At 29.6% G+C, this 56,883-nt stretch carries 69 protein-coding genes (2 of these 69 only partly in view); 12 read left to right on the top strand and 57 right to left on the bottom strand.

Translation table 11 applies throughout. The annotated features are described in order from the left end of the window. Together D2A34_RS10150 and D2A34_RS10145 are read left to right on the top strand one after the other, a co-directional pair. On the top strand, window positions 1-100 hold the end of the coding sequence (locus D2A34_RS10150; RefSeq protein ID WP_079441697.1) for a DUF1659 domain-containing protein. 125 nt of this gene lie to the left of the window's left edge; only the last 100 of its 225 coding nucleotides appear in the window; its start codon lies off the left edge, out of view; it ends in the stop codon at window positions 98-100. A 134-nt stretch (window positions 101-234) separates the two neighbouring features. Beyond that, entirely contained in the window at window positions 235-453 is a 219-nt protein-coding gene (locus tag D2A34_RS10145) for a DUF2922 domain-containing protein (RefSeq protein ID WP_079441698.1), read from the top strand. 203 nt (window positions 454-656) lie between these two features. Here the strand turns inward: D2A34_RS10145 and D2A34_RS10140 are convergent, their stop codons facing one another. From D2A34_RS10140 to D2A34_RS10120, 5 genes are all read right to left on the bottom strand, one after another. Next, window positions 657-1,304 carry an ATP-binding protein gene (locus tag D2A34_RS10140; RefSeq protein ID WP_119366674.1) on the bottom strand — a complete coding sequence of 216 codons (648 nt, stop codon included), beginning with the start codon at window positions 1,302-1,304 and terminating at the stop codon, window positions 657-659. Between the two features lie 28 nt (window positions 1,305-1,332). Further along, window positions 1,333-2,568, bottom strand: a complete 1,236-nt coding sequence (locus tag D2A34_RS10135; protein ID WP_243128313.1) for a phage replisome organizer N-terminal domain-containing protein — start codon at window positions 2,566-2,568, stop codon at window positions 1,333-1,335. Between the two features lie 203 nt (window positions 2,569-2,771). After that, window positions 2,772-2,963, bottom strand: a complete 192-nt coding sequence (locus tag D2A34_RS10130; RefSeq protein WP_079441700.1) for a hypothetical protein — start codon at window positions 2,961-2,963, stop codon at window positions 2,772-2,774. Window positions 2,964-2,979: 16 nt separating this feature from the next. Further along, window positions 2,980-3,129 carry a DNA-binding protein gene (locus tag D2A34_RS10125; protein ID WP_243128312.1) on the bottom strand — a complete coding sequence of 50 codons (150 nt, stop codon included), beginning with the start codon at window positions 3,127-3,129 and terminating at the stop codon, window positions 2,980-2,982. A gap of 175 nt (window positions 3,130-3,304) precedes the next feature. Next, window positions 3,305-3,508: a helix-turn-helix domain-containing protein gene (locus D2A34_RS10120; protein WP_079441702.1), complete on the bottom strand. Its 204-nt coding sequence runs from the start codon at window positions 3,506-3,508 to the stop codon at window positions 3,305-3,307. Window positions 3,509-3,657: 149 nt separating this feature from the next. Between D2A34_RS10120 and D2A34_RS10115 the strand changes: the two genes are divergently transcribed. The 3 genes from D2A34_RS10115 (at window position 3,658) to D2A34_RS10110 (ending at window position 5,271) form a co-directional block, all read left to right on the top strand. Further along, window positions 3,658-4,242, top strand: coding sequence for a helix-turn-helix domain-containing protein (locus D2A34_RS10115; RefSeq protein WP_079441703.1), 585 nt, complete (start codon window positions 3,658-3,660; stop codon window positions 4,240-4,242). Window positions 4,243-4,319: 77 nt separating this feature from the next. Beyond that, window positions 4,320-4,451 (top strand): hypothetical protein, encoded by a 132-nt coding sequence (locus tag D2A34_RS27415; protein WP_278337019.1) that lies wholly within the window; start codon window positions 4,320-4,322, stop codon window positions 4,449-4,451. 139 nt (window positions 4,452-4,590) lie between these two features. Beyond that, window positions 4,591-5,271, top strand: a complete 681-nt coding sequence (locus tag D2A34_RS10110) for a tyrosine-type recombinase/integrase (RefSeq protein ID WP_243128311.1) — start codon at window positions 4,591-4,593, stop codon at window positions 5,269-5,271. A 70-nt stretch (window positions 5,272-5,341) separates the two neighbouring features. On the opposite strand, the gene D2A34_RS10105 is transcribed toward D2A34_RS10110, so the two are convergent. The 3 genes from D2A34_RS10105 to D2A34_RS10090 all read right to left on the bottom strand — a co-directional run bounded on the left by D2A34_RS10105 (window position 5,342) and on the right by D2A34_RS10090 (window position 7,743). Further along, a complete protein-coding gene (locus D2A34_RS10105; RefSeq protein ID WP_079441704.1) occupies window positions 5,342-5,905 on the bottom strand; it encodes an ATPase in 564 nt (187 codons plus the stop codon). Beyond that, complete coding sequence (locus tag D2A34_RS10100; protein ID WP_119366547.1) at window positions 5,905-6,078, bottom strand: hypothetical protein; 174 nt, start codon at window positions 6,076-6,078, stop codon at window positions 5,905-5,907. The genes D2A34_RS10105 and D2A34_RS10100 overlap by 1 nt, the downstream gene beginning before the upstream one ends. 897 nt (window positions 6,079-6,975) lie before the next feature. Beyond that, complete coding sequence (locus D2A34_RS10090; RefSeq protein WP_119366546.1) at window positions 6,976-7,743, bottom strand: DUF2089 family protein; 768 nt, start codon at window positions 7,741-7,743, stop codon at window positions 6,976-6,978. A gap of 407 nt (window positions 7,744-8,150) precedes the next feature. Here D2A34_RS10090 and D2A34_RS10085 point away from each other — a divergent pair, with 407 nt between their 5' ends. Further along, window positions 8,151-8,753 (top strand): sigma-70 family RNA polymerase sigma factor, encoded by a 603-nt coding sequence (locus D2A34_RS10085; protein WP_119366545.1) that lies wholly within the window; start codon window positions 8,151-8,153, stop codon window positions 8,751-8,753. 286 nt (window positions 8,754-9,039) lie between these two features. Here the strand turns inward: D2A34_RS10085 and D2A34_RS26660 are convergent, their stop codons facing one another. The 6 genes from D2A34_RS26660 to D2A34_RS10065 form a co-directional block, all read right to left on the bottom strand. Continuing rightward, entirely contained in the window at window positions 9,040-9,195 is a 156-nt protein-coding gene (locus D2A34_RS26660; protein WP_182629350.1) for a hypothetical protein, read from the bottom strand. Between the two features lie 100 nt (window positions 9,196-9,295). After that, on the bottom strand, window positions 9,296-9,550 hold the full coding sequence (locus D2A34_RS26475; protein ID WP_147357739.1) for a hypothetical protein: 255 nt from the start codon (window positions 9,548-9,550) through the stop codon (window positions 9,296-9,298). Between the two features lie 239 nt (window positions 9,551-9,789). After that, complete coding sequence (locus D2A34_RS10080; RefSeq protein ID WP_119366544.1) at window positions 9,790-10,605, bottom strand: EFR1 family ferrodoxin; 816 nt, start codon at window positions 10,603-10,605, stop codon at window positions 9,790-9,792. 35 nt (window positions 10,606-10,640) lie between these two features. Beyond that, window positions 10,641-11,201 (bottom strand): GNAT family N-acetyltransferase, encoded by a 561-nt coding sequence (locus D2A34_RS10075; RefSeq protein WP_119366543.1) that lies wholly within the window; start codon window positions 11,199-11,201, stop codon window positions 10,641-10,643. A gap of 192 nt (window positions 11,202-11,393) precedes the next feature. Further along, window positions 11,394-11,966: a carboxymuconolactone decarboxylase family protein gene (locus tag D2A34_RS10070; protein ID WP_119366542.1), complete on the bottom strand. Its 573-nt coding sequence runs from the start codon at window positions 11,964-11,966 to the stop codon at window positions 11,394-11,396. Continuing rightward, window positions 11,948-12,142 (bottom strand): YgaP family membrane protein, encoded by a 195-nt coding sequence (locus tag D2A34_RS10065; protein WP_119366541.1) that lies wholly within the window; start codon window positions 12,140-12,142, stop codon window positions 11,948-11,950. Before D2A34_RS10065 ends, D2A34_RS10070 begins: the two co-directional genes overlap by 19 nt. Before the next feature lie 290 nt (window positions 12,143-12,432). On the opposite strand from D2A34_RS10065, the gene D2A34_RS10060 reads away from it, so the two are divergent. From D2A34_RS10060 to D2A34_RS10050, 3 genes are all read left to right on the top strand, one after another. After that, the gene (locus D2A34_RS10060; RefSeq protein ID WP_119366540.1) at window positions 12,433-13,005 is read left to right on the top strand and encodes a class I SAM-dependent methyltransferase; all 573 of its coding nucleotides are present in this window, start codon (window positions 12,433-12,435) and stop codon (window positions 13,003-13,005) included. A 256-nt stretch (window positions 13,006-13,261) separates the two neighbouring features. Beyond that, window positions 13,262-14,638: a DUF2334 domain-containing protein gene (locus D2A34_RS10055; RefSeq protein WP_119366673.1), complete on the top strand. Its 1,377-nt coding sequence runs from the start codon at window positions 13,262-13,264 to the stop codon at window positions 14,636-14,638. Window positions 14,639-14,910: 272 nt separating this feature from the next. Then, complete coding sequence (locus tag D2A34_RS10050) at window positions 14,911-15,270, top strand: NifB/NifX family molybdenum-iron cluster-binding protein (RefSeq protein ID WP_119366539.1); 360 nt, start codon at window positions 14,911-14,913, stop codon at window positions 15,268-15,270. A gap of 104 nt (window positions 15,271-15,374) precedes the next feature. Here D2A34_RS10050 and D2A34_RS10045 read toward each other — a convergent pair whose 3' ends face one another. From D2A34_RS10045 to D2A34_RS10000, 10 genes are all read right to left on the bottom strand, one after another. Then, a complete protein-coding gene (locus tag D2A34_RS10045) occupies window positions 15,375-15,830 on the bottom strand; it encodes a DUF134 domain-containing protein (RefSeq protein ID WP_119366538.1) in 456 nt (151 codons plus the stop codon). A 178-nt stretch (window positions 15,831-16,008) separates the two neighbouring features. After that, window positions 16,009-16,473: a C-GCAxxG-C-C family protein gene (locus tag D2A34_RS10040; RefSeq protein ID WP_119366537.1), complete on the bottom strand. Its 465-nt coding sequence runs from the start codon at window positions 16,471-16,473 to the stop codon at window positions 16,009-16,011. A gap of 290 nt (window positions 16,474-16,763) precedes the next feature. Further along, the gene (locus tag D2A34_RS10035) at window positions 16,764-17,120 is read right to left on the bottom strand and encodes a NifB/NifX family molybdenum-iron cluster-binding protein (RefSeq protein ID WP_119366536.1); all 357 of its coding nucleotides are present in this window, start codon (window positions 17,118-17,120) and stop codon (window positions 16,764-16,766) included. A gap of 60 nt (window positions 17,121-17,180) precedes the next feature. Continuing rightward, entirely contained in the window at window positions 17,181-17,540 is a 360-nt protein-coding gene (locus D2A34_RS10030; protein ID WP_119366535.1) for a C-GCAxxG-C-C family (seleno)protein, read from the bottom strand. Window positions 17,541-17,572: 32 nt separating this feature from the next. Next, complete coding sequence (locus tag D2A34_RS10025; RefSeq protein WP_119366534.1) at window positions 17,573-18,421, bottom strand: ATP-binding protein; 849 nt, start codon at window positions 18,419-18,421, stop codon at window positions 17,573-17,575. Continuing rightward, entirely contained in the window at window positions 18,412-19,242 is an 831-nt protein-coding gene (locus tag D2A34_RS10020; RefSeq protein ID WP_119366533.1) for a P-loop NTPase, read from the bottom strand. The genes D2A34_RS10025 and D2A34_RS10020 overlap by 10 nt, the downstream gene beginning before the upstream one ends. An 18-nt stretch (window positions 19,243-19,260) precedes the next feature. Continuing rightward, a complete protein-coding gene (locus D2A34_RS10015) occupies window positions 19,261-19,626 on the bottom strand; it encodes a NifB/NifX family molybdenum-iron cluster-binding protein (RefSeq protein ID WP_119366672.1) in 366 nt (121 codons plus the stop codon). A gap of 248 nt (window positions 19,627-19,874) precedes the next feature. After that, complete coding sequence (locus tag D2A34_RS10010; protein WP_119366532.1) at window positions 19,875-20,396, bottom strand: permease; 522 nt, start codon at window positions 20,394-20,396, stop codon at window positions 19,875-19,877. After that, window positions 20,383-21,231, bottom strand: a complete 849-nt coding sequence (locus D2A34_RS10005) for an MBL fold metallo-hydrolase (RefSeq protein ID WP_119366531.1) — start codon at window positions 21,229-21,231, stop codon at window positions 20,383-20,385. Before D2A34_RS10005 ends, D2A34_RS10010 begins: the two co-directional genes overlap by 14 nt. 30 nt (window positions 21,232-21,261) lie before the next feature. Then, window positions 21,262-21,645, bottom strand: coding sequence for an iron-sulfur cluster assembly scaffold protein (locus tag D2A34_RS10000; RefSeq protein WP_182629349.1), 384 nt, complete (start codon window positions 21,643-21,645; stop codon window positions 21,262-21,264). 330 nt (window positions 21,646-21,975) lie between these two features. Between D2A34_RS10000 and D2A34_RS09995 the strand changes: the two genes are divergently transcribed. After that, the gene (locus tag D2A34_RS09995; RefSeq protein ID WP_119366530.1) at window positions 21,976-22,869 is read left to right on the top strand and encodes a multicopper oxidase family protein; all 894 of its coding nucleotides are present in this window, start codon (window positions 21,976-21,978) and stop codon (window positions 22,867-22,869) included. A 308-nt stretch (window positions 22,870-23,177) separates the two neighbouring features. Here D2A34_RS09995 and D2A34_RS09990 read toward each other — a convergent pair whose 3' ends face one another. From D2A34_RS09990 to D2A34_RS09965, 6 genes are all read right to left on the bottom strand, one after another. Continuing rightward, a complete protein-coding gene (locus tag D2A34_RS09990) occupies window positions 23,178-24,005 on the bottom strand; it encodes an Mrp/NBP35 family ATP-binding protein (RefSeq protein ID WP_119366529.1) in 828 nt (275 codons plus the stop codon). Between the two features lie 294 nt (window positions 24,006-24,299). Next, on the bottom strand, window positions 24,300-25,037 hold the full coding sequence (locus D2A34_RS09985; RefSeq protein ID WP_119366528.1) for a Rossmann-like domain-containing protein: 738 nt from the start codon (window positions 25,035-25,037) through the stop codon (window positions 24,300-24,302). Then, window positions 25,015-25,764: an ABC transporter ATP-binding protein gene (locus D2A34_RS09980; protein ID WP_119366527.1), complete on the bottom strand. Its 750-nt coding sequence runs from the start codon at window positions 25,762-25,764 to the stop codon at window positions 25,015-25,017. Before D2A34_RS09980 ends, D2A34_RS09985 begins: the two co-directional genes overlap by 23 nt. A 4-nt stretch (window positions 25,765-25,768) precedes the next feature. Then, complete coding sequence (locus D2A34_RS09975; RefSeq protein WP_119366526.1) at window positions 25,769-26,587, bottom strand: ABC transporter permease; 819 nt, start codon at window positions 26,585-26,587, stop codon at window positions 25,769-25,771. Between the two features lie 16 nt (window positions 26,588-26,603). Continuing rightward, complete coding sequence (modA, locus tag D2A34_RS09970; RefSeq protein WP_119366525.1) at window positions 26,604-27,446, bottom strand: molybdate ABC transporter substrate-binding protein; 843 nt, start codon at window positions 27,444-27,446, stop codon at window positions 26,604-26,606. Between the two features lie 478 nt (window positions 27,447-27,924). Continuing rightward, entirely contained in the window at window positions 27,925-28,167 is a 243-nt protein-coding gene (locus D2A34_RS09965; protein WP_119366524.1) for an AbrB/MazE/SpoVT family DNA-binding domain-containing protein, read from the bottom strand. 372 nt (window positions 28,168-28,539) lie between these two features. On the opposite strand from D2A34_RS09965, the gene D2A34_RS09960 reads away from it, so the two are divergent. Further along, on the top strand, window positions 28,540-29,733 hold the full coding sequence (locus tag D2A34_RS09960) for a GGDEF domain-containing protein (RefSeq protein WP_182629348.1): 1,194 nt from the start codon (window positions 28,540-28,542) through the stop codon (window positions 29,731-29,733). Between the two features lie 227 nt (window positions 29,734-29,960). Here D2A34_RS09960 and D2A34_RS27020 read toward each other — a convergent pair whose 3' ends face one another. The 25 genes from D2A34_RS27020 to D2A34_RS09840 form a co-directional block, all read right to left on the bottom strand. Continuing rightward, window positions 29,961-32,006 carry a glycoside hydrolase family 32 protein gene (locus D2A34_RS27020; RefSeq protein WP_207669014.1) on the bottom strand — a complete coding sequence of 682 codons (2,046 nt, stop codon included), beginning with the start codon at window positions 32,004-32,006 and terminating at the stop codon, window positions 29,961-29,963. A 107-nt stretch (window positions 32,007-32,113) separates the two neighbouring features. After that, window positions 32,114-32,650, bottom strand: coding sequence for a methyl-accepting chemotaxis protein (locus tag D2A34_RS09950; protein ID WP_119366522.1), 537 nt, complete (start codon window positions 32,648-32,650; stop codon window positions 32,114-32,116). Window positions 32,651-33,128: 478 nt separating this feature from the next. After that, entirely contained in the window at window positions 33,129-37,283 is a 4,155-nt protein-coding gene (locus tag D2A34_RS09945; protein WP_119366521.1) for a GH32 C-terminal domain-containing protein, read from the bottom strand. A 252-nt stretch (window positions 37,284-37,535) separates the two neighbouring features. Then, on the bottom strand, window positions 37,536-38,357 hold the full coding sequence (gene manZ / locus D2A34_RS09940; protein WP_119366520.1) for a PTS mannose transporter subunit IID: 822 nt from the start codon (window positions 38,355-38,357) through the stop codon (window positions 37,536-37,538). Window positions 38,358-38,379: 22 nt separating this feature from the next. Further along, window positions 38,380-39,165, bottom strand: coding sequence for a PTS mannose/fructose/sorbose transporter subunit IIC (locus D2A34_RS09935; protein ID WP_119366519.1), 786 nt, complete (start codon window positions 39,163-39,165; stop codon window positions 38,380-38,382). A 51-nt stretch (window positions 39,166-39,216) separates the two neighbouring features. Beyond that, complete coding sequence (locus D2A34_RS09930; RefSeq protein ID WP_119366518.1) at window positions 39,217-39,708, bottom strand: mannose/fructose/sorbose PTS transporter subunit IIB; 492 nt, start codon at window positions 39,706-39,708, stop codon at window positions 39,217-39,219. A gap of 43 nt (window positions 39,709-39,751) precedes the next feature. Next, on the bottom strand, window positions 39,752-39,898 hold the full coding sequence (locus D2A34_RS09925; RefSeq protein WP_119366517.1) for an aspartyl-phosphate phosphatase Spo0E family protein: 147 nt from the start codon (window positions 39,896-39,898) through the stop codon (window positions 39,752-39,754). Between the two features lie 215 nt (window positions 39,899-40,113). After that, a complete protein-coding gene (locus tag D2A34_RS09920; protein ID WP_119366669.1) occupies window positions 40,114-40,536 on the bottom strand; it encodes a PTS sugar transporter subunit IIA in 423 nt (140 codons plus the stop codon). A 593-nt stretch (window positions 40,537-41,129) separates the two neighbouring features. Next, the gene (locus D2A34_RS09915) at window positions 41,130-41,678 is read right to left on the bottom strand and encodes a GrpB family protein (protein WP_119366516.1); all 549 of its coding nucleotides are present in this window, start codon (window positions 41,676-41,678) and stop codon (window positions 41,130-41,132) included. A gap of 107 nt (window positions 41,679-41,785) precedes the next feature. Then, window positions 41,786-42,532 (bottom strand): class I SAM-dependent methyltransferase, encoded by a 747-nt coding sequence (locus D2A34_RS09910; RefSeq protein WP_119366515.1) that lies wholly within the window; start codon window positions 42,530-42,532, stop codon window positions 41,786-41,788. Window positions 42,533-42,717: 185 nt separating this feature from the next. Beyond that, entirely contained in the window at window positions 42,718-43,500 is a 783-nt protein-coding gene (locus D2A34_RS09905) for a class I SAM-dependent methyltransferase (RefSeq protein WP_119366514.1), read from the bottom strand. A gap of 146 nt (window positions 43,501-43,646) precedes the next feature. After that, window positions 43,647-44,159: a GNAT family N-acetyltransferase gene (locus D2A34_RS09900; protein ID WP_119366513.1), complete on the bottom strand. Its 513-nt coding sequence runs from the start codon at window positions 44,157-44,159 to the stop codon at window positions 43,647-43,649. Window positions 44,160-44,351: 192 nt separating this feature from the next. Then, window positions 44,352-44,477, bottom strand: coding sequence for a hypothetical protein (locus D2A34_RS27410; protein WP_279221611.1), 126 nt, complete (start codon window positions 44,475-44,477; stop codon window positions 44,352-44,354). A 90-nt stretch (window positions 44,478-44,567) separates the two neighbouring features. Then, window positions 44,568-45,194 (bottom strand): HD domain-containing protein, encoded by a 627-nt coding sequence (locus tag D2A34_RS09890; RefSeq protein ID WP_119366512.1) that lies wholly within the window; start codon window positions 45,192-45,194, stop codon window positions 44,568-44,570. Window positions 45,195-45,313: 119 nt separating this feature from the next. After that, window positions 45,314-46,108, bottom strand: a complete 795-nt coding sequence (locus D2A34_RS09885; protein WP_119366511.1) for a sugar nucleotide-binding protein — start codon at window positions 46,106-46,108, stop codon at window positions 45,314-45,316. 94 nt (window positions 46,109-46,202) lie between these two features. After that, window positions 46,203-46,475 carry an NUDIX hydrolase gene (locus D2A34_RS27195; RefSeq protein ID WP_243128309.1) on the bottom strand — a complete coding sequence of 91 codons (273 nt, stop codon included), beginning with the start codon at window positions 46,473-46,475 and terminating at the stop codon, window positions 46,203-46,205. Between the two features lie 24 nt (window positions 46,476-46,499). After that, window positions 46,500-46,679 carry an NUDIX hydrolase gene (locus D2A34_RS27190; protein WP_243128300.1) on the bottom strand — a complete coding sequence of 60 codons (180 nt, stop codon included), beginning with the start codon at window positions 46,677-46,679 and terminating at the stop codon, window positions 46,500-46,502. A gap of 107 nt (window positions 46,680-46,786) precedes the next feature. After that, window positions 46,787-47,101 carry an HAD-IA family hydrolase gene (locus D2A34_RS09875; protein ID WP_119366510.1) on the bottom strand — a complete coding sequence of 105 codons (315 nt, stop codon included), beginning with the start codon at window positions 47,099-47,101 and terminating at the stop codon, window positions 46,787-46,789. 5 nt (window positions 47,102-47,106) lie between these two features. Further along, on the bottom strand, window positions 47,107-47,478 hold the full coding sequence (locus D2A34_RS09870; protein ID WP_119366509.1) for an HAD family hydrolase: 372 nt from the start codon (window positions 47,476-47,478) through the stop codon (window positions 47,107-47,109). A 141-nt stretch (window positions 47,479-47,619) separates the two neighbouring features. Then, a complete protein-coding gene (locus D2A34_RS09865; protein ID WP_182629346.1) occupies window positions 47,620-48,660 on the bottom strand; it encodes a histidine phosphatase family protein in 1,041 nt (346 codons plus the stop codon). Window positions 48,661-48,818: 158 nt separating this feature from the next. Continuing rightward, window positions 48,819-49,295, bottom strand: a complete 477-nt coding sequence (locus tag D2A34_RS09860; protein ID WP_243128298.1) for a formyltransferase family protein — start codon at window positions 49,293-49,295, stop codon at window positions 48,819-48,821. Between the two features lie 192 nt (window positions 49,296-49,487). Then, a complete protein-coding gene (locus tag D2A34_RS09855; protein WP_119366508.1) occupies window positions 49,488-50,093 on the bottom strand; it encodes a YdcF family protein in 606 nt (201 codons plus the stop codon). A gap of 101 nt (window positions 50,094-50,194) precedes the next feature. Beyond that, window positions 50,195-50,944: a pyrroline-5-carboxylate reductase family protein gene (locus tag D2A34_RS09850; protein WP_182629345.1), complete on the bottom strand. Its 750-nt coding sequence runs from the start codon at window positions 50,942-50,944 to the stop codon at window positions 50,195-50,197. Between the two features lie 275 nt (window positions 50,945-51,219). Then, on the bottom strand, window positions 51,220-53,019 hold the full coding sequence (locus D2A34_RS09845) for an ABC transporter ATP-binding protein (RefSeq protein ID WP_119366506.1): 1,800 nt from the start codon (window positions 53,017-53,019) through the stop codon (window positions 51,220-51,222). A gap of 28 nt (window positions 53,020-53,047) precedes the next feature. Continuing rightward, complete coding sequence (locus tag D2A34_RS09840) at window positions 53,048-54,889, bottom strand: ABC transporter ATP-binding protein (protein WP_119366505.1); 1,842 nt, start codon at window positions 54,887-54,889, stop codon at window positions 53,048-53,050. A 493-nt stretch (window positions 54,890-55,382) separates the two neighbouring features. Between D2A34_RS09840 and D2A34_RS09835 the strand changes: the two genes are divergently transcribed. Then, a complete protein-coding gene (locus tag D2A34_RS09835) occupies window positions 55,383-56,093 on the top strand; it encodes a DUF624 domain-containing protein (RefSeq protein WP_119366504.1) in 711 nt (236 codons plus the stop codon). Between the two features lie 224 nt (window positions 56,094-56,317). On the opposite strand, the gene D2A34_RS09830 is transcribed toward D2A34_RS09835, so the two are convergent. Beyond that, a complete protein-coding gene (locus D2A34_RS09830) occupies window positions 56,318-56,551 on the bottom strand; it encodes an NUDIX domain-containing protein (protein ID WP_119366503.1) in 234 nt (77 codons plus the stop codon). A gap of 117 nt (window positions 56,552-56,668) precedes the next feature. Continuing rightward, a protein-coding gene (locus tag D2A34_RS09825) for a GNAT family N-acetyltransferase (RefSeq protein ID WP_119366502.1) crosses the window boundary here: on the bottom strand, window positions 56,669-56,883 show its 3' end. 220 nt of this gene lie beyond the right edge of the window; 215 of the gene's 435 nt are visible here — the last part of the coding sequence; its start codon lies beyond the right edge, outside the window — the gene reads right to left on this strand; it ends in the stop codon at window positions 56,669-56,671.

Below are 56,883 nucleotides of genomic sequence, written 5' to 3'. Positions count from 1 at the left end.
TCAAAATATCTATGAGGTTGCTGAAGCTATCAAAGATGTTTTAGGCGCTGATACTAGAGATTACTTCATAAATGAATCTTCTAGTTTAGTTAATGCTTAAGCAGATATCTCAAATCTATGATTTGATGATAGTCGCTTACTCTGTGAGTACTCCTACGACGTTATGAGTAGGAGTTTCCTTAACTCTCAATTCTTAATTCTCAATTAAATTTTTAAAAATGGAGGTAAAATTAAATGGAATTTTCTTTATCTATGACTTTTTTAACTGAAGGTGGCCAAAAAAGCACTTTGAGTATTTCTGGAGTAAAACCTAATCTTACTAAAGATCAAATAAATACTCTTATGAACACTATAATTGCCAAGAATATATTTAAAACAAATTCTGGTGATTTAGTTAAGAAATCAGGTGCACAAGTTACTCAAAGACAAGTTACTAAATTTGATGTAGCTTAAAAATAAGGACTAAAGTAAGATTATATTTTCAATCTTATTTTAGTCATTTAATTTTGTAATAACAAAAATAACCCAACCTATTTTACTGACTTTTTTTGCTATAGACAAAAATGTAGCCAACTAGTGGTTGCTATACAATAAGGGATATATAATGCCCTTTATATTTCCCAGGAAAACCATGTACCTTTTTAATTGATCATCTCTTATTTAAGTCTATAGTTATTCCTAGTATCCTTCTCAATTTCTACTACATAATCTTTGCACATTTCATAGATCCTAGAGCCTATACCTTCATCAAAGAACAATAGTCTATCAACTGAAAATTCACTGCTAATTATTATGGGTAGATAATTAAGATACCTATAATTAATTATTTCAAATACAATATTTATATCACTCTCATTGATTTTCCCTTTAAAGAGGTCATCAATAAGTAGAACTTCACATAGTTGATACTTTGAAATAGTTCTACTATAATACTCTTCATCAATCATATTCTGTTTTACTTTTGTAATTACATCACGATATGGCATATACACTACCTTAATCTTCTGTTTCAGAAAATTTAGTGCAAGGGCAACACTCAGATGAGTTTTGCCACTTCCAACTTGTCCACAAAATAAAATACTATTACGCCTTCCATTCCTAGCTTCATCAAAATCATTATAATAAGCTACTGCAGTATCCTTTGCTCTTTCAGATGCTTCATTCCAAATCTTAAAGTTAGAAAATGTACTATTGCTATGCTCAACATTAATGCCTGAATACTTCCACTCGCTTTTTAGCTTTTCTATTTTTCTACATTCACAACTTACTGCTAGAGGCTGCCTGTTCTCCTGGGGAATTAGCATCCATCCTGTATCACAGCACTTATCACATTTATATGAGGTCTTTTTCTGATCGTTTTCGTTCTTCATCCGTAATGTCTCGTGGTTTCTTTGGCTTGAATCCTGTAAATTCATTTTTATCCGCTGCGTTATTCTTTCCAGAGCCTCTAACCCCATTATCCTTTACCTCCATATCATCTTTGGGATACCCTTCTCTTCTCCAATTTTTAAGTATTCCATTAATATAAGTCATGTTTACTTTATTAACTTCCAAAGCCTTATCCATAGCCATTTTCACATTATTATATCCATGCATATCAATAGCTAGTTTAAGAATCCCTATATTAAGACCACCATGTCTCCCTGTTAAGTTTTCATAGTACGTTAATAGCTTTGCAGCATTTTGACTGCTCATACCATTATTTTTCAAATCATCAGTAAGTTTTAATTCACTGGCATTTTCCTTTTCTAAATCATCATGTGTAGCATTATTATCTGCTGATGTAGCTGAAGAGGTATCGCTATTAGCGTGACTGACTTCTTCAAATTCTGATATGCCACCAGTTATATTTAAACTAGTATTATAATTAGACTTTATTTCTCTCTCACTCTCTATCTTCTTCTTTTTCTTAATCTCTTTCTTTTTCTGTTCAATTACTGTAATGTTACTGTTACAATTATCATCATTACATGTAATGTTACACTCATTATTAATAATGTTTCTATTATCATCCTCGGCAACATTACTATCATTTAAGTTATTTCTAACTTCTTCATTTCCTGAATCAGAAATATTCTTCTCAGCTTGAGCTTCTATATTATGAATTTCTTCATTATTTTCTCTGTCATTTATATGTGCATTACTAATAACTTTATCTTCGTTTTTATTCTCATTATTTTCTTTCTTTTTAGCTCTATGATTAGCAACTCTTTCTTTATTTAGCTGCCTATATCTCTCCATTCCTTCAACATTTTGATGTTTTTCCCAGTTTTTAATTTTAAAAACTTTACCTTCTGTAAATTCTATCATTTCTAATTTTATTAATATTTTAATAGATGCTTTTATTTCACTTATACTTCTATTAAATTCTATTGCTAATGTCTTAACTGTATATGGCATATTATTAGTAATGTATAAATATCCTCCACGATTTACTTTTCCGGTTAAAACAAGAAGCCTTGTCCAAACATACTGATGTAAATCTCTATTATCCATGTTATCCAATATCTTAAGTTTAGTATCATCATACATATTAACCTCAAATTTTACCCATCTAATCTCTCCCATTATTACTACGCTCCCACATATAAAATTTTTTAAACTTTGCAAGACCTTTAAAAGATGGGTTCACCCCTATTACCTTACAGGTAAACACATAGTACTCAAATATTATTAAATTCAATATTTATCCCTCATTCACTATGATACTTAACTTATACACGCAAAGTAACTAAAACTACCGCAACTATATCAATCTAATTCTTTCTTTGTTATTTTATTAGTATCCCCTTATGCTCTTGAACCTTTTGTCCTTTGTTCCAATCATAATAAATACATTGTTCAACTTGTTTAACTGGAAAGTTTTCTCCTAACATTTCAATACACACTTTTGTATCTCTAGGCACATTTTTTAATATTTCTATTAAGTCATTTGCTGTTAATCCATCAAATTTTCTTATCATCAAAATCCCCCTCACTCTATAAAACTTCTCCTATATGTTCTTCTAAGAACTGATCAAGTTTTGAAATAATAATTCTAATATCTCTTCCTATTCTGAGGACTGGTGCTCCTTGAATATGGGTTATTCTTCTAGCGTTTGCCTCAGAAACATCTAATAATATTGCCAATTCTTTAGTATTTATTGTTTTCTTATATCCATTTACATCCCCCTATAATTAGTCGATTCTAGCAACAATATCATTTGTAAATATTCTAAATGTTATCGTTTAAATAAATGACGTGTTTTAGCTATCAATGCTAAAAAATTTTAATCACAATTTCTCATAATCATTATTTAATAAATCAGTCTTCATCTAATAGTAATTCTTTTACTTCAACATTTAGTGCTTTTGCTATTAATCCAATACTTTTAGGTGATGGTTTTACATACCCATTAATGATCTTTGAAACTGTTGCCCTGCCAAGGCCTGTTTTCTCTACTAATCCATTAACTGATAAGCATTCATTAGCCTGTGCAATTCTAATTTTGTTAACATCTATATTCATTTTACCTCCTTCACACATTTGTATGAATTTTCCATATTTAAATTATATGAATTCATTTGTATGAAGTCAATATCTTTTTGAATATTTTTACATTTTTTTGTTTACATCTGTGTGAAATATTTGTAAAATGTTTCTAAGGAGTGATACTAATGACATTAGGTGAAAAAATCAAATTTTATAGGCGTAAATTAAACCTTTCCCAAGAAGAACTTGCAAATAAATGTAAACTATCTAGAAATGCAATTTACAATTATGAAAATAATAAAAGAACTCCAACTATATCAATATTAGAGGCAATAGCTGAAAGCTTAAACCAGTCTACTTCTGACTTATTAGATGATGATGATAATACAAATTTCTATTCTAATAAATTAAGACTCAGTAAAGCTATTGATAAGGATATAGAAAATACAATTAATGCTGACGAAACAAAAATTGTAGATTACGAACTAGAAATGAATGAATTATATAAGAAATATTTCTTTGACTTATTTAACTGGAAGACTATAAATATGAAGAATCATGATTATTTTAAATTCATTTTATCAATATGTCCTCTGCATGAAGTTGATCATTTAACCGAGGAAGATATAAATGAATTATCAATTCTATTCAATAGATTTCTGAATCTAAAATTTCATGAAAGAAATTGTCTCAATGAACATGAGCATATTGATCATGGTAGTTCAAAACAATATGAGAAGAATAATTTCTTAGCAACAACCACAAAATAACATCATAGGATTTTAGTTACGAAAACTATAGTTCCAATTTTATATAAATACTATTTGCGAGTAGGTGTGAAAGAGTTATGGCAAAGAGGTCAAATGGAGAGGGTTCAGCAAAATGGGTTACTGGAAATGGTAAAAAATATTGGTGCATAATGCTAACCACTGGGTATGATCCATTAACAGGAACACAAAAGAGAAAAGCAATTTATTGAAAAACTCAAAAAGAAGATAAAGCTAAATTAAAAGAATTCCAGGAGAATTTTGTAAGTAATAGTGATAATTCAACTCTTGGGAATTTTTATTATGATTGGTTATGGAATATTAAAAGGCCATCACTAAAGGATTCTACCTTTGAAAAGTGGGAAGAAATCTATAGAAGAAAAAGAAAATTATATTTCAGAAGACGATCAAAAACGATTTATAGCAGCTCTAGAAGGCGATCCACTTGAAGGAATTATTTTATTAGGTTTAATGTGTGGGGTTAGACTAGGAGAAGCAATGGCTTTACAAGTAAAAGATATAGACTTTAACCATATGACTATTAAAATAAAAAAGTCAGTTAAATATGTCTGGACTGGTGAAAGAGATAAAGATGGCAAAAAAATATATGCTAATAAAGTTACTATCCCTAAAACTAAGACTAGTATTAGAGAGGTACCTCTTCCAAGTATGCTTAAGCCAATAATTAAGAATATAATGAAAAAGAACATGGAACATAAATTAAAATATGGTGAATTATATTGTGATAATAATCTAATATTCTGCAAAGAAAATGGTGACTATATAGATAATAAGAATCCTAACAGACATTTAAAATCTGCATTAAAAAAGGCAGGTATTAAGACCGATATACACTACCATAGTTTGAGACACATATTTATAACCAACTGCTTAAGTAAAGATATTAACCCTCGTACTGCAATGGATTGGGTTGGTCATACTGATATTAAAATGACTATGCTTGTTTATGCTGAGATAAATAAAGAAAAGAATAAGACGGAATATGAGAAGATTAATTGCATGTTTGATTAGAGCTAGGCTGATAGCCTAGCTTATTTTTAGCCCTATAAAAAGATCATTAAGGTATTCTAATTAAAATAATCTATTTTAAAATAGTGCAGCTCCATTTAGGAATTATGTCTCTTCTCCATTTAATAGCTCCATCACAAATATATGCTACATGTTTAAATCTATCTGTATTATCATACAGATTTATTTCATTACACAAATCCAGCACTTCTTTCAAATTATCTAGTGACTCATAATATCTTCTTTCAATAGCTTCAGCTGGAATTCCATGTCCACCTTTTAATACTCTACTTCTAACCCTTTCTTTTGCAATTTCAGGGCTATCAACTCCAATATAATTTATAACTACATGGAAACCTTTTCCACTTGCTTTCTCTATATTTTTAATAATACTTTTACCTGAAAGAGTAGTTTCTTGATTAAATGATATATCATTTTTTATATAATGATTTATAAGCTTTACAGCTTCTCTTGCACATTTGATTTGAAGATTATTATCTTTCCATGAACCTACTCTTGCTACCATCTCATCTGTATTTATTCTTTTTTCATCCTTATTTCTTTCATAATAAATAGACTCATATATTGATGTTTTTCCAGCTCCATTTACACCTGCAAATATAGTATAAGTAGCCATTAATTTTTACCTATTACTCTTTCTTGTTCCTTTTGTAGTACTATCTCAGATAAAGTAATATAAAAATCTTGTTCTTCCTTTGTTTTTGCTTTTTTAAATAATTCCTTTAAATCTGCATATGAATATTTTAAAAATTGATCATATAAATTATTTTTTTCATTAATCTTTTCCATAGAACTCCCTCCGATAAATAATACTCTATATTATATTTATATTATAGACTAACTAATTATCAATATAAACAATTTTTATGTACTTCTATTCTTAAAATAAAAACAAGTAGATTATAAATTCATTTATTATTAAAGATAATAAATTATATACTATAAATATCAAAAATTTGAATTTTAATCAATTCACAACAATTCGATCATCTTTAAAATTTGCAACAATAATTAGTAAAAATCAAAATTGCTTGTACACGGCCCAACCCTGATAACAAGAGGCTTTCAAACTTTAGTAGAAATTAGTAAAATGCCTATTTTATGAATCCGGCCATCGGCACCATTTATTTTTGTGGATTGCTGTATTACTTGGTTTAGATGCCTTGTAGTGCAGCTTTTTTTATGTGTTTCCCACTTCTACAAAAAATCTTTATTTCACCATCATTCAACTTTCTAAACCCAGTAATTATGCCATTTATAGCACTTTGTAATATTTATCCTGCAAATCTATATTTTCTTAATATTTTCCTTTTTCGCATAAAATAATATTGGGAATAATACAAAATTCTCTTTAGCTCTTTGTATTGCCTTGTGTAATTTTTCTTGTAATAATTCCTTAGGTGGCAGCTGAGTTAAATATTGACCAACATGTATTCCACTCTTATCTACCTCAAGTAAAAATCTCTTTTTAAGTTATCTTCAATTGTTATCAACTTTAATAAATGAGACCATGTTAATTTTACAGACAGTGTCTGTAAAATTTCAAACTCTTAAATCGCATCATACAATCTAACCATATTAATTTGACAACTTCACCACATAATTCCACATCTGCGCCCCCAATAATACTCTTTTATAATCACCAAACTTATATTACTTCTAACCTACAATATGTAGTGTATTTCATCACCTCGTAATTTTATCTAAAAATGTTGGATTCATTGTTAGATACCCACGTTCATTTTTGCAAATATCAGCCCAATCAAGTACTGCACAAATAACAAAACCAGGACCAAATGCGGTTTCTCCTTCTTTTACTCCATGTACTTTATTAGCAATATATCCTTCAACAGAATTTATAGGAAGATCATCACTTCCAAGCTTTGCACCCGAACGTGCTTTACCCTTTACAGCTTTACCACCGTTATTTAGCACAACCTCTACTGCCGCATCAAACACTTGCCAAATAAGCTGATTTGCTGGAGGTATTTTTGGTGATACAAGCCCTTTACCATTTTCATCAAACCAAATAGCACAGCTATCTCCTTGATAAAGTTTAATAATTGCTCTACCAGTATTATCATTAAGTTTCTCTTTTATTGTTTTAACAACTATACTGTCAGTATCATTAATATCAACATGTGCTACTTTACTCAGTGAAAAATCCAGCTTTTCTTCACCTTTAGACTGTACCAATTCCAATTTTTCAAGTATATCAACTAATCTCTTTTTAGTTGCTGGATAAGACATATCCTTTTCATTCTGAACAGCTTTAAAATTTCCCTGATGTTTTAGGAAACACTCTATAAATTCTCTTTCATCAATAGATAAATAATCAAATTTACTTAGAGGGAAATCACCGCTAAGTTCCATCTCACAGTTATCACAGCTTAATCGAGTTGCTACTAATTTTTCTTTACATCTTGGACATTCAGAAACAGAATCTCGGTTCATTTTTCCACCCCTATTCTTTTACCAAAATTATACAGCAGCATTTATACCTAGTCAATATAGTTATAAATATTATTAAACACTACTTTTAAAAAATAAAAAAGTAATGTCAATGACTCCACATCCAACACTCCTACTTGCAGTGTGACCTACTGCTATAATAAATTTTTTCATTTTCATACACCTCCACATGAGATATACACTTCTAAAAGAGTAGCTATGCTACAATACGGAACTTTTCTGCAACCAAGAACTTTTAAATAAAAAACTTCTATAGATTCATAATCCCAATTATTTTTTATTTCATATGTGATATATGAAATTTCATCATATATACTAAATATAGAGGTTATTTTTAAGGCCTGCTATGTAATCCAAAAGAATATTTATTAATGAATATGGAGGGCAGTATGGATTTTAATTACGTTGAAGAATTAGTTTACAGAGGTAAAAATGGCGATCAGTTATCAAAAGAGAAACTAGCATTAGAATTTAAACCTTTAATAATTAACATTTCTAAAAGAACTTTTATAGATGGTTATGAAATTTATGATTTGCATAATGAATGTTATAAATCTCTTTTTAAATGCCTTAAACTATATAATTTAGAAAAGCATAGTTTTGTTGCTTATGCTACAAATGCTATTAAAAATAATATGAATGACCTGATTAAGAGAACTAAAACTAAAAGTTCCACTGATGGAAATGATGCTTTAAGCTTACATGATGATGTTGAAAAAGATTTACCATCTAATGATATTGACTTTGAATATTTACTTTGCAATGAATGTGATTATATTGATTTAAGATTCGCACTTAATAATTTAACTGAAGAAGAAAAGGAACTTATTGATTTTATATTTTTTAAAGATAATACAATTCAAACCTATGCTTATATCAAGAATATGGCCTATTCCACCGCAAGTCTTAAAAAGAAAGTTACATTAAAGAAGCTTTTTTGCTATATAAATCAAATTAATAATAATCCCCAGATTAAAGGACTCCAAGGTTAGTTAAGCCTTGGAGTCCTTTTTGCCTATATTTAATTTTCTAATCAAAGTTAAAAGTACTTACTACATTTGTGCTCTCTGCTAATATGGATATATGTTTTATTATATTAAATCACATAAAAATGCAAAGCTTTTTAAGCCTACAACCTCAAAACCCGCATTATTGGCGCATATTCTTCAGAATATATATTGTTCTCCATATATATGGTACTATTCTTAAGAATAAATATGGCTTAGAATATATATTCCTTACCATATTTATGGCAAACCATACTAGAATATATCTATTTTAGTCATGTATCTTAAAAGAAAATATCATTAATGAAATTAAATCTACAGATAATACAAACGTAAATTTAAACTCACATACTAATCCTAACAGTAAGAGTACAAATACATCTTCAATAAAAACTACTTCTAATTCTATAGACACACTTCCAGACAATAGAAGAGCTCCTATAGTTAATGGATGTGCTCCTCCTATTGACGGAGAATATTTGGACGTTAAAAGAACCTACATGCTCAGAAGCTCTACTGTTAGAAAATTATTTTTCTCCAATAGAATATGCAACAAACATTGTAACAGATATTCCTTCTCTTCCTTTTATTTCTTTAAGTTTTGAGAAAACTTCTTCTTTTAATTCTTCTATTTTGTCTTTTTGAATTTTTTCTAATACTTTTACATAACCATGAGTCCAAAGCTTATCCCACCATTCTTGCTCATTCCTATATATAAAAGTTTTTTCTTCACTTACAATCTGTATGTTTTTAAATCCAGCTTGTTCTAAAGCTTCATGCACGCCTTCTTCTGTATCAAATTCTGGATCATTATCATCCTTTTTATGCTCTTCAGAAGGAGGTAAATATTTTTGAATTAGCTCATCAAACCATATAAATTTCTCATCTTTCTTCCTAAGAAATGTCGTAAATGAAAATCTTCCTCCATTTTTTAATACTCTCTTAAACTCACTAAATGCTTTTAAGTTACATTCCTTTTTCTTTCTACACTACTATTTTCCATTAGCTCTCCCCTCTAAGTCTATATAAATATTCGTGGAGTTTTTTTAATTTTATTTTTTTCCGCTAACATTTTAGATACAATAAACTTTGGTCTATAGATAATTTTCCTTGCACTTTTAGGACACCTCTTCACACAACAAAAACAGCGGATACATTTGTTATTATCTATCTTCAAAGTATCTTTTTCAATTATATTCATTGGACATAATTTTACGCACACACCACAATGGTTACATATATTCATATCAGCTACTGGTGTTTTGGTAAATATCCTAGCACTATTTTTAGGTAAAATTTTCGCCATTAGAGGCAATTTTCCCTCTGGAATTTTTAGTATCATATTATTTGGATTCTCTACTTTTTTCATTTTTTCTAATATGCTTCTTCCAAAAGATTCAGCTATGCTTAAATCATAATAATCAGGCCTACCTTCTTGCACTGGTACTTCTCTTGTAGAAAATGAATGCTCTCCGATAAATGAAGCTGCTGCTACTACACTAAATCCTGAATTTTTAGCTATATCATTCAGTTCATTTAACGCTATACCTTCTCCAAAATTCCCGTAGACTGCAATAAGCACTACTGGCTTTCCGTTCCCTTCTAAGCTAACTAAGAACTCATGTAACATTTCAGGAATTTTTTCTTCATAAACAGGCACACCAATTATTACTATATCTCCCTCAATTGCTGGAGATAAATCATTCCTAATACTAGGCTTAGTCATATCTATTGTTGTATTACTACTAATACACATACCTTTTAAAATAGAGCTGATAACTTTCTTGGTTGTTCCTGTTGGCGAAAAATATATACTTGTTGCCGAATTAAGTTTCATAATTGCATACCTCTATCATTTTAAATTGCAATAAATTATCTAGATACAAATTCATCTTTTAGAATTGAGTAATATAATCTATCAACATATTGTCCATCTTCATAAAAAAAGTCTCTCAGTGTGCCTTCATAAACTAGTCCACATTTTTCTATAACTTTGCGAGACGCAAAATTTATTGATTTATGACATATTTGGACCTTATGTAAATTAATTTTATCAAAGCCAAATTTAATAACAGCTTTTGTAGCTTCTGTTGCATAGCCTCTTCGTTGAAATAAACTTCCAATGCAGTATTCAATTTCTGCAAAATGATTATTGTCATCTACTGAAAAATAGGCAATTTGACCTATACATTCATTCGTTTCTTTTAGGATTATTGCCCACCTATAGTAATTATCCTTGTCATATGAACCTATATATTTATCAAGCAGCTCCTTAACCTCTTGCTTTGTGCTATAAACTGGTTCACAATATAATGATTGAACTTTAGGATCGCTAATCCAGTATTTTAACATTTCTTTATCATCTGTATACCCAAATTTTCTCAAAATTAATCTTTCTGTTTCAATTTTAGTTGTACCAACATGTGTTAACATAATTCTAGTTCCCCTCCTCTTATATATTTATCTTTCCTTTTTGTTAGTATAAGTAGTTAAACAGAAATCTTATTCGGTTTTCTTCCCCCAATTAAATACTTAATTGTATGAATTACAAATATAATATCATTAACAGTAATTAATGTAAAATTATACATTACATGTTTTTATTTGTATTTTTATTTCAAATTACTATATATCACATTTATTCGAAAAACCTGCTGGTGGCACACCTAAGGCTTGTATAAGCCTAGCCCAATAGTTAACCTGAGCTACAGTACTTGCAATAATAACTATTTCACGTTCGGTAAAGCTAAGCTTTACCTTTTCCATAAACTCTTTTGGCACTTTAATAGGAGTTTGTGATATAAATTTTGTATACTCTATTGCTAATTTTTCTTTAATATTAAATGTAGATACATCATTAATATTATATTTTCCTGTCAGACAATAAATTTCTTCCTTAGTTATTCCCTCTTCCTCATACTCAAAAGAATTCATATCTATACAAAATGGACATGATACACTTAGAGACGCCTGAATTCTTACAAGCTTTAAAATACGTTTATTCAGGTCTCCTTTACCATGAGCCACCATCGCTTCAAGAATACCCGAACTTATTGCAACTTTAGGATACCAAGCAAGAAGTTTAGGAACCAGTAAGTCCTTTTTAGTAACTTTATTTGAAATATATATTCCGATTTTTAAAAACCAAGGAATTTTTTTAGGTGGATTAATAAAGGCATTTACTTTTTTATCTTGCATGACTTGTTACCTGAAATCAAACATAACGGACAAACATCAAATATACCTGATAATATAGGAATTATACCTATTAGCCCTAAATACTTTAAATTTCCTTCTCCCCAAAACAAAATACTCAATAGAATTAATCCTGGAATAAATCTCATTATTCTATTTATGTGTCCAACATTCTTCATTTAAAACACTCCTCTATTTAAAATCACTTTACTTGTTAATTCTAACTTAGCAAAATATAATACATTTTTCTGTGATAAAATCACATTCAATTTCTCTTATTATGTATTAATATAAATTATGATTATACTTAAGAATTTATAATGCTTAAGTTGTATAATATATATGTTGCAATGTTCAACACTCGATGGTCATTGAATTGAGATTCCCATTTGAAATCATTAAGTTTTGAATAATTATTTCTGCAATATATATACGATTAAAATAAATTTTAGGAGGTACATTTTAAACGATGGCACATAAATTTGATGCAAAGAATAAACATAAACTTGACAATGAAAAGCGAAGAGAGCTTTTACCACCAGAGCAAACCCTTATAAGTCTTCATTTGCAGGAAGAAGCTATAATGGCTGATATAGGCTGCGGTATTGGATATTTTACTATTCCAGCATCCAAAATTGTTGGAGAAAACGGTAAGATATTTGCAATGGATATATCACCTGAAATGCTTAAAGATGTTGAAATTAAAATTAGCGATAATAATATATCAAATGTAGAAACGATTTTGACAGAAGAAAATGATTTAAAATTAGAAGATAATAAAGTCACATTTGCTTTTATCAGCCTTGTATTACATGAAGCTAATGAAAAAGAAAACTTTTTAAACGAGGTAAAAAGAATTATAATACCTAATGGGAAGATTACTATTGTTGAATGGGAAAAAGCAGAAAGCGAATTTGGTCCTCCTATTGACCATAGAATAGATAGAGTAAGCTTGATGAAACTGTTAGATAAAGTAGGCTTTTCAACTATTGAGTCTATAGACATTGGTGAAAATTTTTATGGCATAATAGCTCAAAAATAATCCAATTATCTATAAATCTGGATTTTGCAATATAAATTAATACATGCTCTTAATTTTTAGCTATAAAATATTCTGAAGAATATTTATTGTCATATTCTTCAGAATACATCTATTTAAAATACTTCCAAGTCATTCAAAATATTTAAGTATTTGAATAATCCATCTACATTGCATATATTTATGACAAATACTTGTCACAAACTTATAATAAAATATTTGGTGGAATTATTTTATGAATGATGAGGCGAGGAAAGTTATGCAAAAGAAAAAGAAATTATTCACTTTATTAATATTATCAATATCTCTATCTATTTTTCTATTTTTTCATCCACTTTTTTACTACAAGTTTTTCAATAAAGATTTAACAGTTATAAACAATACTGTATATGCGAGTTCACTTCCTGATAATACTTTTAAAAGTACATATACTCCCAAAATTAAATTTGAAGATAGACCTATAACAAAAGTTAGTGGCATAAGTTTAAATATCTTAAATGAATCTAATATTATTAATGTTCCTATGCTGCTTAAATCACAAAGATATTATATGCCACTTAATTTTATTTGTAACAAGCTCAACTATACTATTAGTACTTCGGATAATAAAATTTTATTATCTAACAATAATAATAAGATTTCTTTAAATGTAAATTCTTATACAAAAAATTCTAGGACAGGCAATCTTCGTGGAAATTTAATAAATAGTAATGGTGTTAATTATATTTCTATTTCGGATATAGAGGAACTTTTTAATTTGATTGCTATTTTTGACTTTAAAAATAATAGTATAAGCTTACTCGATAACAGTGTATCAACACCTGAAAATGCTTCTGTACCTTATAGTAATAAAGTTTCTTTAATAAGATTAGAGGACTTTGGATGCGGTGGTAATTATTCAATTGATAAAAACCAAGCAAAAATAAAATTAATGGCTAATCTTTTTTACTCACAAGGAATGAAATATCATGTTAGCTGGATTCCTAGATTTAAATCTCCTACTGATAATATTGATAATGATTTATTAACAAGTGATAATATAACAAATGTTGGATTTGTTAACTTATTAGATTATTTGATTAACAAAGGCGGTGAAATAGGACTTCATGGTTATACTCATCAACATGATGATGAAAAAAGCGGGCCAGGCAACGAAATGACTAAAGATATAAATAACACAGTCGATCAAACACGTGCTATAGTTGAAAATGGAATAGATACTGCAAGCGCTTTAAATATTCCCATTTCATACTATGAAAGCCCTCATTATGGGGAAACTGAGCTTCAAAGAAATGTTATTGAAGATTATTTTCAATTTATATATGAACCTTTTGACAGTAAACAAAACAATATATATGACTTAGATGACTACCATTTATTTGTTCCAACGCCTTTAGGGTATGTACACAATTCGGATGCGACATCCATAATTGATGGGCTTAATAATGATGATCCTGATGTACTTCATAGTTTTTATTATCATCCATTTGTTGAATTGAATTATGTTCATTTTAATATTAGTGCCAACAAGCTTAATATAACCTATGATGAAAATTCTCCATTACAAAAAATAGTTAAAACTCTTAAATCAGATAACTATGTAACAGTTCATATTGATGAACTTATAGATAAATAAGTTATACTTCATTATTAAATGAAATTCTGGATATATTAAAACAGGTAGCCTAACTCCAATTTAGACTACCTATTAAACATATAAAATATATAAGGATTTTATATGTTTAATACATTTCAATTAAAAATATTGTATGTAGTCATATCTCTTTTCTTATTAACCAAGCATTATTGACATATGCCATTAATAGGTTTATTATAATATATAAGAGCATATGCCAATAACCTTTTTATTACATATGCTCATCTATATATTTATTGGAGGTTTATATTATGAAAATTGCATTACCATCACTCGATAATAATATTGATGATCATTTTGGCCATTGTGAATACTACACAATCTTTACGGTTGATACACAAAATAAAAAAATATTAGGTTCTGAAACTCTTGAATCACCAGCTGGATGTGGCTGCAAATCAAACATTGCATCTACTCTTTCTGCTATGGATGTTAAAGTTTTACTTGCAGGTAATATGGGTGAAGGCGCTGTAAGAGTGCTAAGCAATGCAGGAATAGAAGTATTGCGTGGCTGCTCTGGAGATGTAAATACTGTAGCTTTAAACTGGCTTAATGGTTCTCTTGTAGATTCTGGTGATATGTGTCATCATCATGACTGTAATAATGAATAAATAAAGAATTTCAAAACAAAAAAATAATAATAGACCCAAGTTTGTTTACTTGATCTATTATTATTTATTTTTGTGGATATAAACTTAATAATTTAAAACTAAAACTATTTAATAGTATCTGTATTACTACCTCTGCACCAATTTTTACAAAATCCTGCTTTTTTACTACACATAACTTTATCAGATCCGCAGCTTGGGCATACTACTCTGTCTTGATCAAAATTTATTTCATAAATTGTTCCGCATTCTGCACATTTAAATTTACAAAGCTTTGTAGTATAATGGCCTCCGCTTATTCTTATTGCCTTACCTTCTGTTAAAGCTGTAGCCACTTTTTTTCTTGCACTGTCTATTATATTCTGAAAAGTTTGTCTTGATACCTGCATTTTTTCAGCACACTCTTCTTGATTTAACTCTTCTATATCTTTAAGTCTCATTGCTTCAAGTTCTTCTACTTTTAAGACTATTTCTTCAATTTGACATTTTGGTTTTCCCCATGGTACAAAATAATCATCTTCTGGAAAAAACTCAACTCTTCTAAATTTTGTTGGTCTTGCCATTTTCCATCCTCCCTGGATTACTATATATTTAAACTAGTATAATACCTAAATCTGTTGTAACTATTTGTTAACTTAATTATACTCAATTTTATGAAAAGCTTCAAATCTGCATATATAGTAACAAAACCACATTTTCACTATTGAATATTTTTATCAAATCCTAAAATTCAAATTTTTCTTATAATACATCCTTATTCTTAGATGTTATGAACTTATATATTATTTCAGCCGCATCACCCACGATCTCTGCACATGGACGTTTCTTATAATATTCAGCAGTTCTCTCTTCCGGTATATAACTTTCTTTTTGAGTAGATAGTCCCAAAAGTTCTCTACAAACTATAGAACCATTCTTTTCCTTAAATTGTTCAGCTAGCTCTTGAATCCTTTTATAATGTTCTGCTTTAGATAAGCTATCCTTTGGATCGCTATAACCGTATTTCATACCGGCTACCATAAACATGCCGCTTACTGCTCCACACACCTCACGCAACCTTCCCATACCGCCACCAAAAGAAGATGATAATTTAAGTGCTGTATCAAAATCCATATCACACTCTTCACAAAAGGCCCCAAATACAGATTGAGAACAATTATACCCCTGTTTAAATAGCTCCATAGCACGTTTCCTTATGTTATCCATTTATATCGACCTCATTTTACTTTAATAAATTTAACTATGTAATCATAGTATTATTTCTAATATAATTAACAAAACTTATGTTTTGTTTAATTTCCACAATATTATTTATGTTTTAATTTAATTTTACTGTATTTTAAATATATATCAATAATTTCTACATTTAAAAGAAATCTTTCATCCTAAAACTAATGCATATGAAAGAAATAACAAGTCCATGAAGCTAAATAGATTAGCATACTGACTTGTTAATTTTTTGATTATACTAAAAACAAATAATATCTCTTACTTTATTAATCCTCGCAATGCCCTTCATGTGCATGCTCAGTACAAACACTACCTGTTGAATTTAATTGACCGTTTATAAATTTTTGAATAATATCATCACATAAACCTTCTGCGCCAACAATTACTTCTATTTGATTTTCTTTAAATAGTTCTTGAGCAGTTTCGCCCATTCCTCCTGCAATTATTACATTTACATTCTTTTCATGTAAAAATACTGGTAAGAATCCTGGTTTATGTCCTGGGTTAGGTATAAATTCTTTCTTTAAAGATTGACCTTCTTCTACATCATAAGTAGTAAATCCTTCACAGTGTCCAAAATGTCCACTTACGTACTTTCCATCACTTGCAATTGCTATTTTCATTCTTAATTTCCTCCTCATATTTTACAAAATTAAATTTAAATTATTTATTAATAAACTTTTTTATTTTATTTGCTCTTTTAATAGCTCATAGGCGTATTCTATAATTTCTGTACAAGTTACACCTTTTTTCTTTAGCTCAATACATTCAAGTGTTCCATACTTTTCTTTAACTTTAGTTATTATTTCTTTAGTTAATATTCTTGAATTATTTTTTTCCTCACTTGTATTTCTTCCTTTTAATGCACCAACTGCCATTAAAGTTCCTGTGATTGCTCCACATGTACTTCCAACCGTCATACCAGAACCAAAAGGACTTGCAATTGATACTGGAATATCTAATCCTGTATCTTCATTAAATGCTTTTAATACAGATTCCGCACAATTATATCCTTCTTTATGAAATTCAATTACTCTCTCCACTTTATTTTCTCCTCTATAATTAGTTTTTCAATTTAATAAATGTAATTTTTTATGTTCTGCCACATTTCTTTAATAGCACTAGATGCCTTACTATCTTCATAGTATATAATTGGTTTTAACTCATTTATAGATTTCATAACAGTGTCATCATATGGAATTTTACCTGCTAGAACCAAGCCTTCTTTTTTAATGAATTCTTCTATTTTAGTACTCATATCTTCATTTATATCAAATTTATTGATGCAGACCATAGTAAATACTCCGAAATGTTCACATAAAGCTACTACTCTAATTAAGTCTTCAAGTCCAGATTTTGTAGGCTCTGTAACTACTAAAACAGCATCGCTTCCTGTAATAGAAGATATAACAGAACATCCAATTCCTGGTGAACCATCGCTTATAATCAGCTTTTCATCGGTACTAAATTGTTTTCCGTTTTTCCTTAAATAACTTATTAATTTACCTGAGCCATCGCTTCCTATTTTCATTTCTGCTCTTGAAATTACACCTTTGTCTAGTTCAGTAATAAATGCATTTGCTATTTTTTCATCTTCAAAGTTTATAGCTTTTTGTGGGCATGCTAAAACGCAAGAACCACATCCTTCACATGAAAATGGATTAATATTAAAATTTTCTATTGCATCAAATCTGCATACAGTTTCACATTTCCCACACTTAATGCAAAGAGTTTCATCTATGGAAGCTTTTTTCCCACCTATAAACTGATTTTTTTCAATATCTTTACCTTCATAAAACATATAAAAATTTGGTGCATCTACATCACAATCTATTCTTATAACATCTTCTGCAAGTTCTGCTAGAGAGGTTGCGATAGTAGTTTTCCCTGTTCCACCTTTACCGCTTAAAACTACTAGTTCCACTTTAGCACCTCCTTTGCATTCTTAGATAATTCATCAAATAAATTCTTATGTTTTGAATCATCATACAATATTTCACCATTAGAATATAAAACCGCCGTGTCTCTACTATAAGGTATAGTTCCAATTAAATTTATTTTTTCATCTTTGCAATATCTTTTTACGATATTATCTTTCTCATCATCTTTATTTATTACTATTCCAAAAGGTATATCATACATTCTCACAAGTTCAACAGCCATTTTCAAGTCATGAAGTCCAAACTCTGATGGTTCTGTAACAAGTATTGCTCCATTAGCATATTTTAATGAAGTTACTACGTTACATGATGTTCCTGGAGGACAGTCAATTAAATTAATATTTTGTGGTAAATCTTTAAGAAGCTCACGAATGACAGGCACCGCCATAGGTTCACTTATATTTAAAATTCCTCGTCTGCAATCCAAATCTCCTATTTTTCCACCCTCGATTGTTCCTATTTCTCTTTTCCTGTAAGTTAAAGCATCATATTCACATGCAATCTCACAAGCACCACATCCATGACATAATTTCTCAAATAGCATTATATCTTCTTTTACTTTAGCAAGTGCATTAAATTGGCATACACTTACACACTTGCCACATGAAGTGCATTTCTCATCATTTATAAACGGATATTCTACCATTACTTTTTCAGTTTGGTCTATTTTAGGTTTTAAAAAAATGAATCCATTAGGTTCTTCTACGTCACAATCAATATAATTTGATTTTAACGCAAGGGCAAGATTTGTTGAAACTGTAGTCTTACCAGTTCCCCCTTTTCCGCTAAGGACTGCTATATTCATAGCTTTTATCACTCCAATCTAAGCGTTCACTCCATGATGTGCTTTACCTGCAATCGTTATTTCTTCAAGTTCATTATTATTGTATTTTTCTAAAGCATCTGTAATAGCTATGCTTTCACACTTATATGCTTTAATATCTGCCTTTTCCATAATCTCAAAAGCATTAGGTCCAAGGCTTCCTGTGATAATAATATCTACTTCTTCATCAATAAGCTGGTTAGCCGCTGCTATTCCTGCACCACCACTTGCTTCTTGACCTTTATTTTTTACAATTTTAGTAGCTTTAACTTCTGTATCATAGATTTGAAAAAATTCACACCTTCCAAATCTAGGATCAAGTGAATTATCAGTAATCTTTCCTTTTGATGAAACTGCTATTTTCATTAAATCATCTCCTATTTTATTATTGGCATTTGACAATTACATTTTACTCCTTTTATTTTTAATTGTCAAATGCCAATAATAAATAATTTTAAAAAAGAAGTAGGAATCTTTAAATCAAGTTTCCTACCTCCAAAAATAAAATCTCTTAAAAGCTTACTTTCTCTATTTTTTATTTAACCATCAATCCAGGGCACTAAACTATTTTTGCTACTTTATGAATTATAATCATTATTTATTTTGTAGATACTTTATATATCTTCTGCATTCTTGTAAATTTTCTTTATTTCATCTTTAGAAACAAATGCTGATAATAAATAAGCAATTATTATAATACCTGGAATATCAATTAATAATCTTGTTATTGCAAATGTTTTTCCAAGTGAAGACATCTCAAATATAAACATAGGAATTTTAGTGGTAGACCATGCCCCTATGAAAATTAATATATTACTAAACTTAACTCCTTTTTTCATAAAAACTGCTGCAACTGGAAACGCTCCATATAGTGGACCTGCAGCTGCTGATCCTATAATTATAGACAAAAGAATTCCTTTAATTCCAGATCCTTCTCCCATATATTTAATCATTGTTTCTCTTGGAACCCATACATCTAGTAATCCTAATAACATAAAAACTGGTGGTATAACTAAAGCCATTTCTTTAAAGCTAAATCCTGCAATACCTAAAGATTTAAGTCCTAATTCTTTATTAATAATAGTTATAATTCCTACAATTACTATTGTTACAATAAAAAACTTATATCTCTTGATCGAATTTTGTTATATTTCCGGTATTATTATATACAAATTTATTTCCAAACTCACCTTCTAATTTTTCCACTGCATTATCACCTGTGCAATGAGATAATCGAAAAATACTTATATTCTTTTCTTTTAAATAATTAATAGTATTATTTAATCTTAATTCATCGGCTTCAATTAAATGGCTGCCTCCAACAATAGCATAAATAGGTATGCCTGCCCTTTGTGTGATACTTTCTATAATATTCACTATCCCTACATGTGAACATCCAAGTATAACAACTAAACCTTTTTCTTGCTTTACACCTAATACTATTTCATCAGAAAAATCATCAAGGAGATATTCCCCATTTTCCTTAATATAAAACTTTTTGTTGAGAATTTCAAAATTATTTTTTCTTTCAAAATTAGAGAATATTATTACATCCTCTGTGATATTACATATATCTTGATTAATAGATTTTAAAAAAATGTTATTCTGACTAATAAACTCTTCAGAAAAGGAATTACCATTAAATTTATATTGTTCTCTTTCTATCAACTTGTACTTTTCATTAAAAAATCCATTTCCTACAATAAGTTTAAATGATTTACTGGAATTTTGTACAAAATTCCTGAATCCTCCACTATGATCATAGTGCCCATGACTTAACACTACATAATCCAAATCATTTAAATCAATTTTTAATTTTTCTGCATTTTTAATAAAATCTCCACTTTGACCTGTATCAAATAAAATTTTTTTCTCATTAATTTCTATATATAAGGAAAGTCCATGTTCACTACATAAAATATTATTTTTATCAGAATTATTTTCAATAAGAGTTGTTATTTTTAAACTCATTTATTTTTCCCCCTTAGGCAGATGGACTTGTTATTTTTTTGATTGTGCCTTATCATAATAATCTTGAATTGCATTTCTAAGTGCTTGAACACCAAGATTAGAACAATGTTTTTTATTTTCTGGTAATCCTCCTAAAGCATCTATAATATCTTCTTCAGTGATTTTTAATGCTTCTTCTAAAGTTTTCCCTTTTGAAAGTACCATAGTCATACTGCCAGTAGCAATAGCTCCACCACATCCAAAAACTAAAAATCCTATATCTTCAATTAAGTTATTTTCTACTCTTATGAATATTTCTATATAATCACCACAACTTGGATCTCCATTGTATCCTTCACCATTTGGACTATCAATTGTTCCCATATTTCTTGGACACATAAAATGATCTAATGCAATATCTGAAAATTCTTCCATATATATAACCCTCCCATTGTATATTAATAGCATTTGCCACTTTATATTACTTTATTTTAATTTTATTGTCAAACGCCAATAATATTCCTTAAAAAATTCATTTATTGTGTAAAAATAATAAAGATCATGAATACTTAATACTGACATAGAAATGTATTAAGCGTGATTGTATGAATGCTGCTTCTACCTTTTATAATGTAAAACTAATCATAAGGAGTTAGTTATTTCTTAAGTATTTTTAGATATTGTTTGGTAGCATAATAAAATACCTCTGAATACAATATAGTATTCTTTATTACCTATACAATCTATAATATAAAGAGGTGTTTTATGGTCATTACACCAGATATTCCTACACTTAAGTATACCATCGAAAATGGTATTAAATGTTTCAAATTAGTAGCCGAACCTGTAAATCAGGAAATACTTCCAGGTGTCTTTATTAAAGGATGGGGATACAACGGAAGTATACCAGGCCCAACTATTCAAGTTTATCCAGGGGACTATGTCAATATAAGAGTAATTAATCATCTCTCGGAAGCTACAAGTATTCATTGGCATGGACTTAACGTTCCTAATGTGATGGATGGTGTCCCAGACGTTGAACCTTCACCTAGAATTGAACCAGGATACTATTTTGATTATCACTTTAGAATTACTAATCCACCCGGGACCCATATGTATCATTCTCACGTTAATGTTGCAAAGCAAGATATGTTAGGGCTTCTAGGCGGTTTTGTAATTCTAAATCCACATGAAAGAAATGTTAATAAGGATTATCTACTGCTAATGCAGGAATGGAGTCTGATAGGTTTGGATAAAGGAAAAAAAGTAGAACCTGGTCAATACAATCTTAAACCTTTTGCAATGGACTTTAATATGTTTACTATAAACGGCAAGAGTTTTCCATCTACCACACCTATGCCAGTTGAATATGATGATATTGTGCGTTTAAGATTAGGAGCCATACAGATTAACCATCATCCAATGCATATTCATGGACATCAATTTTTAGTTGAAAAAGCTGATGGTAATCCTATAGCTGATAATGATAGAATTTTAAAAAATACAATACTAGTGGCTGCCGGTGAAACTTGGGATGTCTTATTTAAAGCAAATAATCCAGGTATATGGCCTTTTCACTGCCATATTTCCCATCATGTTTCAAATAATTTTACTGATGGGACCGGTGGTATGTTCACCACCTTAGTTTACAAATTGTAAAAACCGCCAATCACTTGTTTTGATTTTATAATCACGAGTTTAGCTAATATTTCACAGCATTTTAAAAATTGGTACTCTTTAAATATTTCTATATCTATAGCAATATTTAAATAACATAATCGAAAGATACATTTAATATTCTAGAACTAAATGAACGCAATAATATTTCTCTACGAAGTTAAAAAGCCTATTAAATCAAAGTAAAGATTTAATAGGCCTTTTTCATTTATAAAACCCTTGTTATGGAACCCACCTTTCAGTGCATGATATGGATGCCGGTACCACCCCTAATTCTAAAAATGTTTATATTATTCCAATTCACTAATAATTCTTTTAACTATAGGATCAAATAATAATTCTAAACTTTCATCTATATGTGAATCTTTATATTGTCCTAAATTATTTATGCTAGTTAACATAGGAAGTTCTCCTAAAAGTTTCAAATCCATATCATTTAAGAACTTTTCTGTATTATCTCCATTAAAAAGTTTCATCTTTTCTCCACATTTAGTACATGTTATATAACTCATATTTTCAATAACACCTAAAATATTTATGTTCATCTTTTTAGCCATATTAACAGCTTTAGCTACTATCATTGAAACTAAATCTTGTGGAACTGAAACCATTACTACACCACTTATAGGAATAGATTGAAGAACTGTTAATGCAACATCTCCTGTACCTGGAGGCATATCTATTACTAAATAGTCAAGTTCTCCCCAGAGTACATCAGTCCAAAATTGTTTAACCATTCCTGAAATTATAGGTCCTCTCCAAAGAACTGGATCTTCTTCACTTTCAATTAATAAATTTAAAGACATAACTTTGATTCCATCACTTGTTGTCACAGGATACATCATATTTTCGGTGAAAGTAACTTTTTTATTCTCTACTCCTAGAAGTCTTGGAACACTTGGCCCAGTTATATCAGCATCTAAAATACCAACACTATATCCAAGTCCTTTTAGATGTTTTGCAATGGTAACAGAAATTGATGATTTACCTACTCCACCTTTACCACTCATAACAGCAATAATTTTCTTCACATTATTTAACGGATTATTTTCAATCATGCAGCTTCCTTTATCCTTATTACATCCATCTTTTGATGAACAAGAATTACAACTTGACATAAAATCATCTCCCAACTTTAATTAGCATTTGCCAACATAAATATTATTACTATTTTTTGTTATTGTCAAATGCTATTAATTTACTTTGTAAAGATTGTGAAAATTTATTTACAAATATAGTAAGAATTATTCTTTCTTTAAAATAAAAAATAAAGTAATATTTATGTTTTCTAAGATTTTAAGCATAAATGTTACTTTATTATTCACTATACTTCTCAAATCAAAAAGAGAATTAACTCTTTCTAACTCCCCTTTTTTGATTCGAATTAATTATTTTAATATACTAAAACTTTATTATTTAGAACATGGACAAAATCTTTCTAATCCCATAATAGCAGCTGCTCCAGCTAAAGTGGTTCCAAAAAATATTGTTGGCTTATCATCCATAAATAAGCTTGTTATTGTACTGTTTGCTATTGTACTTCCGGTTGCAACAATAACATCACACCATGTAAGCAAATCTTTTATATCTTTTTCACCATCTTCAACTAAAACTCCATATTTTACTGTGTTTATATTATTTTTATCTAAATCAGCTACCCTCACTTTAAAACTTTTACTAAGCCTGTCTAACATACTTGGCTGAAATCCTATTAATGCTATTTTAGGATTTCCAAACCTAGATTCTAAATAACTTTCTAATTCCACTGCGCATTTTTCTGGTCCATTATCTCTACAGTGGATTGTATTATCTGTAAGTTTTAAATATCTGCAAACTGCATTTAAAGTAGCAATATATATAGCCCTATTAAAATTACTCTCAAGAGGCATTTCTATTATTTCCTTTAACGTTCCAGTAAAATTACTTGGCATATCAGTAAAAGCTTGTCCTTTTTCTCCTTTAAAAGTTACTTCAATCAATTTCTCTTTTCCTTTTACTATAGGAAAATCTTCCTTTTCAGTATTACCAATAGCTTCTAATGGACTTAATGTTATTCCTCCAACTCTTATTCTTTCTTCCAATAAATTATTATCTGTTACAATATCCATAAATCTATTAATTAAATTATTATAAAATTTGTCTTTGCTCATTATCTTCATCTCCATACTTTAAATTATTTCCATAAATAAATTTAGCTGCAAAATCTGTTTTTGGATGATTAAATATATCTTCTGGTGTTCCTATCTCACATATTCGCCCTTTATTAATAATAGCTATTCTATCTGCTAAATATAATGCTTCATTAAAATCATGAGTCACATGAATTGTTGTTGTATGTAATTTTTTATGTATTTTCTTTAAATTAATTTGAAATTCTCTTTTTGTATTGGGATCCAGTGCACTACTTACCTCATCTAACAAAAGTATCTTAGGATTTGTTACAATAGCCCTTGCAAAAGCTACTCTTTGCTGTTCCCCACCACTTAAATTATTAGTTTTTCTATTTAGCAAATGTTTAATATTTAACATCTTAGTAATCTCATCTAAAACTAAATTAATGTCCTGCTTTTTTGTCTTCCTTGCCTTTAGCCCGAAAGCAATATTATCTCTGACAGATAAGTGAGGGAATAATAAATAACTCTGATATACAAGTCCTATATTCCTGTTTTCTGGTAATACATTTGTAATATTAAGATCATCAATATAGATATCACCTTTATCTATATTGTACATTCCAGCTATTGATTCTAAAATTATTGTTTTCCCTGTTCCTGTAGGACCTAATATAACAAAGTATTCTCCATCATTCACTTGAAAATGTATGTCGTTAAGTTCAAATTCACCAAAACTTTTATATACATGATTTACTTTTAGCATAAACTCACTTCTTTCTACTATTTAAATATGTGCTTTCTTTTTTGCATAGAAATTCAAAAGTGATTAATCCTATAATAGATATAATTATTAAAATTGTTGCTGCTGCCAAGGCTTTATCCAACCGTCCTCCTGATAAATTTAGAAATATTGCTACCGGCAAGGTTTCAGTTTTCATTCTTATGGATCCAGCAAGCATTAATGCAGTTCCAAATTCCCCCAGAGTATTTGTCCAAGTTATAATAATAGCAGTAATTAACCCATTTCTAGCTAAAGGAAGACTCACTTTAAAGAATGTTCCAAAGCTGTCATATCCAAGAGTTCTTGATATAAATTCAAGTTTAGGATTTATATCCTCAAAAGTTGTTCTTATAATTCTAATCATATATGGAGCATTGATAAAAAAGTGAGCTAATATAATTCCTTTAATTGAAAATACAGGATCAAGATTTAATTTATTAAGCAAAATACTTATTTTCTCATTACTAAATAATAATAGTAACGCAATTCCTGATGCTATTGGCGGAATTGAATTAGGTATTTGAATTATTCCGCTGATTGCACCTTTTCCCAAAAACTCAAATTTAGCTAATCCATAAGCTATGGGAATTGCAAATATTAATGAAATCAAAGTTGCTATTGTTGATGTATATAAAGTCATTTTTATTGCAAATTGAATTTCAGCATCCATAAGACTTTCTAAAATATAAGGCAGACTTCTTTTTAATACTGAGCATATTGTAAGCAATATTAATCCAGAAAGCATTATTATAAATATACCTATTATAATCTTAAAAAGAATATCTTTATACTTTTCTTTAAACATACATCTACACCCTTTATCATATTGACTTTAAATTAAATTTTTTTAATATTTCCTTTGCTTCATCAGATACTGTATAATTCATAAACTCCTCTGCTAATTCATTTTCTGCTGAACTTTGCAATGTACATACTGGAATAGTTTTAATCATATTTTCGTTTTCTGGAATGCTTATTAATTCTAAATCTTTTGACGCATTTAAAATATTATCTTCCCATACAATTGAGCAGTCCCCTTTGCCTTGTGACAGAAAAGTAACTACTTCATTTACTGTACTAAATGTAGATACTATATTATTTTTTGCATCATCTAATACTCCTTGCTTTTCAAACAATTTATTTGCTAGTTTACCTAAAGGTGTAACTTGTGGATCTCCTAAAATAACCTTAACTCCTGGATTTCCAAAATCTTTTAGAGATTTAATATTAGCTGGATTTCCTTTAGGAACAGCAATAGCTGGTATGTGTTTAGCTAGTTCTTTTTCATCCTTAACCAAATTTTTATCCTTAGCGGTTTGATAATCTTCTACAGATGCTAAAATACAAAGGTCACCTTTCTTAGAAATCTCCATTTGACTTATAAGTTCAGTAGAATTAGCATATGTAAATTGAACATCAGCCCCATATTTTTCTTTGAATTTTTCACTAACGGCTTCCATTGGATTATTTATACCTGCAGCACAATATACAAGTAATGATTTTCCTTCATATTTTTTCCCTGCTGGTGTATCGGTTTGGGTTTGTTCATTTTTAGTAGTATTTGAATCTACTTGTGCTGATTTTTGTGTTCCAGCACAACCTGTAAATATTGCAACTATTAATAAATTAATTACCCCTAGCCATATAAGTCTTTTAAAATTCATTTATATTCCCCCAATTCATTTATAATTTATAAAAAAATAAAACATGGTATAACACAATCTTATTTTTTCACTTCGTTGTGTTTTACCATGTTTTGTTACATTATATATCATTTGTTTTATTATTTCAAGAATTTTATTGTCAAATGCCAAAAAAATATATTAACTTACTTTCTTAATCACCTTATCATTAATTGTCAATATAATTTATTTTTACATAAAATACGCTCAGACATTAAAAATCACCTGACTTTTAATAAAAACTATGCCTTCTGGAACTTTGATAAAAAAAGATACAGTTTTCCTTGAAGGAAAATTTAACTTATTCAACATTTACTATATTAATGTTATGTTTGTTAACATTAATCATATACTAATATATAATCAGAAAACCTTAGTCTTAAAAGGTAGATTTTAACATTGATTATTAATCCATGAAACATCAACGTTTGAAGCATATTAAACAGTAATACCTACGCCATTACTCTTTACCTATTGCTGTTTTACACACACTACAAATTGATACTTCCTTAAATTCAGTAATACTTTTATCACTTCCACAAAAGATACATCCCCTACTGTATTTTTTAACAACTATCTCATTATTAACTTGAACCATTTCCATAAGATCTCCCTTATTAATCTCCATTACATTTCTAATTTCTTTGGGGATTACAAGCCTTCCCAAATCGTCAAGTTTTCTTACTATTCCTGCTGATTTCATTTTACATACTTCCTCTCATGTCTTTAATTTTAATAAAATACCCTTTCTATTTCCCAGGAAAACCATATGCTTTTTTAATTAGTTATCTCTTATTTAAGTCTATAGTTATTCCCTCTTTGGATTTCATTTGAAGTGAGAAGCCAAATTTTGCATTTGGCTTTTCGATCTTCTTCAGTGAGTTATAATTATATTTTTCTTCATTAAACAACTAATAAATTTTTTTGAAATTTCTTTTGAGGGATTCTAAACCAATATAATAAATTTTCATTTTGGTTTTTTTGTGATAAAATGGTGTTATAAGTAATTATTTATAAATACATGTCGAAAACTTCTTCAAAAATATTATCAAAATTTACTTAGGAGAACTGCATTATGAATAAATTATATTTTTTAAAGAAGCCAAATTTAAACCTTACAAAAGATCAAATTGCTAATGTTGTCCATGATATTAATGTAACTAACTTTGCAAGAATGAAGTTAATTCTTATTATATTTATAATAGTTGAAATTTTATTTATATTATTTAATGATATCCCTTACTTAATAACCCCTTCTTCAAATGTAATTTGGAGTGATAGTAAATACTTTATTTTACATTCATTCAATGTGCTTGTTTCTTTTATTGGAATTATTCTTATAAAAATCTCAACTAAATGCAGTAAATATAAATTTGGACTCATGAATAAATTATTAATTCCAACCTTAGCCACAGTAATTCTAAGCTCTATGGCTATAATAAATGGTTTAGATCAAGCTAAACCTGGCAATGTAAGCAGTGTATTTATTGCTAACTTCATTATATTTAGTGCTGTTATAATGTTGAGATTCCCATTAAATTTAGCTGTTTATTCCATTTCATTTTTAGCTTATTTGGGTGGATTAGTAATATTTCAGCATGATACTCATTTGTTAATTACAAACATCATAAACGGATTTATTTTCTTTTTAGCCATTATTCTAATCTCAACAGAAATTTATAATTCCAATTATGAAAAAATAACTCAAAATATAATTTTACAAGAGATTAATTCTAAATTGAACTACATGTCAAGTCATGATCCATTAACAGAACTTTTAAATCGAAGAAGTTTTAGTAATCAAGTTTCAGAAAAAATGATAATCATTGATGAATCTAACGAAATATCAACTCTTATTTTGATAGATATCGATCATTTTAAACATGTAAATGATAAATTCGGTCATCCAGTTGGAGATATCGTACTTAAAAAAGTAAGTAATATTATCATAAAACATATAAAAACTACAGGCTTAGCTACTCGCTGGGGCGGTGAAGAATTTCTTATATTTCTTTTTCAAACCTCAATTAATGAAGCTCACGCATTAGCTGAAAATATTAGACTAGAAATTCAGAATAAAGTAATCGAAGCTGATAAATTCCAAATACAAATAACTGCAAGCTTTGGAATTTCTCTATTAAAAGATAATTTTTCGAACTCTTTTGATACTTCAATTAAAGCAGCAGACGTTGCACTTTATAAAGCTAAAGATCAAGGCAGAAATCAAGTAGTAATAGCATCTGAAGATTATGAAAGAGTTCTATATTGATACATTAATGCTTATATATTCTAGATTTATTTTTCACTAAATTTAAATAAACAACAAAAACTTAGCATGTTAACACTAAGTTTTTCTTATAACATTTTCACTTTTTCATGTATATATTTATAGCTAAACTTTAGAATTTTAAGAAGTTTCTACTTATCAATATAATAAAAATTAATCTAATTACTACAAGCTTGGTTTAAACTTATCAAATTCATATACGAAGTAGACTATTTACTTAATTGCAAATTACTAAACGTTATATCGCTATCCATAGAGAATATTCCCCATTTATGATTTTGCATATTATACATACGTGTACTAAATGCAGCTTCATTATTTACGTACAAAACCGCAACTGAATCATTAATTAGAATGGTAAAATCCAAAACTCCATTATCTGGAACAGTTATAGGCTTGGTAGATTGCAATTGACCTAAGGACCCATCTGTTGATGCGTTGTAAAATTCTAATCTTCCATATTGATGGTTAAAAACAATATTTAATGGAGCCTTACCATTCTCTCTTACATTAAACATAAAACCAAAGTTATTGTTTTTAGATTTTGTATTTATCTTCCCAGTAATTTTATTTGTTCCAGTAATTTCATTAAAGGTCACTGACTCATAGCCATTTCCTGTGAAAGAATAGTCGCTATTATTCTTAGTTACTGTTGAAGTTTTACTATACTCAGTAAGATTAATGCTATGATTTATTTTATCTACAACTGTTCCAACCGGAGTTGCATAAAGATCTCCGTTTGTATTTTGCTTAATTTGGTGCACTACTAAGTTTCCTGCCCAATCATATGGATTTGAATCATTATAATCTACTTTAGTTGGTGTCCATCCAAACAAGTAAAGATTGTTTGAAGAATCCTTTTCTAATTTTCCAGCATAAAAACCATTTCCATCAAAACTATCTCTACCTGGTTTAGTAAATGGTCCATTTATGCTGCTTGCTTTTCTATAATGAACAACTCGGTTTCCGTATGGATCTGCAGCTGATTGATCTGAGAATGTTAGGTACCAATAGCTTCCATATTGGATCAATGTAGGACACTCTAAATTTGAAGTACCCATATCATTAGTAAAGAATACACCTTGATCAGTCCAATTTTTCAAATCGTCTGATACATATTTTGCTATTACTCCGGTGTTATTCTTTCTAGTTGTTATAAGCATCCAATATTTATTATCAGCTTGATTATAAAAAACGTATGGGTCTCTAAAATCATTCTTTGAATATTGTGCTGAAGCAAAAAAAGTATCGTTATATATCTTTGTCCAATTTTTAAGATCTGTGCTTGTAGCATGCATAATCGCTTCATTAGCTATTTCTGTAGGATTTATACTTACATCAAGTTTTCCGCCATCCCAAGCATTATTGTTATTAGCCGTAATTACAAAGTAAATATTATCTCCTTGATTTACTTTAATCATCTTGATTTTAATGTTATCTACATTTTGTACTAAGTTACTTACAGGTACCACATCTCTTTGTAATATTTCATTGTTACGATAGATTGTTAACGTAACACCATCAGGCCAGCTTGGATTACTGTCATTTTGAGTGTATTTTGTATAAGTTCCTGTTAAATCTATTTTTCCAGTTTCCCCAGCAGTCCATCTATAAATTGCACCTTTGCTAGCTGATGGATGAACAAAATCAGGATGAAGTTCAAGTCCATCTAAACCTGACTGATAGTATTTTTTAGTAGAGGCATCATAGCCTGTAGCTAAAGTAAAATCTGCATTGCTTGTTCCATAACCATAGCTCCATCTATTGCTTCCTTGAACACCAAAATCTGAAGCTAAATTTGCTTTATTTAACTGTGATACTACATAAGGTCTACGATCGTTGAAACCAGTAAAAAATGCATGATATAAACCATTTTTATCTTTCATTACAGATCCTGTTCCCAAAGCTAAGTCTTGATCTAAATTATCATTTGAATGATTAATTACCTTCCCTTGGTTGGTATAGTTATACAAGTTATCTGTCTGCATCAAACTCCAAGGATGAAATCCATTTTCAATTTGATCTCTTATATCGTCTAGATAAAATATATCAAATTTTCCATTTTCATAATATGGCATAGGATCTCCAACAAAACTCAAATTTGATTGTTGTGATTTTGGAAATATATTTTGGCTTTGATTAGTAAGCTCTTCAGCCTTTGCGATCTTAGAAAATATCATAGTGGACAGAATAATTATGATCATTATGAAATAAATTAGAATTCTTGATTTTCTCATTTTAATAATATTATCCATAAACTTTCTCCTTCTCTATATATCATATTTTTCACAAGGTCAGTGTAACCTTTGACTTTATTTTATCTAGCACATCTTTTTATATTGTTATACTTCGGTATTTTAGGTTAATTTAAGTTTTCTTCTAATAAATAATCTTTAAAAGTATCAGTAAGATTTTGCATTAACTTCATTATACTTTGTGATGTTGATGCAATTTTCTCAATTGTAGTGGCTTGTGCTTCAATACTAGTACTTATTTCTAATATCTGGCAGGCTATAGCTTCAATAGACTTAATCATATAATCAAGAGATGTGCTGACATTTTCAGCAGATTCTTTACTTTGAATCGCAAGTTTACCCATTTCTTTAGAAACCACACTAAAACCTCTACCAGAATCACCTGCTCGTGCAGCTTCTATTGCTGCATTAAGTGCAAGAAGATTAGATTGTCTCGCTATATTTTTCATTACTTGAAGGATATCATCCATATCTAAAACTTTATTATATGTTTCTGCACCAAATGCAGATATGCCCTCAACAAATGTCGTTAATCGATGGGAAGTTGATGCTATTTCTCCAATTTCCCCTGAGAGTTTTGAAACAGAATCATATACGGTCAAAAATTTTTCTTCAATATCTCTATGCAAATCTTTTTCTCTCATTTTTTGCTACCTCATTACATTTATCTATATTTTATTAAACACACATCACTTTATAAGCAATTTAAAATAAACCTCATAAAAACCTAACAAGTAATATGATAAAAACAGTTAAAACTCGGTAAAAAATCATAAATTGACACTAATGCAAATATAAATTTAATTTGGCTTCTATATTAATTTCATTGTATTAAACATCTAAATTATCACAGATAATTTATTTGTTATAAAATTTCACATATGTTAATCTTTGTTCATATTGCGATACTTATCTACCGTTCCGATATTTAATCCACCTTAAATTCTATATTTCACTATATAAATAAAAACAGTAGATACTTTTATTTTTGATTTAAAACTATCTACTGTCATAATTTGATTTAATGTCAATTGTAATATTCTTTAGATGTATCTTAGATACATCTTAACAAATCATTAAAAGGCTCTTACAAGCATGATAGGTTTTCTCACCTTTTATTTTTTAATTGGTTTCTGGGAATATTGCTGTTATAACTCCTGAATCAGCATCATTTGTTGCTGTTGCTCCCTCCACTGTAAAGAAGTCTTTTGGCACGCCTATTAATGTATAACCTTCTTTTGGTGTTATTGTTATTGTTGCTGTGTATGGTGTGCTTGCAGCAAATGTTACTGGAGTTCCGCTCCATGCGATATTTGCTGTATATTCTGTAGTATCAGTTATTGTTGATACTGGAGTTGCTCCTGCTACTGGTGCTGTCACTCCTGCTATTGCTGCAACCGAAACAGCTGCTCCTGTAGTTTGATTTGTATTTATTCCTGTAACTGCATCACTAGTAAGAGTTATATTCCTGAATTCTGATGGTCCATTCCATACATTAAATCCAAATTTTCCTGTTGTATAATAATCTTGTTCACCACTGTATACTTCTTTACCATTTACAATGAATGTAATCTTATTTCCTTCTAATTTTATTTTCATATTAAATCTGTTAAATTTAGGTTCTGGAACAGCATCTTCGTTAAATATATCCTTTTCTACCATAACGCCATCCTCTTTAACTCGTGCAAATATTCTACAATGTCCCCATTTACCAACATTTGCTACAATTCCTCCATCGCCCCAGAAATCAGGCCCTTGAGAGAATAGTACAATTCCTGCTACGTCCCCATTTCCTGGCCTGTAAGCATGCCAGTCTCCTAATATTTTTGCATCAACTTCAAACTCATATGTGTTTTTATCAGTATCTATGTCTTGATCTGAAAATGCAAAACCATTATCTTGTCTACCTTTATCTACCACATAACTGTCACCCGAAACGTGTAAATCCACTGGATTTTGATCAAAAGTTAAACCTGAACCTTCAATACTTGTTATATTACTTGGTTCATCATTGCTACGTTTTACATTATCGAAATTGACTTCTCCGCCATAAACATTAAAACCAAATCTTCCTTGTTCAAAGAATTCTTGTTTAGTATCGCAGACAATTTCATCATTAATGAAATATTTAATGTGACCGTCACTTATTTCAGCTCTTAACTTATATTTGTTATCATCTGTCTTTACAACTACACCACTAGTTATATCTTCACCTTCAACTAAATTACCATCACCATTATATCCAACTACTTTTCCATCTTTATTAAATGCAAATACTCTATAGTTTCCATTTTTATCAATATTAGCTATTATTGAGCCTTTCTTTGGATCATCATCCTGTGCTAATAATACAAGACCTGCAGTATTTCCATTTGATAAATCTGCTGTTGCTTCCAGGCTAGAAACCTTTTTTGCCTCATTTGTTTGTTCAGCTACAGCAAATCCATCTCCTGAACTATTTCCTGTATACTTATTATCTTTAACATACCAATCTCCAATTGTTTTAAAGTTAGTTAAATCACTTATTACACCAGTTGGATCACTAGCATAAACATCTACATTAATTGTTTTACTTGATTTTTTATCTTTTGATATAGCAGTCAACTTTGTACTTCCTGCAGCTTTTGTTTTAAATGTAGTTTTTGTATCATCCTGGCTTACGATTTCTAAAATGTTTGAATCATATTCCCAAGTAACACCTTGATCTGCTGTTTCTGGAACTGTAGATGTATAAATAGTAAAGTCATTTCCTATTGTTTTACCTAAATCTCCTTCACTTAATGACACTAAAACTGAATCTTTACTATCACTTTCATTATTCCAAATACTGCTTATTGGATAATAGTTAATTGTAGCTTTTGTATTTCCTCCATTTGATAATACCTCTATTCCTCGACTAGAACGGTTAGGGAATATTTGTCCTGAACCAACTACCTCTCCATTATTTCCATACACTTCTACAGATGATTCGTCTACAAAAATATTTAATTGAATTTTTCCATCTGATGTTTTGTTTATTTTACTCTTGTATGATTCTAAGAATGCACTTGAATTACTTGGAGCTTTTCCTGATTTTGAACGATCAAATATTACTTCTCCAGTTTCAGTATTATACTTAACTATTGTCTCTTGATCCGCATCTTTTCCAACACGTAATTTAAATCCAAACTCTTTTGTATTTTCATCTGGTTCAAACTCAGCCACAATTTCATATTTGCTTCCTGATAAATTACTCATAATATTAGGTTGATCTGGAGAAATTGTAACATTTTCAAAAGTTATAGGAGATTTACGTAATTCTTTATATTCTTCAATTGGTTGTTGTACCATACGAATTCCGTCATTTGTTTCAACTAACTTTAATTCATTCTGTAAAGTAAATTGTCCATTAAATTTCTTTGTTATCGGAGCAATGCCAACACAGTAATCCCAATTGTTCATCCAGTTAATCATAATTCTTCTTCCATCTGGAGTACCATTTTCTCCTGTACCATAATAAGTTTGGGCTGCATATGAATCTTTAACAAAGTTCATAGGCTGATGTTTATCTTTGTATTCTTCATCTGGAACAAATGTCCATTTATCTTCTACTTTCTTAAGATCACCAACACGATAATATCTTCCACCTTCACTTAATACCCATTTATAAGTTCCAGTATTTCCAATTTCTAACTTATATATATCTGGACATTCTGTGTTTATTCCTGATTGCATAGCTTCTGGCTTCCAAGTCTTTAAATCTTTTGATGAGAAGAATCTTAATGGTCCGCCTGCAACTGCCATTAACCATTCTTTAGAATCTTCTAAATAAACTATTTTTGGATCTCTAAAGTCTTTATGGTTAAGAGGATCATTATCTTTTGATATAATTAAATTATTTCCATTTGATATTTCTGGTTTAATCCAAGTTCTTCCATTGTCTTTGCTATAAGCAATTGCTTGTTGTTCAGTGAAAGGATTTTCAGAGTGTTGAGTATAAACTGCAACTAATCCTCCACCTTCAATTCCATCAAAGAATCCAGAGGTATTATCTTTATCTATAACTGCAGATCCAGAATAAATCCAATTCTTTCCATAATTATCCCAAGCCTTTTCGTAACGATCAACATCCTTAAGTTCTCCTGTCTCTGGTAGATCTCCATCAGGTGCTATGGCTATACCAAGTTCCTTCCAATGAATTAAATCTGTACTAACCGCATGTCCCCAATGCATTGGTCCCCATTCATTCTTCTCTGGATAATATTGATAGAATAAATGGTATTCACCATTGAAGTAAACCATTCCATTCGGATCGTTAGCCCAAGCTTTAGCAGGAGAGTAGTGATACTGTTCACGATAGTCTTCTAAATAATTAGTCGAAGTACTCGGATCAACATCTTTATTAATACCATTATCAAATATAGTCATAGCAGCTGCAAGTGCTGTTACTGCCGAATCTATATCTTTTTGCGTAGAACCTGTATTATCTAAAACTGCTTGTGCTGCATCAATAGCTATTTTAAATGTGGACTTTGATCCAACTTTATACTGCCCCACTTCTGTTCCTTCTACTGCTGCTTCATATTTTAATTTTGAAGCTGTTATTGCATTTATTAGAGATACTTTATTAACTTTACCGCTATCACTGTTATGATTATGACCACTACTGCTACCATTACTGTTACTATTCAAATTATTTTGTTCATTTGCCACTGGTGGATTATTGTTAGTTGAATTACCACTAACTTCATTTCCGTTTGAATCAAATATTTTAGTCGGTAATAACTCTGTTCCAACTACTTCTCCAGTTTGTGCAAATACATATGTTTTTCCATTTATCGTTGTATTGCCAACTTGCATAGCTCCTGTAGCTATATCTAAATAATAAATTTTTCCATCTACTTTAACTACACCAGTTTGCATTGCTCCTGAAGCTTCTGCAAAATACCATGTGCCATTATCATTAATCCAACCTGTTTTCATTGCCCCTGATGGTTGCATATAATACCATGTACCGTTATCATTAACCCAACCCGTTTTCATTGCTCCTGATTGTTGCATATAATACCATATACCACTATCATTAACCCAACCTGTTTTCATTTCTCCTGATTGTTGCATATAATACCATGTACCATTATCATTTATCCATCCAGTTTTTCTTTCTCCTAAATCGCCTATATAGTACCAATTCCTTCCACTTTCTTGCCAAGCTGCTGACACTCGTAAGGAAGGTAGTGTTGCTATTGTTGTAGTCGCGACTGTAATTGCTAATAATTTTAACTTTAACTTTTTCATTATGTTTGTCCCCTTCTCTAATATAGTAATATTAAACATGAATTACCTATAAATTTTGCATTAATTTAATATCGGATTTCGTCTCTTGTAAACGCTTACTAAAAGTATATACATATTTATTTTCTATTTTCATCAACAACATAGACTACCTCAATACCAGAAATTGAATTTATATATTTTGAGGTAGTCCATGTTACTTGTATAAATTTTAATACATAATGGTTTCCTTAGAATAAGATTATAAATTTAATATTATTGTAATATTCCAGACGCAACTCCTAAAATACCTATTGCAAATAATCCGAAGATTATTAAAAGCGGATTTACTTTTTTCTTTAATAAATACATACATGCAAATGTTAATAGAAGTGGAACTAATCCTGGCATTAAACTATCTAATACGCTTTGAACTGTAGTAATAACTTCTTTTCCATCAGCTTGTGTATATTTAGATAAAACAAATGGTATGTTAATACTTGTCCATTTAGAAACAAGACCACCTATAACTAATAATCCAAGTACTGAAGATCCTTCTGTAAGATATCTAAGTTTATTTCCTGACATATCAGAAACTAATTGAGTTCCTTTTTCGTATCCATAGAACATTCCATACCAATTTGTCGCAAGTCTTATTGCATTAAATCCTAAAAAGAATATTAATGGTCCTATAATACTTCCAGTTAATGCAAGTCCAGCACCTAAAGCTGCAAGTACTGGTCTTAAAGTTCCCCAGAATATTGGATCTCCAACTCCTGCAAGAGGTCCCATAAGACCAATTTTAACACCACTGATTGATGCTTCACTAATATCAGCACCATTTGCTCTTTGTTCTTCCATAGCTGCTGTTATACCCATAATTGGAGTAGCCATGAATGGTTGTGTATTAAAGAATTCTAAATGTCTTTTAAGTGCTTCACTTAATTCATCACCCTTATATAATTTCTTTAAAGCAGGTATTAAAGTTACACAAAATCCTATTGCTTGCATTCTTTCAAAGTTAAATGATCCTAACAGGAAATTTGAACGAATAAACATTTTTACTATATCACTTCTATTTAATTTCTTTTCACTCATTATCGTATCCTCCTTTTCTAATTTACATTAATTCTGAGTCGTCAATATCGCTAGCACCACCAGCTACAGCTACATTATTTTGTTTAGCTAATGATTGAATGTGGAATATAGCGCAAATAACACCTATAACACCAAAACCAATTAAGTTAACCCCAGTGAATGCTGCCATTATGAATCCAATAAAGAAGAATGGCATTAATGACTTAATATTCATCATGTTAATTACCATTGCATACCCAACAACTACTATGAATCCACCTGATACTTGAAGTCCTCTTGTAATTACTGGTGGTATAGCTGCAAGCATTGCATTTACAGCATCTGTACCTGCAAGCATTCCCACTATAGCAGCTGGTACAGCTACACGAATTGCTTGAAGTGATAATCCTAAGATATGACACATTTCTATTCCTCTTGTATTTCCTTCTGCCGCATACTTATCAGCTAAATGTTGGAAGAATACTGTTATTGTTCTTACAAAGATAGTAAGTACTTGTCCTGCTGCTGCAATTGGAATTGCTACTGCTATACCTGCTCCAATTGATTGATGTCCAATTATAACAAGTATTGCTGAAATTACACTTGCAAGAGCTGCGTCTGGTGCCATAGCAGCCCCAACATTCATCCAGCCAAGTGCTAACATTTCAAGTGTTCCTCCTAATATAATTCCTGTTTGAATATCTCCTAGTACAAGTCCCACTAATGTACATGCAACTATTGGTCTATGAAATTGTGCTTCATCAAGTACGCTTCCCATACCAGCAATTGCTGCAACTATTACTAATAAAATTAATTGTAAAGTGTTCATTTATAATTCCTCTCTTTCTTTTTTGTTTTATATAAAAATTTAATTTTATATCTAAATAAGTTTTAGTTCTTTTAATCTATCCATTAGATTTATTTTAGTATCTTTCGCTAACTTCCTTACTTCTAATTCGATACCTTTTTCATTAAGCTTTTTAAATGCTTCAATATCAACATCATTCATACATAATGCATTTGTAATTTGTTTGTCACCTGCTTTAAAGCACATTCCACCAACGTTTACAGATTTAATAGGTACTCCACCTTCAACCATTCTTAATACATCTGTAGGGTTTGTGAATAAGAATAAAGTTTTAAAGCTGTCAAATTTAGGATTATTATATGCTTCAATTGCCTTTGCTATTGGAAGCACATATGCTTTTATTCCTGGAGGTGCTACTTGGATTACTAATTGTTTTCTTAAGTCATCTGCTGCAACTTCATCACTGCAGGCAAATATTCTATTGCACCCACTCTCCTTTGTCCAAACCGTTGCTACTTGTCCGTGTATTAATCTGTCATCTATTCTTACAAAGCTAATTTCCATTTTCTTATCTCCTATCTTTCAATTCTTATATTTACTTATAAACCTAAAGTTTGTATTTTGAATATTCTACAATCAATTCATCTAATCTCTGGCTAATAGTTACAATCTTAATGTTAGTTAACTTATTTGCGTCAAGTAACTTGTATAGCTCGTTACGTAAGTTTTCAATATTATTTTCTAAGTTAGTCATTTTTAGTCTCCTTACTTAGCTTTAATAGTTACTATCATATGATACTCAAAGTCACTTATTTAAACACAGAATACAGTTAACTGTAGATATAGCTTTTGATTTATCAAACCTTGATTATTTAGATACTTTAATCTATCATAATTTTCTTTACTAACTCTTAAGTTCTAAATAATTTTTAATTACATATAATCTTTTTCTTAATAAATTTGAATTACTTATACAATTTCTTCTTCAACATCAATATTGATATTTTTAGTTAAAACTTTTACAGCATCTTTTCCTGCGTTCTCTGCTATTGTTAACAATTCTTTTATACTTGAAAAATCTCTACTTCCTAGAACTTCTAAAATCATTGGAAGATTAACGCCAGTTACAATTTCCATATTGTCATTTTGCATTGCGATTATACTTGCCGCATTAAATGGACTCCCTCCAAAAAGGTCTACCATAAATAGTACGCCATCTTTCGAGTCTAATTTTTCTATAAGCTGGTTATATTTTTCTACCAGATTTTCTATACCTTCACCTGGTTTAAATGTAACGGCACTAATATTCTCCTGAGTTCCAAAAATCATTTCTGTTGACTTAAGAATCTCTTCTGAAAACATTCCATGTGTACCTATAATTACTGAGATCATTATTTCTTCATCCTTTCTTGCTACATATATTATTTTTATACTTATATACATAGCAATTCCTATGCCAACTAAGAGTGTAAAAAAATATATGTCTGTGAATAGGCTTTTTAAGCACTTTCTCAGCGATAGAGTATTTTAATTTACACTATGCATTATAAATTTACATACTTTTAATTGTAATAAACACAGTTTATCTATTAATATAATTCAATTAACACACATTTACATAGAACCGATTAATGAAAGTCAGTACTTCGTAAGCAGGCTTTTAAATTACTTTTTTCTATTTTATTGCACACTAATTAGACCAGATGTTTTTTCTGGTCTAATCCTCTATTTATTAAATTGCATGTTATAATCGTTATCCAAATTAATCTATCCAGTTTTCTGTTCACCAAAAGGCTTTGTTTCATTAACTCTTTAGCTTTCAAAAGGCTTCTTTTTATTAATGTATTCAATGATCTGGTTTGATTGTGATGTTGAGACTAAAATAATAGCATAAACTTAAGATCTAGCTAAACTTTGTAGTAGCACTATCTTAAATTTATGCACCTCAATATCGCAATCAATTACTAGAATGAGAACATTACATATTACTTTACATATGGATTATTTTTATGTTTATAGTATAAGTTGGCTTTGTCCATAATGCTCATAATACAATCATCTTTTGCATTCACATATTCTCTGGGGCTATAACGAAATTTCAAAGAGGCTTCTATTTTTATTCTTTCATACTCCTTGAATGCTTCATTATCAATTCGTAAATAATCTCTAAACATTAATTCATCAAAGATGTGTTGATTTCCTTTTTGATAAATATGTATGTGATGTGTGTGATTTCTAGAGTTATCTGGGCTTAATTTTACAAAATATCTTCGACCTTCAATTCCGTTTTCTCCCCTAACGCTATATCCGTAATCCTCCATAACTTGATTATATTCATCAATCTGACTTATATCATTAGCTACAATTATAATATCTATTATTGGTTTCGCACTCAATCCTTTGATTGATGTGGAGCCAAAATGCTGCACGTCAATTATTAAATTGCCAAATATATTCAGCAGAATATTTCTTTCTTTTATATATATATCCGGCCACATATCATCATAAGGAACAATCACCATTTCTCTTACCATATCCATTACCTCCCATAATTTAGCTTTTATTTATTGGGAATTATAATATTGTTATCTTCTATTAAACAAATATTCTTCATGTACCTCAATTTCATTTGATGATTTAATTACTTTAAAAATTGACAAATACATACCTCCGTTTTGTAATGAAAAGTAACTTTTCCGTTTTGTTGATATTTCGAAAACAATTTATTCAGTTCTTGAACAAACTTGTCATAATCACCGTCTGATTTTGATGGTGTATATGATAAAGACAGAGCTTTACATATAACCATTTCCTCTGTTGCTGTTTGCCAATTATCATAATATATTTTTATATAGTCTTGTCCAAAAAAGTTAGACTTTTCTTTATCAGGATTAAAGTGAGAATTTCCAGCAGTAGTCCTAATCTCATATTTATGGATAATATTCATGTATTCTTTTGTAAAATCGCTCTCCTCCTGCATGTCATTCCATATAGTAATAACATAACCATTTTCTTTCAGAATTCTCTTGAATTCTGCTTTGCATAATTGTTTATCAAACCAATGAAACGCTTGTGCAATCGTAATAATTTCTATACTATGTTCTTTTAGTTGAGTTTTTTCAGCAGGTGCATTTATATATTCAATATTTGTATTAGTCGAGCAATACTTCCTGCACTCATTAAGCATTTCAAAATTTGGCTCGACTGCTAGAACTCTACAACCTAATCGGCATAGCATATGAGTAAGTAGTCCTGTTCCTGCTCCAATATCTGCAATTGTTAATTGTTCTCCCATTCCTAATTCTTTGATTATATTTAGAATTTCTTCTGGATAAGTTGGTCGACCGATTGCATACTCTTTTGCTTTATTATAAAATTCATTTTCCATAATAAAACTCCTTTATCAAGCTCTAATTTATCGTTTTTTCTAAATTTATATATTACTGTACAATAAAATTATGATATACTTCTTCATAATAACTTACAATTTTATACCAACTACAAATCCTTGATTGCTATACCTTTTTATGAAGGATGTGAACTAAACAGTTTAAGGTTACGTATGTCAGATAGTTATGGTTTTCTCGCAAGCTGTAAATCAATCGTATCATATATTGTGATTTGACCGCCTAGATTATCAATAGCTTCTTCAATTTCTGAAAAGAATTTTTTTCTAATATTTTGTTCAATTGCAATATGGTCGGAATAAGTACCAAGAAGTGATATGTATTCTTTTGCACTAAAAGACCTTGTTCTATGATATAATTTGTAGCTTATGTCAACAAATCCATATTTCTGTGCTATATCTGCACGCTTTTTTGCTTCATCCTCACTGTACTCATTAGGACCAAGCGAATTAGGCATATATGCAGAATATATTTTTTGTAATGCCTCGTGAATTTCTTCTCTGCCTTTATCCTTATATGGATGGTTAGCGAAACGAGCAAAGACTCCGCCACTTTTTAGTATTTCATAAACCTTTTTGTATCCGATTTCTTCTGGTATCCAGTGAAACGCAGATGCAGAATAAATTAAATCACATAAATTATTGTCACACACAAAATCTTCAAATTTTGCTGTTACAGCTGAAAATTTAGGGAACTCTTTGAATTTTTGACGACATAATTCAGCCAAATTTTCGCCATATTCCACAGCAGTTAACTTACACCCAGTTTTTAAAATTGGTAGTGCTGCTTGTCCTCCACCAATACCAATTTCGATAACATTACTGGATTCATTAATTGGGATATACCTAAAAATATCTTTGTACAGCTCCGAAACATATCCTGGTCGCATTTTTTCATACTTTTCAGCTTCTGTGTTAAACGTCCATTCCAACCCTTTTATTATTGGCATAATTCCACCTCCATAATATATAAATAGTCTTTTATTCACAATCAAATACATTGGTGCAACACTTACAAACTTCAATCGTTACATCCCTTATGAAGATCATGAATTACCTCAACGAGAAATTCAAATTTATAATGTACCCTATACACTTATAGTTGAATCCAATATCTTTGTTTTATCTTTCCATCTTCAACAACTTCATTTTCCAAAACCCCACCATTTTTAATAATGGTATTAGCTGATGCAACATTACTTTTAAAACAAGTAATCAAAACCTTTAACATTCCTATTTTTTTACACTCTTCCAATGCTAAAGCAAGCATTTTAGTTGCATATCCTTTTTGACGTTCACTTGGTCTAATTCCATAACCAATATTACCACCATATTCTGATAAATATTCGTTCAAATAATGCCTGATATCTATTGCACCTATCAAATATTTTGAATTTTCATCAACTAAGAAGTATATATCAGAAGGAACAATTCCACTTTGTAAATTTATACCTTTTGAATTATTATTAGCTTCAATTAAAAATTCCTCAAAAGTATTAACATGACCTTTCATTGCTAGCGGAGTTAATTTCTCTTCATTCTTTTTAAACTCACTAATCAAGCTTTCCCATTCATATTTATAATTACTTGTTAATTTAATAAGCTTCATTTCCACTACTCCTTTGGATGCAATCCATTCTATAAATTTATTATTGTCTGTGTACTATAAAAATAGTCTTTCCCAGCATTTTTCATTACATCGCAACCTTTAAATCAATTACACTTATTTTCAACAGCTACTTTTTTGACCAATATATAAAAAATGCTGGCTTGTACCAATTAAATTTTTATCAGTACTTAGTTAAAAGCATACTTCAATCCATTTATTATATTGATCTTCGTTAAGTGAATATATTTCTTTTTCCTTACAACCCAAAATATTTTCTACACCCGCAAAAACTAATTCATGTATACCAAAGTCAGACATTAATGATATAACTTCATTAGGACTTGAAAAATAGGCTGTTGTAAATCCTTCACCTTCCTTGTTTTCTCCATCTTTTAAAAATATTATAAACTACATATTGAATGTATTTTCTATTATATTAGGTAGTAAACTGTAAATTGACTTACCTATTTTTTTCTCAAAATACTCTTTATTCTCGAAAGTTGACTTCCATCTTGGAATTGTATATTCGTTAACTCCGCCTCTTAATGCTATATCTACAATTCTTTTCTCTATTAATACAAAACCAAATGGTAATGCTAAATAATCACATAATCTTATTAATTTATCATAATCATTCTCTTCTATACTAGATAAATAATCTTTTGCAAAATTATATTCTTCAGTTGTACCATCCCATTTGCCTACAATAATTACCTCATTATTATAGGTAAATGCTGTATGACTTAAACAAGTTCTTGCTACTAAATCATATCCTTTACTAATTGCATAATTATATCCATCTAGACCATGCCTCATACCGTGCACGCCTTCTCTTCTTCCTATATCATGCAATAACCCTAAAATATATGCTAATTCAGAATCTAGGTCATCTGTCTGTTCTGCTATTAGTTTTGCTGCCTCAGCTACATTAATTGAATGTTCTATCCATGGTCCTGGATTTAACTTGCCACATTCTTCTAAAATCTTCTTTGCTTCTTCTAAAGTAGGTATACCTTTTTTATTACAATATTGCATACTTATATCTCCTTATAAAAAACTCTCCATAAATTAAATTGGCACAACACTTACAACTCCAATTGTTACATATGTTATGAATATTCTGTGTTAAGATTTACTTATATTGTTACTAGCATTCAAATGTCTTGTATTATGGTATTTAGCAGAAGTTTTCTTCTATCGTTACTTAAATTATGATATATAGCTTCTTCCTTGTAATCTGGCACTATAAAACTATTATCAATATTCATTAGACTTGCTAAATATTTATTAAATTCATAATGACTTACTGGTTTTTCTCCTGATATATTTATTGTTCCTGTAAAACTATTATATGAAAGTTCAATTATTGTATTTGCTAAATCTTCTACATTAACAAAACTGGCATACATATTTGCTGTTCTTGAATACGTTTTACCTGTTTTTGAAATTTCAAGTAACCCTTTCATCCTACAATCCATTTTTCCATCATAGTCATACCCATAAATACTCCCAGGTCTTACAATTACATGATTAGGGTGCTTTCTTACTATGGTTTCCCCTTCAATTTTACCATTAATATATTTATGTAAATATTCATCAGGTTTTCGCTTATGAGGAATTACATCTTCAATTTGATCTTTTCCGTTTCCAACTGTAGTAGAAACATAAATCAAACGTACATCTTTAAAAATATTATTAACTATCCCATTCATGCCTATTTCTGATAATGACATTTCTTGTTCTATATCCATAATGCTCCAAATAATTATATCTGGTTTCAATGAAAGTATTTTATCTATATCTAACTTATCCAATACATTGATTTGTAAAAGTTCATGATTACTTGAGGTATTACAAGTTCCATAAATGTCGTCATTACTATACTCCCTAATTTTCTTATATATTGTATTTCCTAAATATCCACTTGCTCCCATTATCAATAATTTCATAAATGTTCTCCTCGCCTTTTTTTAGCTCTATCAGGGGTATGTCATATAAGAAAATAGCGGTACAATTCAACTTCACATTGTACTCAAAAAATTACTACTCTTTAGTTAAAATGTGTTCTACTGTCGCTGATTGATTAGACAGTTTTTCTTTGAAAAACTCCGGATAAAGATATACATCTGCAATTTTATCCAACGGAATCCATTGTAGTTCTTCTTTTGCTCCATCTTCTGTAAAACTCATGCAAATTGCATTCAGGGCATCCATGTCTTTCATGTAAAAGAAAAAGGACAGTTCATGGAATCTTTCTTCTGTAACATCTTCAGTAAAAAAATTTTCATGAACAAATCCAAGTCTTTCTATTTCCATTTAAGCTCCAGTTTCTTCATACACTTATCTTACAACGGTCTCTTCAGCCGATTCGTGTAACTTAACTCTTCCTCCAACACTGTAAAAATAAGGTACTTTATTATTCTTGACCATCAACAATTTATTATCATGCATAATAATTGCACCTACTCGATAGTTAAATTTTCCTTGCTCTGTCTTAAAAGTTAAATCCATTCTCTCCATTGTATTCCCCCAAAATATTTATTAGCTTTTAATTGCAACGTTGTAGTAACTACAAAACCTTAATTGCTATACCACATAAGAAAATTGTGTCTCAACTTTTTATAATTTTATTCATTAGCAACTTTTACTTTGTATAACTTTCCAACAGGAATTATATCATCAATTACATATAAGTCATTTTCTGGACGTATTAAATGAATTGTATGCATACCAATTTTCTCTGCAATTTTTACATTTTCTAATTTATCGTCAATAAATAAACATTCCTCTGGTTTATTACCAATCTGCGCTATTGAATATTTATATATATCTTCTCCTGGCTTTCTCATTTGTACAAAAGATGATATTGTGATTAACTTAAAGTATTTCCTGATTTCTAAAAAGTCAAATACCCAATCAACACTTGGCAAAGCATTTGAAATAACACCTACGTATAATTATCCGCTAAATTCTTCAATATAGATTTCACTTCAGGATATAACTTATAATAACTTGAAAATTGAGTCAACATAAATAATTCATCTGCTAGATACGGATTAGTGCTATCCACTTCACAGGCTACAGTATTATAAACTATTTTCCAAAGCCTCTTCTCGTCATTCCAATTTTTAGGTTCTATACCTTGTCTAAAATATGTATTAACTTCTTGACTTGATTTCTCTAATGCTCTTTCAATTAAATCTTTATTAATTCCACGTGAATTTAGGATTTTTTTTAATTTATCCTGTGGACTAACTTTCTCATAAAATAGTACGCCCCCTGCATCAAAAAAAATCACTTTAATAGAATTATTCTTCAATAAAATACACCTTCTTTCTCAAACTTTTTAACTATGTGAGAAATAAAAAATGTTACCACATTAATTAACAATTGTTACACAATATAAGAATGTGCACAAAATTATATACTGATAAATTGAAATTTGTCAGTCAAAACTAAGTTAAATTCGTTGATTGAGGTAATTAATCATAACTTTCCCATTGGTTTCAAGTGTTAGTTTAGATACAGAACCACTTAATCCTATGAATCTTCTTTTCGCAAGTGCATAAAACGAATCGCCTATAAGCATAGATTGTAAAAAGCTTAGTGTGGTGCCATGAGATATGATAAGAATTTTTTCCTGGTTGTTGGATATTATATCTTGATAGAAAGGGTATAAGCGATTCCAAAGATCGTTGTCTGATTCAGCATCATCAAATGGCTTGTAATCTGAATCATAATATTCATTTTCTGGTTTTTTGTTACTATGATACCATTCTCGTGACTTCCCATTACCAGCTCCAGCATTTACCTCACGTATAACCTCTGCTACAACAGGTGTAATATTAAGTGTTCTATTTATTTCCTGAGAAGTCTGGAATGCACGTTTTAAATCAGACACATACATACTAAAACCTTTATCACAATTTTCATTAAGCAACCATTTCCCAATCTCATAGGCTTGTTCTCTACCAAATTTAGTTAGTTCCCAATCTCCCCATGCACCTATCATATTATTGATATGGTGTTGTGATTGCGTATGTTGCACCATAATAATTGTTTTTCTTCTTTTATTTTGAAAAAATGTTTTGATAATTTCTTCTGCTATTTCATGACCAAACCAGCCCTCTCCTACATCCTCTCTTGGATAGAGACGGTGCATATCTTCCTTTTCACTATCAGTCAATTGAGAAAAATCAGTTATGTCTCTGTCTTTTAGGACTCCAACTAGCTTATGATCACCATCGTTTCGGCGAAAAACACCAATGATTTTGATGGTGTCTTCATCACCAAGCTTGTACTTCTTATCTGTCATAACTATAACATCTAGGTGTGCACATGGTGGTGTTCCAGATTCCTTGATCCAGCCATAAGGTTGATGGACATTTCTTGAATAGCTAAGGCTGATACAATCTTTTTCAATAAAAGTATCTGTCTGGGCACAATATTTCATTCGTTTAGGGTATGAGTATGTTTGTTCAATTTTTACTGTATAAATCATTTTGTTTCCTCCTATAATTCTAATCTGTAATTCCATGATTTATGAATTTTATAGTAATCAACTCGATAAATTACTATTTGTCTGCGAATTATACAACTAGTCCCTAATTCGTAGTTTGAGAATAATGTGCACAAAATTATATACTGATAAATTGAAATTTATATTCCTAGTTTTATCTTTCCATTTACAATATCACAAATCACTTTAATCAAAAAAGAGTGCTCTCTTTCCAAGACTCTCGCAGCTAAATTTTCAGGCATATCATTAGGCATCACTGGCACTTCTGTTTGTGCAACAATTTCACCACTATCATAATTTTCATTTACTCTATGAATAGTTACACCAGATACTTTTTCTTTTGCTTGTATTACTGCTTTATGAACATTCATACCATACATTCCTTTTCCCCCATACTTTGGAAGTAATGCAGGATGAATATTAAATATTCTATTTTCATATTTTCTCAAAACTGGATATCCTAACATTTTCATATAGCCAGCCAAAAAAATCATATCAATTTTATTTTCTCCCAGAATATTCAATATTCTTCTATCTAATTCATCATTATTAGGAATTACTTTTTGGCTAAGATAATATCCCAATATTCCTTCATTTTTAGATCTTTGTAATGACATTGAATCCAAATTGTTGCTAATTACTAATTTGACCTCTGCATTTATTTTTTAGATTTGCAACCATCTATTATAGCTTGTAGATCTGACCCTCCATGTGATGCAAATACTGCTATATTCATAGTTAGTCCCCCTTATAAATTACGATTTTCTAGTCAGTTCTATACCTTGAAATTTAGATACCAATGAAACTTACTACTCAATTAACAATTCTTTTAGATAACCACTAAAATACTTACCACATTTTTCAACTTCTCCAAGAACACGCTTAATTCCATAATCATTTTTAAACCAATTATCTTTAGAAATACCTTGAGTATCTATAGGACAAACATAAAAATCTACATTGGGAAATACTACACTATATGTCATTAGAACTCTTCTTGCATGAAATGCTTGACACACTAAAATGGCTTTCTTTATTTGCAAATTATTCTTGTCTAATATTCCTTTAGAGAATAATGCATTCTCATAAGTATTAGTTGATTCATCTTCCTTAAGAATTGCCTCTTGTGGCACTCCATTTTTTATAAGTACCTCTCTACAGAACTCCCAGTCTGTTTCGTAAGAGCCCTCATAGCTAGTACCTTTTATATTTTCAACAGCAAATTTATTATTTTTACTACTATACCTACCCGCTGGTAGCAATAATTTTGACAATCCTTGTTTATATAATTCTCCAGCTAATTCAGACAATTGATATTTTGAGGAACCTGGTATAAAAATTACATCAGATTCTTTAATCTCTTTTATATCATTTTCAACAAATATAAATTCCGTTATATCTTTTATTATCTTCATCACAAATCTCCCCTTCAAATTACTATTTGTCTGCGAATTATACAACTAGTCGCTAATTCGTAGTTAAAGAATGTTGCGAACAATTTAACTTGTTTCAGCACCTATTTCATCTTATTATAAGCTTTATTCATTGCCTCACTAATAATTCTATTCATATTATTTACTTCAAAATACAATATCCCCTGTTCAGTTGCTCCTCCTTTTGTTGCAACTGCATTTGCCGTTTCTTCATAATCTCCCATATCTATAGCATTACAAAAAGTCTTGGATACTATCTTCTCGCTTACTTCTTTGCTAAATCCAAAGGCTTGACCTGCCTTTTGAAAAGCATTCAAGATATGGGCCGCAAACCCTAAACCGCAAGCAGAAAATGCAGTAACCTTTTCAATATCTTTTTCCTCAATTTCAAAGGCATATCCTAATTCATTAAGTATTTTTTTGACAAATGTATCATTTGTTTTTGTATAGCCTATAACACCATCAGCTCTATCTATGGCTACACTTGGCATTGCCCTTGTTATAAATATATCTCCAAGTATTTCTTGCATAGATTTAATTGTCATACCTGCCATAAAGCTTACATTAATTTTATGTTTAACATCTTGTTGAATATCCTTACTTAATTCAACAAATACATTTCCTTTTATCACCCAAAATAAAATGCTTGCTTTTTCAATTATGTCGTTAATATCATTACAAACCTGCACCCCAAATTCTTTTTCAGCTACATCTTTTGTTCTTTCTGATTTTGCTAATATAAATATTTCATCTTTAGAAACTATATTTTTAAATATCAATCCCTTTGTTAATGCTTTTCCTAAATGTCCAAAACCAATAATACCAATTTTCATATCTTTCTCCATTCATAGTTTTAAATAATCTTTGATTCTTCATTATTTACATTGGTACAACACTTACAAACTCCAATTTTTACATTCCTTAAGAAAGTTTCGAATTAACACTGCTATGAATTATGCTTATAATCTAATAGAACTATTCCCATAATATAGTTTTTTACTTTTTCATAAATCCAAAAAATTTAAAGATGATCTCCTCCATATGAATATCTATATTTTAATATACAAATAGCACTTACTTAATCTTACACAACACTTATTACACGTTTTTAAAATTTATATTTCTCAGCTTGTAGATTAAACATTTCTGCATATTTTCCATCAAAGTTCATAAGTTCTTCATGGCTTCCCTGCTCAATAATTTCACCCTTTTCAAGCATATATATCCTATCGGCCATTCGTGCACTTGAAAGTCTGTGGGAGATAAATATAACAGTTTTATTTGCGGCTGCCTCTAGCATAGTTTGGTTTAAGTTATATTCACTTATAGGATCAAGGGCACTTGAGGGCTCATCAAGTATGATAATCTGGCAAGGCTTTGCAAACACTCTTGCAATAGCTATTTTTTGTGCCTCACCACCAGATATATTAACACCATTTTCTTCAAACTCCCTGGTAAGTGGAGTGCAAATACCATTTTTATATGAAGTAAGCTTGTCTGTAAAGCCACTATTTTCAAGTGCATTAATAATAATATCCTTCTCATTATTTGTGACTTCATCCATTATTACATTTTCAGCAATATTAGCAGCAAATATTTGATAATCCTGAAAAACTGTTCCAAAACTATTTCTGTAGCTTTCTAATTCATAATTCTTTATATTAACATTATTTAGAAGTATTTCACCTTTAGACACATCATATAAACGCATTAAAAGCTTTGTCAAAGTTGTTTTGCCTGCTCCATTATAGCCGACAAAGGCAATTTTCTCATAGGGCCTTATATTGATCGAAATATTTTTTAGTATTTCACCACTTTTTTCGCTATAGGCAAAGGATACATTCTTAAGTTCAAGCAAGGATGGTTCTTTTGGTACTGATTTAGCATTATCAATATTCTTAATTACCTCCTTATAGTCTAAAAATGCCCTCATTTTTTCTATGTATAGGCTGTTTTGCTGAAACTGCGGTATTAAGTTTGAAATTCCTTTAAGATTAGATTTCATTCTTCTAGCAGAACTTAGTAAAGCAATAACTGTACCTGCACTTATAGATTGCTTTACTACAGCAATAAATAACAGATAAATCATATATAAACCATCTAATATAAAACTGTTAAATATATAATCATTTAAAAAACCTAAAATTAATTGTTTTTTAGAATATTTGTTTATAGTATTTAAAATATCATTATTAGTGTCGTTAAAATCCATCTTTAGCTTTGGAGTAATGTTATTTAATCTAATTTCTTTTGCATAATCTGTAAGATAGAATACTCTATTTATATAACTACGCTTGCGCTGTTTCGGTTTCAATTCCACATCCATTTTGAATCCAAGTTTATTTATTTCTATATCAGTTAACAAAATTAATACAAAGGACATAGTAACAAAAATTAATCCCATTTTATTAAATAAAAGAAAGAGAGTACCTGTAGTTAAAATTACACCCATGCTCTCACAAAATTTGTATAAATATTCAATGGTTTTGTCTACTCTATTCGTAGCTTCACTAATGCTCCATACAAATTCATTGTAATACTCTGGGTTATCATAGCATGACAAATCAATTTGTGCAGCTTTTTGAAACAATTCCATCTGTATATTTTTATGAAGCTTTTCCTTAGAATTAAGTTCAATATACTGGGTATAAAAAATACCAAATAATATTTTTAGTGCTACTATAACTGAAATCACACTTATATAGGTCACAACATCTGAGAATGGTCCCTTGTATTGTATTGTATCTGTTAAATATTTAATACAATAGGTATGTTCGAAAAATACAACAATTGCGCCTAGAAAAGGATACAAACAAGAAGTTATTAAATATAATGGGGTATATTTAAAGGCATATTTAAGAATAAAAAGGTTATTTTGAATAACTCTTTTAAAACTTTGTTTTATCATAATTTCACCATCCAATGAGTATTAAATTTTAGTTCTCTTCAATATATTGTTCTGCTTGCTTTTTAAACATATCAGCGTACTTGCCCTCACTATTCATAAGCTCCTCATGAGTTCCTTCTTCTATTATGACTCCATTCTCAAGCATATATATCTTGTCAGCAAGTATTGCAGATGATAATCGGTGTGATATGAAGATAACGGTTTTATCCTTACAGGCTTCCATCATGCTTTCGTATAGCTTGTACTCAGCAATTGGATCTAAAGCACTAGAAGGCTCATCAAATATAGCAATTTCAAAACTCTTAGCAAAAGCTCGTGCTATAGCGATTTTTTGAAATTCTCCCCCTGATAAAACAACCCCATCATCGTTAAATTCACGAGTTAAAACAGTATCAATCGTGTTTTCAAGGGACATAACCTTTTCATAAACTCCACTTTTTATTAAAGCCTTTTTAACACATTCAATATCATCAATATTCTCTGGCTTTCTCATTAAAACATTTTCTGCAATGGTCATTGAAAATATTTGAAAGTCTTGAAAAGCTGTTCCATATAGGCTTCGATACTGTTTTACATTATAGTCTTTTATATTTTTACCATTAGCACATATTTCACCACTAACTGGATCATATAGTCGCATTAAAAGCTTTACTAGCGTTGTTTTACCTGCTCCGTTATGTCCAACAATAGCTATTTTCTCTTTCGCCCCAATTCTCATATTAATATTTTTTAACACTGGATTTTTTTGTCCTGGAAAAGTGAATTTGAGGTTTTTAAGTTCTATTGAACTAATTTTTTTGTCAGGTATAAGACCATCTTGATTTTCAGAAATTTTAGGTTTGTAATCAAGAAATTTGCGGAGATTTTCAATATATAGACTGTTTTTTAGAGTAGTACTAATTTGTTCAGCAAGACCTATTAAAATCCATGAAGCACTAACCATTGCACTTGCAAGAACTCCAAAATCACTTAATGTTATAGTCTTTGTGACGATAGCACCATAAGCACTATAAAATAAGACACCTTGAAATATAAAAAGGAAGGTAAATATATCTCTAAGATAGTATACAGTAATTCCCTTTACTTTATATTTTTTAATAACATCAATAACCCCCTTATAACCTTCTTCATAAGTGCTTTTTAATACATTAAAAATATTTGATAGACGTATTTCCTTTGCATAGTTTTGCAAGTATACAATTCTTGTTACATAGTCCATTTTTCTTCGATGCGCTACACTTTCAACATCTCTTAAGTAGATTATATTATTCATTATTTTACCAAACACGAAATTACCTATTAAAGGAAAAGCTATAAATAATACAACATAATGATCTACTGTATACATAAACACAGATACATATATTGCTGAAATTACAGCAAACAGAATCGCCGAAACATTATCAAGCACAGAGGAAATTCTTGAGTCAGTTTCCTTTATTGCAAGAGTATAGGTATTGTAGAAATTTGTATCCTCATAACAAGCGAGTTCCACTTCTGTTGCTTTGTCAAATAACATTTCATTTAGCTTTGAATAAAGTATATTGTCTGTGATTGGTCTAAATCTTGTGGTATACCAATTAGAATAAAATGATAATGCTGAAAATATTATAATAGTACCAATTACAAACAGAACAATTGAGGCAAAGCTTTGCTGGTATTGTATAGCAGCCAGTATATATTTTATAAATACAACGGTATAAAATATCCATGAAAAATAATCTATAGCACTCATAAAAAAGTCTGCAATAACCCTTTTAGGATATGCTTTCCAAGCAATTTTGAGTATATAAAAATTATTAATAAACACTTTTCTTAAACTTTTATTTTCATTCTGTTTTACATGCTTGATTTTTTCACTTTCTTTCATAAAAGCTCATCCTTTATTTTTAATATTTTTAGACATATGAAATATGCCTTATGAAAATCACTACAAACAAATAAACTCTCACTGGAACAAATTTAGGATATTCATTTTGACATTAGTAAAATGTTTAAAACGTGCTAAATTACTATATATTCTAAATATTTTGCAAATTATTCTAACTAAATACTACCAATAATAGTGATGTTTGTCAATATAATTTTACATTTTTAGGTTTTATTTGTAACACAGTCACTTTACATTTGTTTGTTTTTTTACATGTTCATAAGATTATTTTTACAGTTATTTTGAGGAAATTATTGCCCAAAGCCTCATTTAATCCCGATAACCATATCCACAAAAAATAAAAGCTGAATTGTTCAGCTTTTACTAAAACTTTGTATTAGTAAGTTTGATTTTTTTACAAAGTAATGTTATATTTATATAAATGGTTGTTACAAAGATGAAATATATTGGTGAAAAAAGATAGGGATAAATTATGAGTAAAGAAAGAGAATTTGGTGAAGGTGTTATTTTCACGATTACAAATTATGTATGGTGGTTTTTTTTAGGGAATTTTTATTTTTGCATTTTGAATATTCCTTTTATATTTGTAGCAGTAGGAATGAGAATTTATGGCACTGTTGATATGAATATGATTAGTATTTTAATGTTCTCCTCAATACCTATTGGACCTGCACTAACTGCACTGTTAAGTTTAATGGGTAAGCTCACTAGAGAGGGCGATATCGATGTTACAAAAGACTTTTTTAAAGCTTATAAGGTGAATTTCCTTGATTCAATACTTTTTTGGACATTAGGGTTAAGTATTTTAACTTTAGCATGGGTTAATATATTGTTCTTTAATGATAGCTCTAGTTTTACTATAACTGGAATTATATCTAAGATTATGATTTTTGCATGTATTGCTTTAGGGTTTTATATCTTTCCTATAATATCAAGATTTTATTTTAAGAAAAAAGATGTTTTAGTATTATCTTTAATATATCTGATTAAGAAAATTTATGTATGTATAATATGTATTGCAGCAGCCTATATGCTATGGTTTATACTAATTACAATTAAATTAGCTGTGATACTGCCATTGTTTTCTGTAAGTATTCTATGTTACTTGGTAATGTTACTGGAAAAAGGTATGCTTCAGGAGATTGAAGAAAAATACATTAATAAGGATATTGAAGTTCAATAAACATAGCAAAATTAAATATATTTACTTTGTAGAATTCCTAAAGTTGTTTAATCCAGCTTTAGGAATTCTTTTTGTTCAGCATTATCCCTATTTTAATTTGCATTTCGTTACTATGTTATCTTTCAAAGGTATGAATATTAGTTTTTGTAATGCTCTTTGATGTAAATCTTCATTTATTTCTTCTGGGTCATACCCCAATGTAGGTTTTTGATTGCCTATATCTACTAAAAAAGTTGTACTATTTTTTCAATTTCTTTACTAAACTTAAAAACAATATTACCTTTCACATTTATCCCTTCCATTACTTCTCGTAAAATTGCATCTTCTGGAGTTTCACCTGTTTCAATTCCTCCACCAATAAAGTAGTGCCTAAATGTTTTGTTAATTTTATCAACACATCCATATCCAAAAATTGCTTTTCCATTTTGTATTATTATTCCTTGAACCCTATGTCGCATAATAAACTCTCCCCTTTTGATGTAAGCACACAATAATTTACATTGGTGCAACACTTACAAACTCCACTTTTTACATCCCGTATGAAGAGTGTTAATTAATTGAACTTCATTTTACGCTCACAATTTACATTTAAATGTGCATTTATATCTTTTTATTCCTACTCCGTATTTATTGCCCAAAGATTGGATGTTGAAACCAAACTTTTTGTAAAACCCAACAGCATCATCATCTGTCTCGGCTATAATCTCATTAGGTTCAAATATATTAATACAATGGTTTATTAGAGAACTACCGATACCTGATTTTTGAATACTATTAAGGACAGCAATAT

It is taken from the genome of Clostridium chromiireducens (assembly GCF_003575225.1).
GTDB classification, from domain to species: Bacteria; Bacillota; Clostridia; order Clostridiales; family Clostridiaceae; genus Clostridium; species Clostridium chromiireducens.
Note: the sequence above shows the minus strand (reverse complement) of the source record. Positions and strands in the feature narration are given on the sequence as shown.

Excerpts from the sequence above, each read along its gene's own strand:
- D2A34_RS10145 (WP_079441698.1), top strand. The coding sequence starts at position 235 with ATGGAATTTTCTTTATCTATGACTTTTTTAACTGAAGGTGGCCAAAAA.
- D2A34_RS10140 (WP_119366674.1), bottom strand. The coding sequence starts at position 1,304 with ATGCTAATTCCCCAGGAGAACAGGCAGCCTCTAGCAGTAAGTTGTGAA.
- D2A34_RS10135 (WP_243128313.1), bottom strand. The coding sequence starts at position 2,568 with ATGGGAGAGATTAGATGGGTAAAATTTGAGGTTAATATGTATGATGAT.
- D2A34_RS10130 (WP_079441700.1), bottom strand. The coding sequence starts at position 2,963 with ATGATAAGAAAATTTGATGGATTAACAGCAAATGACTTAATAGAAATA.
- D2A34_RS10120 (WP_079441702.1), bottom strand. The coding sequence starts at position 3,508 with ATGAATATAGATGTTAACAAAATTAGAATTGCACAGGCTAATGAATGC.
- D2A34_RS10115 (WP_079441703.1), top strand. The coding sequence starts at position 3,658 with ATGACATTAGGTGAAAAAATCAAATTTTATAGGCGTAAATTAAACCTT.
- D2A34_RS27415 (WP_278337019.1), top strand. The coding sequence starts at position 4,320 with ATGGCAAAGAGGTCAAATGGAGAGGGTTCAGCAAAATGGGTTACTGGA.
- D2A34_RS10105 (WP_079441704.1), bottom strand. The coding sequence starts at position 5,905 with ATGGCTACTTATACTATATTTGCAGGTGTAAATGGAGCTGGAAAAACA.
- D2A34_RS10100 (WP_119366547.1), bottom strand. The coding sequence starts at position 6,078 with ATGGAAAAGATTAATGAAAAAAATAATTTATATGATCAATTTTTAAAA.
- D2A34_RS10090 (WP_119366546.1), bottom strand. The coding sequence starts at position 7,743 with ATGAACCGAGATTCTGTTTCTGAATGTCCAAGATGTAAAGAAAAATTA.
- D2A34_RS10085 (WP_119366545.1), top strand. The coding sequence starts at position 8,151 with ATGGATTTTAATTACGTTGAAGAATTAGTTTACAGAGGTAAAAATGGC.
- D2A34_RS10080 (WP_119366544.1), bottom strand. The coding sequence starts at position 10,605 with ATGAAACTTAATTCGGCAACAAGTATATATTTTTCGCCAACAGGAACA.
- D2A34_RS10075 (WP_119366543.1), bottom strand. The coding sequence starts at position 11,201 with ATGTTAACACATGTTGGTACAACTAAAATTGAAACAGAAAGATTAATT.
- D2A34_RS10070 (WP_119366542.1), bottom strand. The coding sequence starts at position 11,966 with ATGCAAGATAAAAAAGTAAATGCCTTTATTAATCCACCTAAAAAAATT.
- D2A34_RS10065 (WP_119366541.1), bottom strand. The coding sequence starts at position 12,142 with ATGAAGAATGTTGGACACATAAATAGAATAATGAGATTTATTCCAGGA.
- D2A34_RS10060 (WP_119366540.1), top strand. The coding sequence starts at position 12,433 with ATGGCACATAAATTTGATGCAAAGAATAAACATAAACTTGACAATGAA.
- D2A34_RS10055 (WP_119366673.1), top strand. The coding sequence starts at position 13,262 with ATGCAAAAGAAAAAGAAATTATTCACTTTATTAATATTATCAATATCT.
- D2A34_RS10050 (WP_119366539.1), top strand. The coding sequence starts at position 14,911 with ATGAAAATTGCATTACCATCACTCGATAATAATATTGATGATCATTTT.
- D2A34_RS10045 (WP_119366538.1), bottom strand. The coding sequence starts at position 15,830 with ATGGCAAGACCAACAAAATTTAGAAGAGTTGAGTTTTTTCCAGAAGAT.
- D2A34_RS10040 (WP_119366537.1), bottom strand. The coding sequence starts at position 16,473 with ATGGATAACATAAGGAAACGTGCTATGGAGCTATTTAAACAGGGGTAT.
- D2A34_RS10035 (WP_119366536.1), bottom strand. The coding sequence starts at position 17,120 with ATGAAAATAGCAATTGCAAGTGATGGAAAGTACGTAAGTGGACATTTT.
- D2A34_RS10020 (WP_119366533.1), bottom strand. The coding sequence starts at position 19,242 with ATGAATATAGCAGTCCTTAGCGGAAAAGGGGGAACTGGTAAGACTACA.
- D2A34_RS10015 (WP_119366672.1), bottom strand. The coding sequence starts at position 19,626 with ATGAAAATAGCAGTTTCATCAAAAGGAAAGATTACTGATAATTCACTT.
- D2A34_RS10005 (WP_119366531.1), bottom strand. The coding sequence starts at position 21,231 with ATGAGTTTAAAAATAACAACTCTTATTGAAAATAATTCTGATAAAAAT.
- D2A34_RS10000 (WP_182629349.1), bottom strand. The coding sequence starts at position 21,645 with ATGGAAGAATTTTCAGATATTGCATTAGATCATTTTATGTGTCCAAGA.
- D2A34_RS09995 (WP_119366530.1), top strand. The coding sequence starts at position 21,976 with ATGGTCATTACACCAGATATTCCTACACTTAAGTATACCATCGAAAAT.
- D2A34_RS09990 (WP_119366529.1), bottom strand. The coding sequence starts at position 24,005 with ATGTCAAGTTGTAATTCTTGTTCATCAAAAGATGGATGTAATAAGGAT.
- D2A34_RS09985 (WP_119366528.1), bottom strand. The coding sequence starts at position 25,037 with ATGAGCAAAGACAAATTTTATAATAATTTAATTAATAGATTTATGGAT.
- D2A34_RS09980 (WP_119366527.1), bottom strand. The coding sequence starts at position 25,764 with ATGCTAAAAGTAAATCATGTATATAAAAGTTTTGGTGAATTTGAACTT.
- D2A34_RS09975 (WP_119366526.1), bottom strand. The coding sequence starts at position 26,587 with ATGTTTAAAGAAAAGTATAAAGATATTCTTTTTAAGATTATAATAGGT.
- modA (WP_119366525.1), bottom strand. The coding sequence starts at position 27,446 with ATGAATTTTAAAAGACTTATATGGCTAGGGGTAATTAATTTATTAATA.
- D2A34_RS09965 (WP_119366524.1), bottom strand. The coding sequence starts at position 28,167 with ATGAAATCAGCAGGAATAGTAAGAAAACTTGACGATTTGGGAAGGCTT.
- D2A34_RS09960 (WP_182629348.1), top strand. The coding sequence starts at position 28,540 with ATGAATAAATTATATTTTTTAAAGAAGCCAAATTTAAACCTTACAAAA.
- D2A34_RS27020 (WP_207669014.1), bottom strand. The coding sequence starts at position 32,006 with ATGGATAATATTATTAAAATGAGAAAATCAAGAATTCTAATTTATTTC.
- D2A34_RS09950 (WP_119366522.1), bottom strand. The coding sequence starts at position 32,650 with ATGAGAGAAAAAGATTTGCATAGAGATATTGAAGAAAAATTTTTGACC.
- D2A34_RS09945 (WP_119366521.1), bottom strand. The coding sequence starts at position 37,283 with ATGAAAAAGTTAAAGTTAAAATTATTAGCAATTACAGTCGCGACTACA.
- manZ (WP_119366520.1), bottom strand. The coding sequence starts at position 38,357 with ATGAGTGAAAAGAAATTAAATAGAAGTGATATAGTAAAAATGTTTATT.
- D2A34_RS09935 (WP_119366519.1), bottom strand. The coding sequence starts at position 39,165 with ATGAACACTTTACAATTAATTTTATTAGTAATAGTTGCAGCAATTGCT.
- D2A34_RS09930 (WP_119366518.1), bottom strand. The coding sequence starts at position 39,708 with ATGGAAATTAGCTTTGTAAGAATAGATGACAGATTAATACACGGACAA.
- D2A34_RS09925 (WP_119366517.1), bottom strand. The coding sequence starts at position 39,898 with ATGACTAACTTAGAAAATAATATTGAAAACTTACGTAACGAGCTATAC.
- D2A34_RS09920 (WP_119366669.1), bottom strand. The coding sequence starts at position 40,536 with ATGATCTCAGTAATTATAGGTACACATGGAATGTTTTCAGAAGAGATT.
- D2A34_RS09915 (WP_119366516.1), bottom strand. The coding sequence starts at position 41,678 with ATGGTAAGAGAAATGGTGATTGTTCCTTATGATGATATGTGGCCGGAT.
- D2A34_RS09910 (WP_119366515.1), bottom strand. The coding sequence starts at position 42,532 with ATGGAAAATGAATTTTATAATAAAGCAAAAGAGTATGCAATCGGTCGA.
- D2A34_RS09905 (WP_119366514.1), bottom strand. The coding sequence starts at position 43,500 with ATGCCAATAATAAAAGGGTTGGAATGGACGTTTAACACAGAAGCTGAA.
- D2A34_RS09900 (WP_119366513.1), bottom strand. The coding sequence starts at position 44,159 with ATGAAGCTTATTAAATTAACAAGTAATTATAAATATGAATGGGAAAGC.
- D2A34_RS27410 (WP_279221611.1), bottom strand. The coding sequence starts at position 44,477 with ATGTCTGACTTTGGTATACATGAATTAGTTTTTGCGGGTGTAGAAAAT.
- D2A34_RS09890 (WP_119366512.1), bottom strand. The coding sequence starts at position 45,194 with ATGCAATATTGTAATAAAAAAGGTATACCTACTTTAGAAGAAGCAAAG.
- D2A34_RS09885 (WP_119366511.1), bottom strand. The coding sequence starts at position 46,108 with ATGAAATTATTGATAATGGGAGCAAGTGGATATTTAGGAAATACAATA.
- D2A34_RS27195 (WP_243128309.1), bottom strand. The coding sequence starts at position 46,475 with ATGGAAATAGAAAGACTTGGATTTGTTCATGAAAATTTTTTTACTGAA.
- D2A34_RS27190 (WP_243128300.1), bottom strand. The coding sequence starts at position 46,679 with ATGGAGAGAATGGATTTAACTTTTAAGACAGAGCAAGGAAAATTTAAC.
- D2A34_RS09865 (WP_182629346.1), bottom strand. The coding sequence starts at position 48,660 with ATGATTTATACAGTAAAAATTGAACAAACATACTCATACCCTAAACGA.
- D2A34_RS09860 (WP_243128298.1), bottom strand. The coding sequence starts at position 49,295 with ATGTCATTACAAAGATCTAAAAATGAAGGAATATTGGGATATTATCTT.
- D2A34_RS09855 (WP_119366508.1), bottom strand. The coding sequence starts at position 50,093 with ATGAAGATAATAAAAGATATAACGGAATTTATATTTGTTGAAAATGAT.
- D2A34_RS09850 (WP_182629345.1), bottom strand. The coding sequence starts at position 50,944 with ATGAAAATTGGTATTATTGGTTTTGGACATTTAGGAAAAGCATTAACA.
- D2A34_RS09845 (WP_119366506.1), bottom strand. The coding sequence starts at position 53,019 with ATGATAAAACAAAGTTTTAAAAGAGTTATTCAAAATAACCTTTTTATT.
- D2A34_RS09840 (WP_119366505.1), bottom strand. The coding sequence starts at position 54,889 with ATGAAAGAAAGTGAAAAAATCAAGCATGTAAAACAGAATGAAAATAAA.
- D2A34_RS09835 (WP_119366504.1), top strand. The coding sequence starts at position 55,383 with ATGAGTAAAGAAAGAGAATTTGGTGAAGGTGTTATTTTCACGATTACA.
- D2A34_RS09830 (WP_119366503.1), bottom strand. The coding sequence starts at position 56,551 with ATGCGACATAGGGTTCAAGGAATAATAATACAAAATGGAAAAGCAATT.